48 protein-coding genes, 1 tRNA gene and 4 pseudogenes are annotated in these 51,304 nt (G+C 66.0%); 28 read left to right on the top strand and 25 right to left on the bottom strand.

What is annotated here, in order from left to right:
- The first annotated feature begins 125 nt into the window (after positions 1-125).
- The 4 genes and pseudogenes from XcuCFBP2542_RS09150 to XcuCFBP2542_RS20005 all read left to right on the top strand — a co-directional run.
- Positions 126-1,268, top strand: a complete 1,143-nt coding sequence (locus XcuCFBP2542_RS09150) for an HlyD family secretion protein (protein WP_249027633.1) — start codon at positions 126-128, stop codon at positions 1,266-1,268.
- A 176-nt stretch (positions 1,269-1,444) separates the two neighbouring features.
- Positions 1,445-2,201 (top strand): annotated as a pseudogene (locus XcuCFBP2542_RS09145) (transposase); the annotation flags it as partial.
- A gap of 63 nt (positions 2,202-2,264) precedes the next feature.
- Positions 2,265-2,489 (top strand): annotated as a pseudogene (locus XcuCFBP2542_RS20010) (transposase); the annotation flags it as partial.
- Positions 2,472-2,821: pseudogene (locus tag XcuCFBP2542_RS20005) on the top strand (integrase core domain-containing protein); the annotation flags it as partial. The pseudogenes XcuCFBP2542_RS20010 and XcuCFBP2542_RS20005, both read left to right, overlap by 18 nt.
- Positions 2,822-2,949: 128 nt before the next feature.
- Here the strand turns inward: XcuCFBP2542_RS20005 and XcuCFBP2542_RS09135 are convergent.
- Positions 2,950-3,387, bottom strand: coding sequence for a hypothetical protein (locus XcuCFBP2542_RS09135; protein WP_104603268.1), 438 nt, complete (start codon positions 3,385-3,387; stop codon positions 2,950-2,952).
- Positions 3,388-3,551: 164 nt separating this feature from the next.
- On the opposite strand from XcuCFBP2542_RS09135, the gene XcuCFBP2542_RS09130 reads away from it, so the two are divergent.
- On the top strand, positions 3,552-4,319 hold the full coding sequence (locus tag XcuCFBP2542_RS09130) for a glutaminyl-peptide cyclotransferase (protein WP_104603267.1): 768 nt from the start codon (positions 3,552-3,554) through the stop codon (positions 4,317-4,319).
- Positions 4,320-4,561: 242 nt separating this feature from the next.
- On the opposite strand, the gene XcuCFBP2542_RS09125 is transcribed toward XcuCFBP2542_RS09130, so the two are convergent.
- Positions 4,562-5,362: an amidohydrolase gene (locus XcuCFBP2542_RS09125; RefSeq protein ID WP_104603266.1), complete on the bottom strand. Its 801-nt coding sequence runs from the start codon at positions 5,360-5,362 to the stop codon at positions 4,562-4,564.
- Between the two features lie 219 nt (positions 5,363-5,581).
- On the bottom strand, positions 5,582-6,730 hold the full coding sequence (locus XcuCFBP2542_RS09115) for a pyridoxal phosphate-dependent aminotransferase (protein ID WP_104603264.1): 1,149 nt from the start codon (positions 6,728-6,730) through the stop codon (positions 5,582-5,584).
- 247 nt (positions 6,731-6,977) lie between these two features.
- Between XcuCFBP2542_RS09115 and ccmA the strand changes: the two genes are divergently transcribed.
- From ccmA to XcuCFBP2542_RS09060, 11 genes are all read left to right on the top strand, one after another.
- Positions 6,978-7,622 (top strand): heme ABC exporter ATP-binding protein CcmA, encoded by a 645-nt coding sequence (ccmA, locus tag XcuCFBP2542_RS09110; RefSeq protein WP_104603263.1) that lies wholly within the window; start codon positions 6,978-6,980, stop codon positions 7,620-7,622.
- Positions 7,619-8,311, top strand: coding sequence for a heme exporter protein CcmB (gene ccmB, locus XcuCFBP2542_RS09105; RefSeq protein WP_104603262.1), 693 nt, complete (start codon positions 7,619-7,621; stop codon positions 8,309-8,311). Before ccmA ends, ccmB begins: the two co-directional genes overlap by 4 nt.
- A gap of 94 nt (positions 8,312-8,405) precedes the next feature.
- Positions 8,406-9,158: a heme ABC transporter permease gene (locus tag XcuCFBP2542_RS09100; protein ID WP_104603261.1), complete on the top strand. Its 753-nt coding sequence runs from the start codon at positions 8,406-8,408 to the stop codon at positions 9,156-9,158.
- Positions 9,155-9,325: a heme exporter protein CcmD gene (locus tag XcuCFBP2542_RS09095; protein ID WP_104603260.1), complete on the top strand. Its 171-nt coding sequence runs from the start codon at positions 9,155-9,157 to the stop codon at positions 9,323-9,325. The genes XcuCFBP2542_RS09100 and XcuCFBP2542_RS09095 overlap by 4 nt, the downstream gene beginning before the upstream one ends.
- Positions 9,322-9,771, top strand: a complete 450-nt coding sequence (ccmE, locus tag XcuCFBP2542_RS09090; RefSeq protein ID WP_104603259.1) for a cytochrome c maturation protein CcmE — start codon at positions 9,322-9,324, stop codon at positions 9,769-9,771. The genes XcuCFBP2542_RS09095 and ccmE overlap by 4 nt, the downstream gene beginning before the upstream one ends.
- Positions 9,772-9,918: 147 nt before the next feature.
- Positions 9,919-11,856, top strand: a complete 1,938-nt coding sequence (locus XcuCFBP2542_RS09085) for a heme lyase CcmF/NrfE family subunit (protein WP_104603258.1) — start codon at positions 9,919-9,921, stop codon at positions 11,854-11,856.
- A complete protein-coding gene (locus XcuCFBP2542_RS09080; protein ID WP_104603257.1) occupies positions 11,849-12,451 on the top strand; it encodes a DsbE family thiol:disulfide interchange protein in 603 nt (200 codons plus the stop codon). Before XcuCFBP2542_RS09085 ends, XcuCFBP2542_RS09080 begins: the two co-directional genes overlap by 8 nt.
- A complete protein-coding gene (locus XcuCFBP2542_RS09075) occupies positions 12,448-12,882 on the top strand; it encodes a cytochrome c-type biogenesis protein (protein ID WP_167526897.1) in 435 nt (144 codons plus the stop codon). The genes XcuCFBP2542_RS09080 and XcuCFBP2542_RS09075 overlap by 4 nt, the downstream gene beginning before the upstream one ends.
- Complete coding sequence (locus XcuCFBP2542_RS09070; RefSeq protein ID WP_170066972.1) at positions 12,882-13,895, top strand: tetratricopeptide repeat protein; 1,014 nt, start codon at positions 12,882-12,884, stop codon at positions 13,893-13,895. Before XcuCFBP2542_RS09075 ends, XcuCFBP2542_RS09070 begins: the two co-directional genes overlap by 1 nt.
- A 130-nt stretch (positions 13,896-14,025) precedes the next feature.
- Entirely contained in the window at positions 14,026-15,228 is a 1,203-nt protein-coding gene (gene metX, locus XcuCFBP2542_RS09065; RefSeq protein ID WP_104603255.1) for a homoserine O-acetyltransferase MetX, read from the top strand.
- Between the two features lie 8 nt (positions 15,229-15,236).
- Positions 15,237-15,623 (top strand): DUF1294 domain-containing protein, encoded by a 387-nt coding sequence (locus XcuCFBP2542_RS09060; RefSeq protein WP_249027632.1) that lies wholly within the window; start codon positions 15,237-15,239, stop codon positions 15,621-15,623.
- Between the two features lie 53 nt (positions 15,624-15,676).
- Here XcuCFBP2542_RS09060 and cydC read toward each other — a convergent pair whose 3' ends face one another.
- Together cydC and cydD are read right to left on the bottom strand one after the other, a co-directional pair.
- Positions 15,677-17,353, bottom strand: coding sequence for a thiol reductant ABC exporter subunit CydC (gene cydC, locus XcuCFBP2542_RS09055; RefSeq protein ID WP_104603253.1), 1,677 nt, complete (start codon positions 17,351-17,353; stop codon positions 15,677-15,679).
- The gene (gene cydD / locus XcuCFBP2542_RS09050) at positions 17,350-19,122 is read right to left on the bottom strand and encodes a thiol reductant ABC exporter subunit CydD (RefSeq protein WP_104603252.1); all 1,773 of its coding nucleotides are present in this window, start codon (positions 19,120-19,122) and stop codon (positions 17,350-17,352) included. The genes cydC and cydD overlap by 4 nt, the downstream gene beginning before the upstream one ends.
- 109 nt (positions 19,123-19,231) lie before the next feature.
- Here cydD and XcuCFBP2542_RS09045 point away from each other — a divergent pair, with 109 nt between their 5' ends.
- The 5 genes from XcuCFBP2542_RS09045 (at position 19,232) to XcuCFBP2542_RS09025 (ending at position 23,671) form a co-directional block, all read left to right on the top strand.
- On the top strand, positions 19,232-20,830 hold the full coding sequence (locus XcuCFBP2542_RS09045) for a cytochrome ubiquinol oxidase subunit I (protein WP_104603251.1): 1,599 nt from the start codon (positions 19,232-19,234) through the stop codon (positions 20,828-20,830).
- Positions 20,831-20,846: 16 nt separating this feature from the next.
- Positions 20,847-21,998, top strand: coding sequence for a cytochrome d ubiquinol oxidase subunit II (gene cydB / locus XcuCFBP2542_RS09040; protein ID WP_104603250.1), 1,152 nt, complete (start codon positions 20,847-20,849; stop codon positions 21,996-21,998).
- Between the two features lie 76 nt (positions 21,999-22,074).
- On the top strand, positions 22,075-22,185 hold the full coding sequence (gene cydX, locus XcuCFBP2542_RS09035) for a cytochrome bd-I oxidase subunit CydX (protein WP_104603249.1): 111 nt from the start codon (positions 22,075-22,077) through the stop codon (positions 22,183-22,185).
- A gap of 58 nt (positions 22,186-22,243) precedes the next feature.
- Positions 22,244-22,320, top strand: a tRNA-Pro gene (locus XcuCFBP2542_RS09030).
- Positions 22,321-22,405: 85 nt separating this feature from the next.
- The gene (locus XcuCFBP2542_RS09025; protein WP_104603248.1) at positions 22,406-23,671 is read left to right on the top strand and encodes a CynX/NimT family MFS transporter; all 1,266 of its coding nucleotides are present in this window, start codon (positions 22,406-22,408) and stop codon (positions 23,669-23,671) included.
- On the opposite strand, the gene XcuCFBP2542_RS09020 is transcribed toward XcuCFBP2542_RS09025, so the two are convergent.
- The 13 genes and pseudogenes from XcuCFBP2542_RS09020 to XcuCFBP2542_RS08960 all read right to left on the bottom strand — a co-directional run bounded on the left by XcuCFBP2542_RS09020 (position 23,652) and on the right by XcuCFBP2542_RS08960 (position 37,392).
- On the bottom strand, positions 23,652-25,565 hold the full coding sequence (locus XcuCFBP2542_RS09020; RefSeq protein WP_104603247.1) for a CocE/NonD family hydrolase: 1,914 nt from the start codon (positions 25,563-25,565) through the stop codon (positions 23,652-23,654). The two genes, XcuCFBP2542_RS09025 and XcuCFBP2542_RS09020, sit on opposite strands and share 20 nt — an antisense overlap.
- Positions 25,566-25,834: 269 nt before the next feature.
- Positions 25,835-27,079, bottom strand: a complete 1,245-nt coding sequence (locus XcuCFBP2542_RS09015) for a glutamate-5-semialdehyde dehydrogenase (RefSeq protein WP_104603246.1) — start codon at positions 27,077-27,079, stop codon at positions 25,835-25,837.
- A 138-nt stretch (positions 27,080-27,217) separates the two neighbouring features.
- Positions 27,218-28,378 (bottom strand): glutamate 5-kinase, encoded by a 1,161-nt coding sequence (proB, locus tag XcuCFBP2542_RS09010; protein WP_104603245.1) that lies wholly within the window; start codon positions 28,376-28,378, stop codon positions 27,218-27,220.
- A 10-nt stretch (positions 28,379-28,388) separates the two neighbouring features.
- On the bottom strand, positions 28,389-28,649 hold the full coding sequence (locus XcuCFBP2542_RS09005) for a YciI family protein (RefSeq protein WP_104603244.1): 261 nt from the start codon (positions 28,647-28,649) through the stop codon (positions 28,389-28,391).
- The gene (locus tag XcuCFBP2542_RS09000; RefSeq protein ID WP_104603243.1) at positions 28,646-29,005 is read right to left on the bottom strand and encodes a cupin domain-containing protein; all 360 of its coding nucleotides are present in this window, start codon (positions 29,003-29,005) and stop codon (positions 28,646-28,648) included. The genes XcuCFBP2542_RS09005 and XcuCFBP2542_RS09000 overlap by 4 nt, the downstream gene beginning before the upstream one ends.
- Positions 29,005-30,300, bottom strand: a complete 1,296-nt coding sequence (locus tag XcuCFBP2542_RS08995) for an argininosuccinate lyase (RefSeq protein ID WP_104603242.1) — start codon at positions 30,298-30,300, stop codon at positions 29,005-29,007. Before XcuCFBP2542_RS08995 ends, XcuCFBP2542_RS09000 begins: the two co-directional genes overlap by 1 nt.
- A gap of 110 nt (positions 30,301-30,410) precedes the next feature.
- A complete protein-coding gene (gene argC / locus XcuCFBP2542_RS08990; RefSeq protein WP_104603241.1) occupies positions 30,411-31,364 on the bottom strand; it encodes an N-acetyl-gamma-glutamyl-phosphate reductase in 954 nt (317 codons plus the stop codon).
- Positions 31,361-31,528, bottom strand: a pseudogene (locus XcuCFBP2542_RS08985) (GNAT family N-acetyltransferase); the annotation flags it as partial. The gene argC and the pseudogene XcuCFBP2542_RS08985, both read right to left, overlap by 4 nt.
- A gap of 13 nt (positions 31,529-31,541) precedes the next feature.
- Positions 31,542-32,885 (bottom strand): acetylglutamate kinase, encoded by a 1,344-nt coding sequence (locus XcuCFBP2542_RS08980; RefSeq protein WP_104603240.1) that lies wholly within the window; start codon positions 32,883-32,885, stop codon positions 31,542-31,544.
- Between the two features lie 45 nt (positions 32,886-32,930).
- The gene (locus XcuCFBP2542_RS08975) at positions 32,931-34,028 is read right to left on the bottom strand and encodes an acetylornithine deacetylase (protein ID WP_104603239.1); all 1,098 of its coding nucleotides are present in this window, start codon (positions 34,026-34,028) and stop codon (positions 32,931-32,933) included.
- Between the two features lie 219 nt (positions 34,029-34,247).
- The gene (locus XcuCFBP2542_RS08970; RefSeq protein ID WP_104603238.1) at positions 34,248-35,483 is read right to left on the bottom strand and encodes an argininosuccinate synthase; all 1,236 of its coding nucleotides are present in this window, start codon (positions 35,481-35,483) and stop codon (positions 34,248-34,250) included.
- A 54-nt stretch (positions 35,484-35,537) separates the two neighbouring features.
- Positions 35,538-36,569 carry an N-acetylornithine carbamoyltransferase gene (locus tag XcuCFBP2542_RS08965; RefSeq protein ID WP_104603237.1) on the bottom strand — a complete coding sequence of 344 codons (1,032 nt, stop codon included), beginning with the start codon at positions 36,567-36,569 and terminating at the stop codon, positions 35,538-35,540.
- Positions 36,570-36,879: 310 nt separating this feature from the next.
- Positions 36,880-37,392 carry a hypothetical protein gene (locus XcuCFBP2542_RS08960; protein ID WP_104603279.1) on the bottom strand — a complete coding sequence of 171 codons (513 nt, stop codon included), beginning with the start codon at positions 37,390-37,392 and terminating at the stop codon, positions 36,880-36,882.
- A 156-nt stretch (positions 37,393-37,548) separates the two neighbouring features.
- Between XcuCFBP2542_RS08960 and cysS the strand changes: the two genes are divergently transcribed.
- The 3 genes from cysS to XcuCFBP2542_RS08945 all read left to right on the top strand — a co-directional run bounded on the left by cysS (position 37,549) and on the right by XcuCFBP2542_RS08945 (position 40,825).
- Positions 37,549-38,964 (top strand): cysteine--tRNA ligase, encoded by a 1,416-nt coding sequence (gene cysS / locus XcuCFBP2542_RS08955; protein WP_170066971.1) that lies wholly within the window; start codon positions 37,549-37,551, stop codon positions 38,962-38,964.
- Between the two features lie 176 nt (positions 38,965-39,140).
- Positions 39,141-39,578: a SufE family protein gene (locus XcuCFBP2542_RS08950; protein ID WP_104603235.1), complete on the top strand. Its 438-nt coding sequence runs from the start codon at positions 39,141-39,143 to the stop codon at positions 39,576-39,578.
- Entirely contained in the window at positions 39,575-40,825 is a 1,251-nt protein-coding gene (locus XcuCFBP2542_RS08945) for an MFS transporter (RefSeq protein WP_104603234.1), read from the top strand. The genes XcuCFBP2542_RS08950 and XcuCFBP2542_RS08945 overlap by 4 nt, the downstream gene beginning before the upstream one ends.
- A 151-nt stretch (positions 40,826-40,976) precedes the next feature.
- Here the strand turns inward: XcuCFBP2542_RS08945 and dksA are convergent, their stop codons facing one another.
- Positions 40,977-42,062, bottom strand: coding sequence for an RNA polymerase-binding protein DksA (gene dksA, locus XcuCFBP2542_RS08940; RefSeq protein ID WP_104603233.1), 1,086 nt, complete (start codon positions 42,060-42,062; stop codon positions 40,977-40,979).
- An 84-nt stretch (positions 42,063-42,146) separates the two neighbouring features.
- Here dksA and yidD point away from each other — a divergent pair, with 84 nt between their 5' ends.
- The 3 genes from yidD to XcuCFBP2542_RS08925 are packed head-to-tail and all read left to right on the top strand — an operon-like array spanning position 42,147 to position 44,625.
- Positions 42,147-42,440, top strand: a complete 294-nt coding sequence (gene yidD, locus XcuCFBP2542_RS08935) for a membrane protein insertion efficiency factor YidD (protein WP_167526894.1) — start codon at positions 42,147-42,149, stop codon at positions 42,438-42,440.
- Positions 42,437-43,786, top strand: a complete 1,350-nt coding sequence (locus XcuCFBP2542_RS08930; RefSeq protein WP_104603232.1) for a dihydroorotase — start codon at positions 42,437-42,439, stop codon at positions 43,784-43,786. The genes yidD and XcuCFBP2542_RS08930 overlap by 4 nt, the downstream gene beginning before the upstream one ends.
- Positions 43,786-44,625 (top strand): M23 family metallopeptidase, encoded by an 840-nt coding sequence (locus XcuCFBP2542_RS08925; protein WP_170066970.1) that lies wholly within the window; start codon positions 43,786-43,788, stop codon positions 44,623-44,625. Before XcuCFBP2542_RS08930 ends, XcuCFBP2542_RS08925 begins: the two co-directional genes overlap by 1 nt.
- 219 nt (positions 44,626-44,844) lie before the next feature.
- Here the strand turns inward: XcuCFBP2542_RS08925 and XcuCFBP2542_RS19580 are convergent, their stop codons facing one another.
- Positions 44,845-45,000 (bottom strand): hypothetical protein, encoded by a 156-nt coding sequence (locus XcuCFBP2542_RS19580; RefSeq protein WP_158251443.1) that lies wholly within the window; start codon positions 44,998-45,000, stop codon positions 44,845-44,847.
- A gap of 93 nt (positions 45,001-45,093) precedes the next feature.
- Complete coding sequence (locus XcuCFBP2542_RS08920; protein ID WP_104603230.1) at positions 45,094-45,582, bottom strand: pyridoxamine 5'-phosphate oxidase family protein; 489 nt, start codon at positions 45,580-45,582, stop codon at positions 45,094-45,096.
- A gap of 297 nt (positions 45,583-45,879) precedes the next feature.
- Here XcuCFBP2542_RS08920 and XcuCFBP2542_RS08915 point away from each other — a divergent pair, with 297 nt between their 5' ends.
- Complete coding sequence (locus XcuCFBP2542_RS08915) at positions 45,880-47,550, top strand: glycoside hydrolase family 28 protein (protein WP_104603229.1); 1,671 nt, start codon at positions 45,880-45,882, stop codon at positions 47,548-47,550.
- Between the two features lie 40 nt (positions 47,551-47,590).
- Here the strand turns inward: XcuCFBP2542_RS08915 and XcuCFBP2542_RS08910 are convergent, their stop codons facing one another.
- The 4 genes from XcuCFBP2542_RS08910 to XcuCFBP2542_RS08895 all read right to left on the bottom strand — a co-directional run bounded on the left by XcuCFBP2542_RS08910 (position 47,591) and on the right by XcuCFBP2542_RS08895 (position 51,173).
- Positions 47,591-48,280 (bottom strand): isoprenoid biosynthesis enzyme family protein, encoded by a 690-nt coding sequence (locus tag XcuCFBP2542_RS08910; protein ID WP_104603228.1) that lies wholly within the window; start codon positions 48,278-48,280, stop codon positions 47,591-47,593.
- Between the two features lie 28 nt (positions 48,281-48,308).
- Positions 48,309-48,974 (bottom strand): phosphoglycolate phosphatase, encoded by a 666-nt coding sequence (locus XcuCFBP2542_RS08905; protein ID WP_104603227.1) that lies wholly within the window; start codon positions 48,972-48,974, stop codon positions 48,309-48,311.
- A 112-nt stretch (positions 48,975-49,086) separates the two neighbouring features.
- Positions 49,087-49,806 (bottom strand): bifunctional 2-polyprenyl-6-hydroxyphenol methylase/3-demethylubiquinol 3-O-methyltransferase UbiG, encoded by a 720-nt coding sequence (gene ubiG, locus XcuCFBP2542_RS08900; RefSeq protein ID WP_104603226.1) that lies wholly within the window; start codon positions 49,804-49,806, stop codon positions 49,087-49,089.
- Positions 49,807-49,835: 29 nt separating this feature from the next.
- On the bottom strand, positions 49,836-51,173 hold the full coding sequence (locus XcuCFBP2542_RS08895; protein WP_170066969.1) for a TRZ/ATZ family hydrolase: 1,338 nt from the start codon (positions 51,171-51,173) through the stop codon (positions 49,836-49,838).
- Between the last annotated feature and the right edge of the window lie 131 nt (positions 51,174-51,304).

Below are 51,304 nucleotides of genomic sequence, written 5' to 3'. Positions count from 1 at the left end.
GACGCTTCGCTGGACAATCGCCGTAGAAATCGCAGTGACACTACTTGGAACGATGTCTCCGCACCTTCGCATTTAATGACACAGTAGGACTAGCCCAGCCCGTCAGGCTATGGGTGCTGGCAACCTTGGCCGTCGTTTCCGCTAGTGTGGTAATAGGATTTGTTGTGTTCGGTGAGTACACGCGTCGGTCTAAGGTTGAGGGTGAACTCGTTCCCGACCTTGGCCTTTCGACCGTGGTGGCACCCGCGGCCGGTGTCATCGCGACCCTGCATGCAGAAGAAGGCGACCATGTGCAGCGACAGGCCGCCTTGCTCCTCATTAACGTGCCACGGATCACTGCAGCCGGCGATGATGCGCTGAAGGTTCTGCGTGATGGTCAAGTGACCCGGCTGGTGAGCTTGGAGAGGCTTCAGGATGCTAAAGAGCAACAGCTGCAGGCTCAGGAGCGCGGCACGCAACGACAGCGAGACGCATTGCGTCGGGAGCTTACGCAGATCGCAAGTGAGATACACACTCGTGGCGAACAGGTGCGTATAGGTCAGGAGACGCTAAAGCGCTATCGTCAGGTCGCAGATCAACGGTACGTGAGTGTGGTACAGATCAATCAGCAAGAACAATCGATGCTGGACCTACTCAATGCTCAGCAGGCACTACAGCGGCAAGCGACATCGTTGCGCCGAACCCTTGCTCAGCTGGACCAGTCGCTGGCCGAGCTTCCTGAACAGCGGCGTGCCGCTCGCGCCGAGACTGAGCGCGACTTTGCGACGCTCAGTCAGGAAACCGTTCAGATTGAGGCCAAAGGTGAGTTGCTACTGCGTGCCCCAGTCGGCGGCTTGGTTGCCAGCCGGCTGGTAGAAGCAGGCCAAGCTGTGCAAGCTGGCCAACCTATTCTTAGCTTGTTGCCTGATGGATCAATGCTGCGCGCCCAGTTGGTGGTTCCGAGCGCAGCGATTGGGTTCATCAAGCCCGGCGATCACGTACTCTTGCGCTACCAAGCCTATCCCTATCAGAAGTTTGGCCGTCACGAGGGTAGAGTGCTTCGTGTTTCTCGGAGCGCGGTTGCGGCTAGCAACGCCCAGGGACAGGCAAGCGAACCCGTCTATCGAGTCCTTGTTTCGTTGGATCAGCAAACTGTCCTCGCATATGGCATACGGGAAGCGTTACGGCCAGGTATGCGCTTGGAAGCAGACATCATGGGGGAGCGCCGACGGATATACGAGTGGATTCTAGAACCCCTTTACTCAGTGGCAGGCAAAGTCGGTGGCTAAAGCTCAAATTCCAGGATGAAATGCTTTTTATGGCTCATCGCGGATTCGTGTGGGTGCCTTGAGACCCTTGAAGCTGCATTGAGCCTTGCAAACAGGCCATTCCCGACGGTAATCCCCCCGCAGGTTAGCAGCAGCTATAAGTGGAATTTTCTCGTAACCTACCCCGAGGAGATCCCATGAAGAAATCACGATTCACCGACAGCCAGATCATCGCCGTACTCAAGCAGGCCGAGGCCGGGACACCCGTTCCTGACCTCTGCCGGCAGCACGGCATCAGCTCGGCAACGTTCTACAAGTGGCGCAGCAAGTTCGGTGGCATGGACGCCTCGATGGTGTCCCAGCTCAAGGAACTACAGGATGAGAATCGGCGTCTGAAGAAGATGTACGCCGACGCGCAGCTCAGCGCTGAGCTGCTGAAGGAAGCCCTCGCAAAAAAATGGTAAGGCCATCTCAGCGCCGCGAGATGGCCCGGCAAGCGGTCAAAGAAGGCATCACCAGTATGGCGCACGCCTGCATGACGTTCGGCGTGATCCAGACCTGCTACCGCTACCAGGCAAAGGCCAGCGACGAGAACGCAATCATCGCTGACTGGCTGGTGAGGCCGACCAGTGCTTACCGGGACTGGGGCTTCAGCCTGTGCTTCATGCACCTTCGCAACGTCAAAGGTTCAAATGAAACCACAAGCGTGTTTACCGCATCTACCGCGAGTTGGAGTTGAATCTGCGCATCAAGCCGCGTAAGCGCATCATCCGTGAAACGCCGGCGCCTCTGGCGGTGCCTGACGTAGTCAACGACACTTGGTCGATGGATTTCATGCACGATCAGCTTGCAGACGGACGCAGCTTCCGGCTGCTCAATGCGCTGGATGACTTCAACCGAGAATGGTTGGCGATGGAAGTTGATATCTCCCTGCCTGCCGCTCGCGCGCGACGTCCCCCCGATTTTGAGTAGCACGCCAGTCTAGAGTCCAATTGCCTACCCCGAAGGAGATTGGACGTGAAGAAGCGTTTTACTGACGAGCAGGTTATCGGCTTTCTGCGTGAGGCAGAAAGCGGCGTGGCGATCAAGGATCTGTGCCGGCGCCACGGCTTCAGCGAGGCCTCGTACTACTTGTGGCGCAGCAAGTTCGGTGGGATGAGCGTGCCTGATGCCAAGCGGCTCAAGGACTTGGAGGCCGAGAACACGCGCCTGAAGAAGCTGCTCGCCGAGCAGGTGATCCAATGGCGCGGAAAACCCGCGCCATACGCTGTGACAACGGTCCGGAGTACATCAGTGGTGCGCTGCAGGCATGCGCCGGGAGGCAGGGCATCGCGTTGCTATACATCCAGCCAGGCAACCCACAGCAGAACGCCTAAATCGAACGCTACAACCGCACCGTGCGCTACGCCTGGCTTGCCAGCAACCTCTTTAACGATATTTAGCAGGTACAGGACATTGCCACCCGCTGGCTATGGACTTACAACAACAAGCGCCCGAATATGGCGCTCGGAGGCATCACGCCGATGCAGGCTCTCAACAGACGAACGTCTGGTCAGCTTGCGTTGGCTGCTTAGTTCCACTTTTGGCGGCTGCTGAAAACGGGGGGATTACCCTGCATCGACAAGTGTGCAGTACGACACCGCAACGCAGATGCCCGACGCTACGCACCGATACGCGGTACGCGCGTCTTCGAAGTCACTGCTTACTTACGGCGTTCGATCACGAAATTGCCGACGCTGACGCCCAGGTCCACACCTTCGCCGGTGCCGGCAAGCGCCAGCGAAATATCGCCCTTGGTGACCACCTGTGCGGTGCTGGACTTCACCACGCCCGCATGCGCCTCGGCAGCGGCATAGGTGCCGAACAGATCGTCGAGTTTGTAGGCGCCGGAGAAGCTGCCGCGGCCGCCCGTGATCTTGGACTTGCCGACCGTCAGGCCGCCGCCCTTGCTGGAAATCTTGACCGGGATCACCGCGCCATTGTCGCACCGGATGATGCCGGTACCGCTGGCGGTCTTGTAGAACACCGACCAGCCGGACAGGTTGAACGACAGCTTGCAATCGATGTTGCCGGCCGCCTGCGCCTGCGGCGTCAGCGTTGCGGCGCCAAGCAGCGCGAGAAGAGACAGGGACTTAATCATGTAGGCGGTGCCGATGGTGGACGTGGAGCGAGACTAGCAGCGCCGATGTGGCAGCCGCGACAACGCCGGCCTACCGATGCGAACACCGTTCAGCGCAGCATTAGCTCGCCCCCGCCACGACCGCTGCCGCTACAAACCACCCAGGGGCATGGGATCATGGCGGCATGTCACGCCCTGCCCTCCTGCTGTTTGCCGCCGTCCTGCTGTCGCCGCTAGCGCATGGCGCCGAGGCGATTCCCACCCAAGGCTACACCGTGGTGCGGACGTATCCGCACGACACCGCCGCCTTCACCGAAGGCCTGTTCCATCGCGATGGCTATCTCTATGAAAGCACCGGCGAGCTGGGCAGGTCGCAAGTGCGCAAGGTCGAACTGGACAGCGGCCGGGTGCTGCAGCAGGTGGAGACGCCGCCGCCCTACTTCGGCGAAGGCATCGTGGCCTGGCAGGACCGGCTGATCCAGCTGACCTGGCGCAACCAGCGCGGCTTCATCTACGACCTGGCTACCCTGACGCCGCGCGGCCAGTTCAGCTATCCCGGCGAAGGCTGGGCACTGACCAGCGACGCGCACACGCTGTACATGAGCGACGGCAGCGCCACCATCCGCAAGCTCGATCCGCAAACCCTAAAGCAGATCGGCAGCATCCAGGTCACCGCACGCGGCCGGCCGCTGGACAACCTCAACGAGCTGGAATGGGTCAAGGGCCAGCTGTTGGCCAATGTCTGGCTGACCACCCGCATCGCGCGGATCGACCCGGCCAGCGGCAAGGTCATCGCCTGGATCGACCTCAAGGCGCTGGTGCCGGATGCGGACACCCTGACCGACCCCACCAACGACGTGCTCAACGGCATTGCCTACGATGCCGAACACGACCGCCTGTTCGTCACCGGCAAGCGGTGGCCGAAGATCTATGAGATCAAGGTGGGTGAGTAGCCGGGAATCGGGAATCGGGAATTGGGAATCGTAAGAGCGACATCGTCGGCGCTGATGACGGTGCCGGCGAATTGAGATTGTGCAACCGTGTTTTACAGATGCCAGGGGCTTTCGGCTAACGGGCTAACGCAGGCGGGAACGCTCCTGCCCATGCTCAGAACCCAAAGCCGCGCAAACCAGACATCAAGATCAGACAATGCCCAACACACCAGCCCAGCGCTTTACCGATTCCCGATTCCCGATTACTCCGGGAAGATGAAGGCATCGGCATCCAGCATCGCGGGGAAGCGGGCGCGGTGGTCGGCCAGGGCGGCGGCGCTGATGGTGGTGGTGACCACTTGCTCACGTTCGTGGATTTCCACCTGCGGCTGGCCGAGGAAATCGATCACCGCGCTGTCGCCGGCGTAGTGCAGCTGATTGCCGTCCACGCCGATGCGGTTGACGGCGGCGACGAAGCACAGGTTCTCGATCGCACGTGCGCGCAACAGCGTCTTCCAGGCGTAGGCGCGTGCCGACGGCCAGTTGGCCACGAACAGCTGCAGGTCGAAATCCATCTGGCCCGGGCGCTCCACATCGAAGCGGTTGCGGCAAAACACCGGAAAACGCAGGTCATAGCAAACCTGCGGATTGATCCGCCAACCCTTCCAGTCGACGCAGAGGCGGTCGCGTCCGGCCGCATAACGCAGATGCTCGTTGCCGAAACGGAACAGGTGGCGCTTGTCGTAGAACTGCAACGCGCCGTCGGGCGTGGCCCACAACAGGCGATTGAACACACCGTGCTCGGTGCGCAACTGTACGCTACCGGTCACCGCCGCCGCCAGCCGCGCCGCCTGCGCGCGCACCCAGTCCACGGTCGGCCCGTCCATGCCTTCGGCCTTGTCGATGGCATCGTTGGAAAACCCGCTGGTAAAGGTCTCCGGCAGGATCACCAGATCGGTCTGCCCGGCCAGCGGCTGCAGCAATGCAGCGTAATAGTCGCGATTACCAGCCGGATCGTGCCAGCGGGTGTCGCCTTGGATCAGGGAGATGCGAAGGTCGTTCATGGTGAGACTCGGGAATGGAGACTCGGGAATGGAGACTCGGGAATGGAGACTCGGGAATGGAGACTCGGGAATGGAGAATCGGGAATGGAGAATCGGGAATCGGGAATCGAACAGCGGTCTAATGAGGGCGTTATGTCATCGAGCCAAGTGTAGATTCAGATCAAAAAGCGGCCAACCGCTCTTACGATTCCCGATTCCCGATTCCCGATTCCCAGCTCGTCAGAGCCTGCGCAAACGCGCGATCGCCGCATCCAGCGTGGCATCGTTCTTGGCGAAGCACAGCCGTGCCAGGCGTTGCCCGGCCGGGGCATTCTCGTAGAACGGCGATAGCGGGATCGCGGCCACGCCCTTCTCGGTCGTCAGCCACTTCACGAAGTCGGTGTCGGGCAGATCGCTGATCGCCGAGTAATCCACCAGCTGGAAATAGCCGCCGGGCACCGGCAGCGGCGTCAGGCGCGTGGTCGCCAGCTGCTCGCGGAAGCGGTCGCGCTTGGCCTGGTAGAACGCGCCCAGCTGCTCGTCGTGCTCGGGCTCGTCGCGGATCATCGCGGCGAAGGCGTGCTGGGCCGGGCCGAAGCTGGTGAAGGTGTTGTACTGGTGCACCTTGCGAAATTCGGCGGTGAGCGCCGGCGGCGCGATCGCATAGCCGATCTTCCAGCCGGTGCAGTGGTAGGTCTTGCCGAAGCTGGAAATCACGAACGCGCGCTCGCGCAGTTCCGGCCAGCGCAATACCGACTCATGGCGGCGGCCGTCGAACACGATGTGTTCGTAGACCTCGTCCGAGAGCAGGAAGATGTCGGTGCCACGCAGCAGTTCGGCCAGGGTCTGCAGGTCGTCGGCCGAGAGCATCGCGCCGGACGGGTTGTGCGGAGAGTTAATCATCAGCAGGCGCGTCTTGGGCGTGACCGCCGCGCGCAGCGCGTCCCAGTCCACCGCGAAGGTCTGCGGGTGCAGCGCCACGTGCACGGCGCGCGCGCCGGCCAGATCGATCGCCGGCTCGTAGCAGTCGTAGGCCGGGTCCAGCACGATCACCTCTTCGCCCGCACGCACCACTGCGTGGATGGCGTTGAAGATCGCCTCGGTGGCGCCGCTGGTCACGGTGATTTCGGTATCGGCATCCACCTGCGCGCCGTAGCAACGCTGTGCCTTGCCGGCGATGGCTTGGCGCAGCGCGGCCACGCCGGTCATGGGCGGATACTGGTTGTGGCCGGCCGCCATGGCCCTGGTCAGTTCGTCGACCAGCCGCTGTGGCACCGCGAAATCGGGAAAGCCCTGGCCCAGGTTGACCGCGCCGTGCTCGGCCGCCAGCTGCGACATGACGGTGAAGATGGTGGTGCCCACCTTGGGCAGCTTGGTCGTGAGGGGCATCGCACCTGTCCGGTCGGCAATCGGGGGGACCGCGAGTGTACGCAAAGCGGCCCGGCCGGTGCGCCCGGCAGCGGGCAAAACAGCGTTCCCTGACACATTGCGCGGCGCATCCGCCCCCCCGGCAGCGGCCATCGTCGCTACAATGCGCGCCCTGTCCTGTCGCGCGGCGTGCCGGTCGTGCGGACGCGATGGCCCGACACCCGCTCGCCCACCCCATGCCGTCCTGCGACGGGAGCCCGCTGCGCCGATGATCGAACCGCTGCACACTGCGCCCCCGCTGCTGGCGGCCCACGCGCTGGCCTTCAGCCGCAACGAAGAGCCGGTGTTCGGCCCGCTGGATTTCCACGTGGATGCCGGCGAAGCCCTGCTGGTGCAGGGCGATAACGGCGCCGGCAAGACCACGCTGCTACGGGTACTGGCCGGGCTGCTGCAGGTGGAGCGCGGGCAGATCCAGATCGACGGCAAGACCGCCCGGCGTGGCGACCGCAGCCGCTTCATGGCCTACCTGGGCCACCTGCCGGGCCTGAAGGCCGACCTCAGCACGCTGGAGAACCTGCATTTCCTGTGCGGCCTGCATGGCCGCCGGGCCAAGCAGATGCCCGGCAGCGCGCTGGCCATCGTCGGCCTGGCCGGCTACGAGGATGCGCTGGTGCGGCAGCTTTCCGCCGGCCAACGCAAGCGGCTGGGACTGGCGCGACTGTGGCTCTCGCCCGCTCCGCTGTGGCTGCTGGACGAGCCCTACGCCAACCTGGACCTGGACGGCATCACCCTGGTCAACCGAATGATCTCCGCGCACCTGCGCAGCGGTGGCGCGGCGCTGGTCACCACCCACGGCGCCTATGCAGCGCCGCCGGTACGCACGCGCATGCTCACCCTGGAGACCGCGGCATGACGCCGTCATCGCAACCGTCGTTGCTGCAAGCGGCCCGCGCGCTGGTGCGCCGCGATCTGCAACTGCTGTGGCGCCGTCGCAGCGACGCGCTGCAGCCGGCGCTGTTCGCACTGCTGATCGTGGTGTTGTTCGCGCTGGGCCTGGGTGGACGCCCGGACCTGCTGGCACAGGCCGCGCCGGCGGTGCTGTGGCTGTCGGTGTTGCTGGCCGGCCTGCTGTCGCTGGATGCCTTGTTCCGCAGCGACGTGGAAGATGGTTCGATGGAGCAATGGTTGCTGGCGCCGGTGCCGCTGGCCTGGTTGATCGCGGTGCGCGTGCTGTTGCATTGGGCCACCAGCGCGCTGCCGTTGATCGCGGTGACGCCGTTGCTGGGCGAATTGCTGCACCTGCCACATGACCAGTTGCCGGTGCTACTGGCATCGTTGGCGTTGGGGACACCGCTTCTGAGTCTGCTTGGTGCGGTGGTCGCGGCACTGACGGTCACCATGAAACGCTCTGGTATTCTGGTGGCGTTGCTGGCGTTGCCGCTGTACGTGCCGGTGCTGGTGTTCGGTGCCGGCAGCGTGGCGGCCAGCGGACAAGGGCAGGATGCGGTGGGTGCGTTGTTGCTGCTGGGCGCGGGGTTGGTGATCGGCATCGTGCTGGCACCGCTGGCGGCGGCGGCGGCGATCCGGATCTCGCTCAGCTGATCGCCGTTGCAGATGCGCCATCGATAGGACCCCGTAGGGTGTACGGTGGTGTCGTACCGGAAGCTGCCTCCATGCCAAGAGCCATCGCCATCGCATGAACTTCGTCGTCCGCTGGTTTCACCAACTCGCCTCCCCCCCGATCTTCGACCGTTTCACCGCGCGCTGGGCACCCTGGTGCTACGTGCTGGCCGCGCTGTTGCTGGGCGCGGGGATCTGGCAGGCCCTGTTCGCCGTGCCGGCCGATTACCAGCAGGGCGACAGCTTCCGTATTCTGTACATCCATGTTCCCAGCGCGTGGATGAGCCTGTTCGTGTTCGGGTTGATGGCGCTGTACGCGGCCATTGCGCTGATCTGGCGCATCAAGGTGTGCGAGATCCTGGCGATGGCGTGCGCACCGATCGGTGCGGCGTTCACCGTCATCACCCTGCTCACCGGCAGCATCTGGGGCAAGCCGATGTGGGGAACCTGGTGGGACTGGGACCCGCGCCTGACCACCGAACTGATCCTGCTGTTCCTGTACCTGGGCGTGATCGGCCTGTACCACGCCATCGACGACCGCCGCCAGGCGGCGCGCGCGGCCGGTTTGCTGGCGATCGTGGGCGTGGTGCTGTTGCCGGTGATCCGCTATTCGGTGGTGTGGTGGAATTCGCTGCACCAGGGCCAGAGCATCCGCCTGTTCGGTCCATCGACCATCGATGCCAGCATGTTGCTACCGCTGTGGCTGATGGTGATCGGCACCAAGTTCTGGTTCGCCGGTTCCCTGCTCACCCGCGCACGCGCCGACAACCTGCGCCGCGAAGCCGGCAAGGCCTGGATCGTGCGCGAGCCGCAGGATGCGGCCGCATGAGCTACCTGCCCTATGTCATCGCCGCCTACGCCGTGTTCGTGCTGGTGCTGCTGTGGGACCTGATCGCCGGCCACTGGCAGGTACGCCGCGCATTGAAGACCACGCAGGCACGCCGCCTGCGTGAGCGCAAGCGCACCCTGCCCAGCGACGCGGAGCTGGACCGATGAACCCGCAACGGCGCCGCCGCCTGTGGCTGGTACTCGCGTTGGTGTTGGCCGGTGGGCTGGCCACCACGCTGGTGGCGATGGCCCTGCAGCGCAACGTGGCCTATCTGTACACGCCGTCGGAAGTGCTGCGCGGCGATGCTGGCGAACACGCGCGTTTCCGACTGGGCGGCATGGTGGAAAAAGGCTCGTTCCAGCGCGCTTCCGGCTCGCTGGAAGCGCAGTTCCGCGTCACCGATGGCGATGCGCAGCTGCCGGTGCGCTACGACCGTATCCTGCCGGATCTGTTCCGCGAAGGTCAGGCAGTGGTGGCCACCGGGCGTATGCAGCAGGGCGTGTTCGTGGCCGAAGATGTGCTGGCCAAGCACGACGAAACCTATATGCCCAAGGAAGTCGCCGACAAGATGGGCAGTGCGCATCGCAAGCATCGGGTGGAGGAGAAGCAATGAGGGGGAGGCCTGTCGGGACCGGGGACCGGGGACCGGGCAGCCGGGAAAAGCGCCTCGCAGCGGTTGACCCTTGCACGCATCCCAGCCGCGCCAGGAATCGTGTATTTCCGGGCTCCCCGGTCCCCGGTCCCCTGTCCTGGCTCTCCCATGCTTCCTGAGCTCGGCACCTTCCTGCTGGTCCTGGTCTTGCTGGTCGCGCTGGTGCAGGCCGCCTTGCCGCTGGCCGGCGCACAACGCGGGCATGCCAGCTGGATGGCGGTGGCGCGGCCGGCGGCGCTGGTGCAGCTGGGCCTGATCGCCACGGCCTTCGCGTTGCTGACGCATGCCTTCCTGGTGCAGGACTTTTCGGTGCGCTATGTGGCCGAAAACTCCAACAGCCTGCTGCCGTTGATCTATCGCTATTCGGCGGTGTGGGGCGCGCACGAGGGCTCGCTGCTGCTGTGGACGCTGGTGCTGGCGCTGTGGACCGGCGCGGTGGCGCTGTGGTCGCGGCAATTGCCGGCGCAGGTGGTGGCGCGGGTGCTCGGGGTGATGGCGCTCATCAGCGTGGGTTTCCTGGCGTTCCTGCTGTTCACCTCCAATCCGTTCGCGCGCCTGCTCCCGGTGCCGCCCGAAGGCGCCGATCTCAATCCCCTGCTGCAGGACCCGGGCCTGATCATCCACCCGCCAATGTTGTACTGCGGCTATGTCGGCTTTGCGGTGCCGTTTGCCTTCGCCATCGCCGCGCTGCTGGAGGGGCGGATGGACGCGCGCTGGCTGCGCTGGACCCGGCCCTGGACCAACGTGGCCTGGGCCATGCTCACCGTGGGCATTGCGCTGGGCAGTTGGTGGGCGTACTACGAGCTGGGCTGGGGCGGCTGGTGGTTCTGGGACCCGGTGGAAAACGCCAGCTTCATGCCATGGCTGGTCGGCACTGCCCTGCTGCATTCCCAGGCAGTCACCGAAAAGCGCGGCAGCTTCGCCAGCTGGACGCTGTTGCTGGCGATCGCCGCCTTCGCGTTGTCGCTGCTGGGCACCTTCCTGGTGCGCTCGGGCGTGCTGACCAGCGTGCATTCGTTCGCCGCCGATCCGTCGCGCGGCGTGTTCATCCTGGTGTTCCTGCTGGCGGTAGTGGGTGGCGCGTTGCTGCTGTACGCGATCCGCGCGCCGCGCCTGGCGCCCGGTAACGACCCGCGCCGCGCGTTTGCCGGCAGCTCACGCGAGACGCTGCTGCTGCTCAACAACCTGCTGCTGACCTGCGCCTGCGCGATGGTGTTGCTGGGCACGCTGTACCCGCTGCTGGCCGATGCGTTGGGGATGGGCAAGCTGTCGGTGGGCCCGCCCTACTTCGGCACCTTGTTCGTGGTGTTGATGGCGCCATTGGTGGCGTTGCTGCCCTTTGGCCCGCTCACGCGCTGGCAGCGTGAACAGGCCTCGCGGCCGCTGGCCCTGCTGGCGCCCTGGGCCGGCCTGGCGCTGGCCGCTGGCGTGCTGGCCTGGTGCATGGCGCCGCAAGGGCAGCTGAAGGCAGCCATCGGCGTCACCGGCGCGGCGTGGGTGCTGTTCGGCACGCTGCGCTTCCTATGGACGCGGCGTGCCGCCAAGGGCCGGCGATTCACCGCCGAGATGCTGGGCATGACGCTGGCGCATCTTGGAGTGGCGGTGTTCCTGGCCGGCGCGCTGCTGGTGGAATCGCTGAGCCTGCAGCGTGAAGTGGCGCTGGCACCGGGCCAGCAGCTAGAGATCGGGCGATATTCGCTGCATTTCGAGAATCTGCAAGAACTGCGCGGGCCGAACTACCTGTCCGACCGCGCCAACCTGCAGGTGTTCAAGGACGATGTGCCGGTTGGCATGCTGCATGCCGAAAAACGCCGCTACGCCAGCGGCGGACAGACCCTGACCGAGGCGGCGATCCGCCCCGGTCCGTTTGGCGACCTGTATGTCGCCCTTGGCGAACCGCTGGGCAACCAGGCCTGGGCGGTGCGCGTCCACCTCAAACCGTTCGTGCGCTGGATCTGGCTGGGAGCGCTGCTGATGGCGCTCGGCGGCCTGGTCACCGCGGCCGACCGGCGTTTTCGTCGTCCTGCGGAGATCCAAGATGTCTGAGTCACGTTCACCCCGCCTGCCCACTGCGGTTCTCGTGGGCGCCATCGTGCTGCTGCTCGCCCTGGCGGCACTGTTGGTCTATGCGGTGGTCCGCTCTGGACAGGGCGATCGCGATGCCCTGCCCTCGGCGCTGATCGGCAAGCCGGCGCCGGAGTTCGCGCTGCCGTTGCTGCACGACCCCAGCATCGTGGTGCACGCGCGTGAGCTGCGCGGCGCGCCCTACATCATCAATGTGTGGGGCAGCTGGTGCCCGGCCTGCCGCGAAGAACACCCGGTGCTGAGCAAGTTTGCGCTGACCAAGCGGGTGCGCGTGATTGGCTACAACTGGAAGGACGAGCGCGCCGATGCCCTGCGCTGGCTCGAGCAATTGGGCAACCCGTACCTGCTGGTGGTCGCCGACGTCGACGGACGCACCGCCATCGACTTCGGCATTGCGGCGGCGCCGGAAACCTTTCTGGTCGACGGGCGCGGCGTGGTGCGCTGGAAATACAGCGGCATGCTCACCCAGTCCATCATCGACACCCAGCTGATTCCGGCATTGAGCCGGATCGAACGCTCGCCCACCGCCGCCCCGGACCTGCACGCCAAGCCATGAGCCGCGCCTGGCTGCTGACGCTGCTGTTGCTCCCCTGGCTGGCCGTGGCCCAGCCGGTGGGCGATCACGCGCCGCCGCATTACCGTTCCGCCGCCGAGGAGGCGCGCTTCCACGCGCTGACCGCCGAGCTGCGCTGCGTGCAATGCCAGAACCAGTCGCTGGCCGATTCCAACGCGCAGATTGCGCAGGATCTGCGCCGCGAAGTGCTGGCGCTGATGCAGCAGGGCCGCAGCGATGCGCAGATCCGGCAGTTCCTGGTCGCGCGCTACGGGCAATTCGTGCTGTACCGGCCGCAGGTGGAATCGCGTACCTGGTTGCTGTGGTTCGGCCCGTTGCTGGTGTTGCTGCTGGGCGGCACGGCGGTGGTCATGGTGGTACGCCGCCGCAGCGCCGCCGCGCCCGCGCTGCCGCCCGACGAGCAGGAGTGGTGATGGTCGATTTCGTGATGGCGGTGGTGGTCGTTGCGCTGCTGGCCTTTGGCGTGGCGTTGCGGCCGCTGTGGCGGCAGACGCGCGGGCTGGCCGCCAGCGTGGCGGCGCTGCTGCTGGCCGCCAGTGCAGCGCTGTACTGGTTGGTGGGCACGCCGGGCGCGATCGCGCTGGCCGCCAACCGCCCGGACACGCCACGCACGCTGGAGGAGGCCATCGTGCAGCTGCGCGCCGCCCTGGCGCGCAATCCCGACCAGGCCGAAGGCTGGGTGCTGTTGGGACGTTCGCTGTCCAGCCAGCAGAAATTCGCCGACGCCCGCGATGCCTTTGCGCGCGCGGTGGCGCTGCGGCCGGATGAACCCGACGTACTGGTGGCGGCCGCGCAGGCGCGCATGCTTGCCGACGACAGCGGCCGCCCGGATCCGCAGGCGATGCGCCTGCTCGAGCATGCGCTCAGCGTGCAACCGGACCACCAGCGCGCACGCTGGTTTCTGGGCGTGGTGCAGCGCCAGGCCGGCCAGCCGGCCAAGGCCAGCGCCACCTGGAAGCCATTGCTGCAGGTGGTCGACGCCAGCACCCGCCCTGGCCTGCTTGAGCAGATCAACGCTGCACGCCGGGAAGCCGGGCTTGCAGCCCTGCCGACAGCGCCCGACAGCGGCGCCGATGCGGCAGCCGGCAAGCGCATCAATGTGCGCATCGCGCTGGATGCGGAATTTGCCAAACGCGCCGCGCTGCCCGGCGACACCAGCGTGTTCGTGATCGCCCGCGCCACCGACACCCCGATGCCGGTGGCGGTGGAAAAACACGCCCTCAGCGAACTGCCGCTGACCATCACCCTGGACGACGGCGACAGCCCGATGCCCACCCGCAAGCTGTCGTCGCTGGACAGCGTGCAGGTGCTGGCACGGCTGTCGCGCAGTGGCAACGCAATGCGCCAGGCCGACGATGTGGAAAGCACGCCGATCAGCGTGCAACTGCCCGCCAACGGCCCAGTAGAGCTGGTGATCGGACGCTGATCGCAATCGATATTGCGTCCCTCGACCGTCACGGAATTCAAGGTTGCTCAAAGTGCCCTCACTGGCATTGCCAGAGCACAGCCAGTCGCTCCTCTCGATTCCCGATTCCCGATTCCCAATTCCCACCCCCATGACCGAATTCATCCCCACCGGCACCCTGTTCCACGCCCTGCCCTCGCCGTTTGCAATGAAGCGCGGCGGCGTGCTGCATCAGGCGTACATCGCCTACGAGACCTGGGGCACGTTGGCCGCCGATCGCAGCAACGCGATCTTGATCGTCACCGGGCTGTCGCCCAACGCGCATGCCGCAGCCAACCAGGCCAACCCGGAACCGGGTTGGTGGGAAGCAATGCTGGGGCCGGGCAAACCGATCGACACCACACGCTGGTTCGTGGTCTGCGTCAATTCGCTGGGCAGCTGCAAGGGTTCCACTGGACCGGCCTCGATCGATCCGGCCACCGGCGAGCGCTATCGGCTGGGGTTTCCGGATCTGTCGATCGAAGACGTGGCCGATGCCGCCGCCGATGTGGTGCGTGGGCTGGGCATCGCGCAACTGGCCTGCCTGATCGGCAATTCGATGGGCGGCATGACCGCGCTGGCGCTGCTGCTGCGCCACCCCGGCATCGCGCGCAGCCATATCAACATCTCCGGCAGCGCGCAGGCCTTGCCATTCTCTATCGCCATCCGCTCGCTGCAGCGCGAGGCGATCCGGCTGGACCCCAACTGGAACGGGGGCCATTACGACGATACCCACTACCCGGAATCGGGCATGCGCATGGCACGCAAACTTGGCGTCATCACCTATCGTTCGGCGCTGGAATGGGATGGGCGCTTTGGCCGCGTGCGGCTGGATTCCGAGCAGGCCGCCGACGATCCGTTCGGGCTGGAATTCCAGGTGGAAAGCTATCTGGAAGGCCACGCACGCCGCTTCGTGCGCTTCTTCGATCCCAACTGCTATCTGTACCTGAGCCGCTCAATGGACTGGTTCGACCTGGCCGATTACGCCGAGCCAGCACCGAGCGCACAGACGCCATTGGCTGCCGCCCGCAACACCAGCGCGCCCCTCGGCAACCCGTCGGCAAGCCAGGGCTCCAGCGATGACAAGGTGCTGGCCGGCCTGTCGCGCATCCGCATCGCGCGCGCGCTGTCGATCGGCGCCAACACCGACATCCTGTTCCCGGTGCAGCAACAGGAACAGATCGCCGATGGCCTGCGCGCCGGTGGTGCGGATACCCGCTTCATCGGCCTGGACTCGCCGCAGGGCCACGATGCCTTCCTGGTGGATTTCGCCCGCTTCGGCCCGGCGGTCCGCGACTTCCTGGACGCCTGCTGATTGCCAGGTTGAGGGCCAGATCCAGACCACGGCCACCGCAAACCGCCAGCAGTGCGCTGCCGCGCCGGCTGCTGGCCGGCCTGTTCGCTGTGGGGATGCTTGGCCTGGTGCTGGCCGATCGGCTGCCGGCTGCGATCGCACTCTGGTACGCGGCCACCAGCATTGCGGCACTGATCGCCTATCGGCTGGACAAGACCTCCGCCACGCGCGGCCAGCGCCGCACCCCGGAAGCGGCCCTGCATGCCATCGCATTGCTCGGCGGTTGGCCCGGCGCAGTGCTGGCGCAATCGCTGTTCCGGCACAAGACCGCCAAGATCTCGTTCCAGATCGCGTTCTGGGCCAGCGCGCTCGCCAACGCTGCGGCCCTGGCCTGGGCGGTGTATCTGACAAGCTGAGGAACATCGCCCCCTGCGTCGCGCGCGCAGCGGCGCACCCATTGCGAGGCCGCTCACTCCAGCGGCTGCAGCGTTCCATCACGCATGCGGTAATGCCGGTGCACGACACCGGCGGGCACGCTGTCGTGGGTAATCATCACCAGGCTGCGCTCGCCGAGCGCGGCGGCCAGATCCAGCAGCAAGGCGTGGGCGGTATCCACATCGAGCCCGTCGGTGGGTTCGTCCAGCAGCAGGATGGGTGCATCGCGCAGCAAGGCGCGCGCCAACGCCAGGCGGCGTGCCTGGCCGGCAGACAGCGTGGCGCCATTCTCGCCAACCCAGGTCTCCAGCCCGTTCTGCGCGCTGGCCCAGTCGCGTAGACGCACCTGGTCGAGTACGGCCCACAATGAAGCGTCGCTGGCGTCGGCATCGCCGATCAGCAGGTTTTCGCGCACGCTGCCGGCAAACACCGGCGCATGCTGCGGCAACCAGGCAATGCGCTGATGCCAGTGCGCCTGCGCGCACTGCCGCAGATCGATACCGGCATAGCGGACCTGCCCGGCCTGCGGATCCCACAACCGCAGCAGCAGCGCCGACAAGGTGCTCTTGCCGCTGCCGCTGTCGCCGCTGATGGCGATGCGCTCACCGGCTGCCAGGGTCAGATCAAGTGCCTGCAGCACCGGACGCACGCTACCTGGCCAGGCGAAGGACACCTGTTGCAACTGCAGCGTGCCCGTGCGCGGCACCTCGGCGGGCTGGGCCGGGTCGCTGACCGAGGGTGCCTGATCGACAATGGCCTGCAACCGCCCGGCCGCCACGCACGCGCTCTGCAGCGCCTGCAGGGCCAGCCCGGCGCCGGCCCACCCGTCCAGCAACGCCATGGTGAGAAACACCAGCGCGGCCGCCATCTCGGCAGTGATCGCGCCCTGCTCGGCGGCGCGCAGTGCCAGCCACAGCATGCCGGCCAACCCGATGCCGCCGCAGATCGCATGCAGCAGGTTGCCGCCGATCAACCGCCGGCGCTGCAGGCGATCGCCGTCGCCCAGCGCCGCAGAGTCCGCATCGACCTGCTGCAGCCAGGCATCCTGGGCGTTGACCGCAGCCAGATCCGCTGCGCCTTCCAGGCCCTCGAATACCCGCGTCCGTAACTGCGTGCGCTGGCGTGCGCGCAGTTGCTCGCGCTGCGCGCCGCCGCGTGCCACTTGCCATGGCAGCAGCCCGCCGATCGCCACACCCAAGGTCAGCAGCAATAGCGCCGCAGGCGGATGGATCAAGGCGGCAGCCACCATGCCAGCCACCCAGATGCCCAGCAATGCCGCCAGCGGCGCCAGCGCGCGCACGCTCACGCCATCGACCTCGCCGATGTCGGACATCAGCCGCGCCAGCAGATCGCCGGTCCGCGTGGCCGACAGGCGCCCCGGTGCCAGCGGCAGGGCGCGGCGGAAGAACCACACGCGCAGATCGCGGGCGATACGCAAGGTGGCATCGTGGCCGATCAGTTTTTCGCCATAGCGCGACACGATGCGCGCGAACGTCAGGGCGCGGATGCCGGCCGAGGGCGAAAAGAAATTGAAGCCGGCGCCCATGCCGACCACGCCGGCCAGGGCGGCAGCAGTCAGGAAGCCGCCAGACAAGGCCAGCAGGCCTACCCCGGCCAGCAGGGTGACCAGCACCAACAGTGCCGATAGACCCAGCCGCCAGGCATGCCGGGCGAAGACGTCGCGCAGACGGTCGTGGCGTGCAGCGCTCATGACAGCTGCGCTCCCACACTCGCCCCGCGCAGGTCGATCACCGTATCGGCCCATGCCATCACCGCCGCGCTATGCGTGGCCAGCACCAGCGCACGGCCGCGTGCGAACACGCCCAGCGAGCGCAGCAACTCTGCTTCGGTCTCCGGGTCGAGGAAGGCGGTGGGTTCGTCCAGCAGCAACACCGCCGGCTCGCGCAGCAGCAGCCGCGCCAACGCAACGCGACGCGCTTCACCACCGGAGAGCCCGAAACCACGTTCACCGATCACCGTGTCCAGGCCCTCCGGCAGCTGCGCGGCAAAACGCATCACCTGCGCAGCCTCGGCCACGGCATGCAGCCGCGCGTCGCTGGCCTGCGGGTCGGCCAGGCGCAGATTGTCGGCAATGCTGCCGTGGAACAGGTATGGCCGTTGCGTGGCATAGCCCACCCGCGTGCCGGGGCGCAGCACCAGGCTGCCCGCTTCCGGGGTGAGCCAGCCGGCCAGGCCTTCCAGCAGCGTGCTCTTGCCGCTGCCGCTGGCGCCGATCAGCGCCACCCGTTGCCCGGGTTCCAGCACCAGCGAAAACCGCTCGACCACCACCTGCGGCGCGCCGGGAGGACGCAACGCCAATTCGCTCGCCTGCAGCAAGGGCATCTGCGCCGGCGCTGCGGCAGCAAGCAGCGGCATCGCCACGCGGGTTGCAGCGTCGTCTGCAAAGCCTTCCAGCAAGCGCTCAGCCTCGGCCACGGCGGCCAGCGCATTGGCGCGGTCGTGGTAATGGGCGGCCAGCCGCCGCAGTGGCGCGAAGAATTCCGGCGCCAGCAACAGGCAGAACATGCCGGCGCCCAGCGTGGGCAGGCCGTGCAGATCGAGCATGCCCAGATAGCTCAGGCCGAAGTACAAGGCCACGATCGCCACGCTCACCGAGGCAAAGAACTCCAGCACGGTGGAGGACAGAAACGCGATGCGCAGCACTTTCAGCGAACGCTCGCGCACGCCCTCGGCCGCGGCGCCAATGCCGCTCAATTCGGCCTGCCCGCGGCCATACACGCGCAGCAGGCCCAGACCCTTGAGCCGGTCAGCGAAGTGCCCGCCCATGCGGGCCATCTCGCGCAATTGCTCGCGGCCGGCCGCTTCGGCGCCCCAGCCCACCAGCATCATGAAGAACGGAATCAGCGGTGCGGTCAGCAGCAATACCAGGCCCACCACCCAATCGATGGAGAACACCGCGATCAGGATCAGCGGCGGCACCAGCCGCATTTCGGTCCGCGCCAGCTGGTAGCCGACAAAATAGCCTTCCAGCGCATCGGTGTGCGCCAGGCTCAGCTCGCCCAGCTCGCCGCTGCGTTGCCGGCGCAACCACACCGGCCCGTGCTGCACCAGGCGGCGAGCGATGCGGGCGCGCAGTTCCCGCTTGGCGACATCGGCCACCTCGCCGGTCAGCGACTGCGCCCAGGCCGTCAGCAGCGCACGGCCGAACACCGCCAGCAGCAGGCCAGCACCCGCCTCGCGCAGCTGCGACAGTGCCAGATGCTGCACCAGTACCGCCTGCAGCAACCAGGCAATGGTCCCCGCCTGTGCCAGCAGCAGCACACCCGACAACGCTATTGCCACGCCGGCCAGCCGGCGCTGACGGGTGGCCGAGACGGCGAGCGCGTCCAGCCGTTGGCCGCGCTGTCGGCGCTGGGCGGGCGTGTCGCTGGCTCCTGCGCCGGGTTGGCTCACATCGCGTTCCGAAAACTGCTCGATAGTGCCATTGTAATGGTCTCCTCCCCCGGTCGGGACGGGCATTTTGCCGCACTGTCTCCCAGCCGCATTGATCTGGATCAACGCGCAGGGCGCGGCAAGCGCAGATGATTGATGCAACTCCTTCATCGACACCCAACCAGGCCCGCCCGCCATGATCGACTCGACCGTTGTTGAACTGTCGCGGCTGCAGTTCGCAATCACCGCGATGTACCACTTCATCTTCCCGCCACTCACCATGGGCTTGTCGTTCCTGCTCGGCATCATGGAAAGCGTCTACGTCATGACCGGCAAGCAGATCTGGCGGCGCATGACCATGTTCTGGGGCGTGCTGTTCGGCATCAACTTCGCCATGGGTGTCGGTACCGGCATCGTGATGGAGTTCGAGTTCGGCATGAACTGGTCGTACTACAGCCACTACGTGGGCGACATCTTCGGTGCGCCGCTGGCGATCGAAGGGCTGATGGCGTTCTTCCTGGAAGCGACCTTCCTGGGCCTGTTCTTCCTGGGCTGGGACCGGCTGAGCAAGGTGCAGCACCTGGTCGTCACCTGGCTGGTGGCGCTGGGCAGCAATTTCTCGGCGCTGTGGATCCTGATCGCCAACGGCTGGATGCAGAACCCCGTCGGCGCGGTGTTCAACCCGGACACCATGCGCATGGAGGTGGTGGATTTCGTCGCGGTGCTGTTCAACCCGGTGGCGCAGGCCAAGTTCGTGCACACCGTCAGTGCCGGCTACGTGCTGGGCGCGGTGTTCGTGATGTCGATCAGCGCGTTCTACCTGCTGCGCGGCAAGCATTTGGAGATGGCGCGTCGCTCCTTCGCGGTGGCCGCAGCGTTCGGCCTGCTGTCGTCGCTGTCGGTGGTGGTACTGGGCGATGAAAGCGGCTATGCGGCCAACGAACACCAAAAAATGAAGCTGGCCGCGATCGAAGCGATGTGGGAGACCGAAGCCGCACCAGCCGACTTCACCGCCTTCGGCATCCCCAACCAGCAGACCCATCGCAACGATTACGCGATCAAGATTCCCTACCTGATGGGCCTGATCGCCACCAGATCGCTGGATACGCCCATCCCCGGCATCATGGAACTGGTGGAACGCGCCGAACACCGCATCCGCGGCGGCCAGATCGCCTACGGCGCACTGCAACGCATTCGTGCCGACAAGAACGATGCCGAAGCACGCAAGGTCTTCGATGCGCATTGGCAGGACCTGGGCCACGGCCTGTTGCTCAAGCGCTACCGCGACGATATCGGCAATGCCTCCCCCGAACAGATCGCGCAGGCGGCGATGGACACCGTGCCGCGGGTGCTGCCGCTGTTCTGGACCTTCCGCATCATGGCGGCCATCGGCATCTATCTGATCGCCTTCTTCGCGGCAGCGTTCTGGCTCGCCTGCAAGCACAACTTCCAGGAAAAACGCTGGTTCCTCACGCTGGCGGTATGGACCTTGCCGCTGCCGTGGATCGCGATCGAATGCGGTTGGTTCGTTGCCGAATACGGCCGCCAGCCATGGGCGGTGGAAGGCGTGCTGCCGACGTTCTACGCGGCCTCCGGGCTGGACCTGTACGAGATCGTGCTGACCCTGGTGGGCTTCACCGCGCTGTACACCACGCTGCTGGTGATCGCGATCAAGTTGTCGCTGAAGACCATTCGCAAGGGATCGGACGTGTTGTTCCCGCCAGCCCCGGCGAACGACGCACCCGCACGCAATGCTCCGCCCAGCCACGGCGCCGTGGCCGGCAGCGCCCCGTAATCGAAGGAGAGACCTCATGGATTTCGTTTTGCTCGACTACGCCACCTTGCGCGTGATCTGGTGGCTGTTGCTGGGCGTGCTGCTGTCCGGCTATGCGGTGATGGGCGGCTTCGACCTGGGCGTGAGCGCGCTGCTGCCGTTCGTTGCCAGCGACGATGTACAGCGCCGGCTGGTGATCAACACCATCGGCCCGGTCTGGGAGGGCAGCCAAGTCTGGCTGATCCTGGGCGGCGGCGCGATCTTCGCTGCGTTCCCGCCATTGTATGCAGTGAGTTTTTCCGGGTTCTACCTGGCGATGTTCGTGATCCTGTTCGCGTTGATCCTGCGCCCGGTGGGCTTCAAGTTCCGCGGCAAGCTTCCCGATCAACGCTGGCGCGACACCTGGGACTGGGCCTTGTTCGTCGGCGGCTTCATTCCTGCGCTGATCCTGGGCGTGGCGGTGGGCAACGTGCTGCTGGGCGTACCGTTCCACTTCGACGACAGCATGCGTACGTTCTACACCGGCAATCTGCTTGGGCTGCTGTCGCCGTTCGCGTTGCTGGCCGGCCTGCTCAGCGTGGCAATGTTGCTCGCCCATGGTGCGGCCATGCTGGTGCTCAAGACCGATGGCCCGGTGGCCGAACGTGCCGCGCGCCTGGGCAGTATTGCCGCGTGGTGTGCGGTGGCCTTGTTCGCCGCAGGCGGTGCCTGGGTGGCGCTCGGCCTGCCCGGCTATGCGGTGACCTCGGTCCTGCCGACCGATGCGCAGTCCAATCCGCTGGCCAAGACCGCGGCGCTCACCGCCGCCGGTGGCTGGCTGCACAACTACCACAGCATGCCGGCAACCTTGCTGGCGCCGTTAGTGGGACTGCTGGGCCTGGCGATGAGCGCGCTGCTGTTGCGTGCGCGACGCGGCGGCCTGGCCTTCATCGCCTCCGGCAGCGGCATTGTCGGCATCATCTTCACCGTGGGGTTTGCGCTGTTTCCGTTCCTGCTGCCCTCCTCCACCGCACCCAGCGCCAGCCTGACGCTGTGGGATGCCTCCAGCAGCCGGCTCACGCTGTGGATCATGCTGCTGGCCACCACCGTGTTCATGCCGATCATCCTGGCCTACACCGCCTGGGTCTATCGCGTGCTGCGCGGCAAGGTCACTGCCGACCAACTGTCGTCCAATCCCAACGCTTACTGAGTCGCGTTGGTGCGGCAATGCGCAGGCGTCGCTGCAACCTGGCTTCTCACTTTCATCCACTTCAAGGAGCACACCGATGTGGTATTTCGCCTGGATTCTCGGCACCGGCCTGGCTGCACTGGCCGCCGTGCTCAACGGCATGTGGTTCGAAGCGCGCGAGCAGGAGCAAGGTCAACCGCCGCAGTAAAAAGTTGCGTCAAGTGCTTGCCGATTACGCACTGCCTATGTAACATACGCGGCTCCTTCGGGGTGTAGCTCAGTCTGGTAGAGCGCTACGTTCGGGACGTAGAGGTCGCAGGTTCGAATCCTGTCTCCCCGACCAGTTTCAAAACACAAAACCGGCCTCGCGCCGGTTTTGTGTTTTCAGGCGCCGCTGCACGGATGTGCACGGTGCGGATGGTCCTTGCATGTCTGTTGTTACTGCCACGCTCTCCCCGTCCGCCCAGCTGCGTGGTCGCGGGCTGGTGCTGGCCGCCATTCTGCTGTCGGCCTTCAACCTGCGCACGGCGGTCACCTCGCTGACGCCGCTGCTGGAACGCATCGCCGATGAGTACGCCTTCGGGGCGCCGACCATGGGCGCGCTGGGCATGTTGCCCACCGCCGCGTTCGCCCTGACGGGCGTCGCCACGCCTACGGTGTTACGCCGCGTCGGCCTGCTACAGACGGCGATGCTGTCGATGGCCCTGGCCACGCTTGGGCTGGTCCTGCGGCCGCTGCTGCCGGGCACCGGCGGGTTGCTGGCAGGCTCGCTGGTGGCGCTGGCCGGCATGGGCATGGGTAACGTGGTACTGCCGCCGTTGGTGAAGCGCTATTTCGGCGACCGCGTGGGTCGGGTCAGCACGCTCTACATCACTGTGTTGCAGGTGGGTACCTTGCTGCCGGCCTTGCTGGCAGTCCCGGTGGCCGACGCGCTGGGCTGGCGCAGTTCGATGGTGGTGTGGGTGCTGCCGGCCCTGCTGGCATTGGCCGCCTGGGCTTTGGTGCACACCAGTGCGGGGCATCTGCGTGCTACCGGCCCCGCCGCGATCACCCCGACCCCCGAAGCCGAAGGCCGCGTTGCGCGGACGGCCCTGGGCTGGGGCATGGCAGTGACCTTCGGCATGACCTCGCTGGTCACCTATTCGATGTTCACCTGGCTGCCCACGCTGCTGCGCGAAGCCGGCGGCTCGCCCGCCTTCGGCGGCACCATGGTGGCGCTGTTTTCGGCGTTGGGCATGGTCGGCGGGTTGACCATGCCGGCGCTGGCGGTGCGCATGCGCAATCCTTTCCCGATGGTGCTGGGGTGCGCGAGCTGCCATCTGTTCGCGTTCGCCGGGCTGTGGTGGGCACCGCTGGCGGCGCCGGTGCTGTGGGTGACCCTGCTCGGGCTGGGCTCCAGCACATTCCCGTTGGCGCTCGTGTTGGTCAACCAGCGTAGCCGCACCGCTGCCGGCTCGGCGGCGCTGTCGGGGTTTGCGCAGGGCGTGGGCTATACGGTGAGCTGCCTGGGACCGTTCCTGTTCGGCTGGCTGCACGCGCACAGCGGCGGCTGGGCGTTTCCGTTCGTCTTCCTGGTGATCTGTATCCTGATCCAGCTGGTGGCCGGCTGGGTGGCCTGCCGCCCGCAGTTGCTGGAAGACAGCTGGGCGCCGCCGGCACGCGGCGCCCGTGCGGTCAGCGCACCGGCAGAGTGATGTAGCTGGGCTGGTCGGGCGTCACATAGACGCGCTGGGTGGCCTTTTGGTAGTCGCCCGGCTTGGCGAAGAAGATGTTCGGCACATAGGTCTGCGGGTTGCGGTCGTACAGCGGAAACAGGCTGGACTGCACCTGCACCATGACCCGGTGGCCGGGCTGGAAGATGTGGTTGGCGGTGGGCAGACCGAACTCGAACGCCAGCGGCTGATTGGGCGCCAGCGGCTTGGGCGCGCTGAAACTCTCGCGATACCGTCCGCGGAAGATCGCCAGCGACACCGGCAGTTCATAGCCGCCCATCTTCGGGCTGGACGCCATCTCATCCGGATACACGTCGATCAACTTCACCACCCAATCGCTGTCGCTGCCGCTGGTGGAGGCCTGCAGATGCACCTGCGGCGCGCCGGCAATCTGCAGCGGCGCGGTCAGCGGCTCGGTGACGAAGGTCAGCACATCCGGACGCCCGTCCACGAAACGCTGGTCGTGCACCAGCCAGGTGGTCCACATGCTGCGGTCAGCGAAATCCACCGGGCGCGGCACGAACGGTACCGGCTTGGCCGGATCCGAGACGTATTCTTCGAAGCCCGGCTGCCCGGCGGCCGGTGCCTGGAACGACAGCTTGCCGCCGGCCTGCAGATACAGCGGCTTGCTGGTTGCCGCGCAGCCCTTGGCGCAACTGCGCGGCCAGGACTGCAGGCGGTCCCAATGGTTCTCGCCGGTGTTGTAGATGAACACCGGTGGCGTGCTGGCCTTGGGCGCGCCGTCGACCAGGTATTGGTCGAAGAACGGGCGCAACACCTCGGAACGGAACTGCCGCGCGGTATCGCCGTTGAAGTTCAGCGCGCCCAGCGAGCTGCCGTCGTAGTTCACCTGGCTGTGCCGCCACGGGCCCATCACCAGATAGTTGAGCGTATTGCCTTTATCGCGCGGTTCCATCGCCGCGTAGCTGTGGATCGCGCCCCACATGTCTTCCTGGTCCCACAGCCCCTGCAGCCACATCGTGGGCACCTTCAGCGGCGTGCGCGCCATCACCTTGTCCAGCGCCTGCTCCTGCCAGAACGCATCGTAGGCGGCGTGTTCGGTGAGCTTGTGCCACCACGGCAACTGCTCCAGACCGGCCGCCTTGGCGAAGTCGCCGGCCGAGCCGGCACGCAGGAAGTTGCTGTAGTCGTCATGCCCCTGCCGCGCGATGCCGGTGCCCTTGCCGCGCTGGGCAAGCTGGCCGGTGAAGTAGTCGAAGTTCACCTGGCGGAACGCGCCGTAGTTGAACCAGTCATCGCCCATCCAGCCGTCGATCATCGGGCTTTCCGGCACTGCCACCTTGAGCGCCGGATGCGGGTTGGTCAGCGCCATCACCACGGTAAAGCCCTCGTACGAGGACCCGATCATGCCAACCTTGCCGTTGGATTCGGCGACGTTCTTGACCAGCCAGTCGATGGTGTCCCAGGCGTCGGTGGCATGGTCCACCTCGCTGGAATTGAGCGGGCCGCGCAGCGGCCGGGTCATCACGTAGTCGCCCTCCGAGCCGTACTTGCCGCGCACGTCCTGGAACACCCGGATGTAGCCGCCTTCGACGAAGACATCATCGCCCTGCGCAAGCAGGTCCTTCATGTGCGGCGAGGCCATGCGCTCGGTCCGCCCGCTGGCGTCGTATGGCGTGCGCGTCAGCACCATCGGCGCCTTGTGCGCGCCCTTGGGCAGCACGATCACGGTGTGCAGCTTGACCCCGTCGCGCATCGGGATCATCACCTCGCGCTTGATGTAGTCGTTGGCGGCATCGCTCGCGACGAAGGGCTTGCCGGTGATGTCCGGCGTCATCGCCGCAGTCTGGGCGAAGGCGCTGCCGGTGGCGGCGGCAATGGCGGTGGCGAGCAGGCAGGCGGCAAGACGGCGCATCGACGACTCCGGATAGCATGGTTGGGGGGCAATTGCCGACTGTAGGCAAGCCCGCGCCTGCCGGGGGAGTGTCAAAGGTCGTGGTTGGTGGATTGGCGCCAGCGCCAGGAGAGGCGGCATGCGGGTAGGCTGGCCTGACCGACCAAGGTCAGGGGAGCGGAGGGTGACGCGCCGCCTGACCACGCCTGCGGCGCGCGTTGATGCCTTGCGCGCGCGTACTGTCGATCAGCGCCGGAGTGCAGCGCCTTCTGCTGCGCGCCAGCCAGCGCTCAGTGCCGGACCTGACCTTCGCCGCGCACCACGAAGCGCTCCACCGTCAAAGCCTCCAGCCCCATCGGGCCATAGGCATGCAGGCGCGTGGTGGAGATGCCGATCTCCGCACCCAGACCGAGCTCGCCGCCGTCGGAGAACCGCGACGAGGCATTGACCATCACCACCGCCGCGCGCAATGCCTGCACAAAACGTTCGGCATTGGCCGCATCGCCGGTGGCGATCACTTCGGTGTGGTCCGAGCCGTAGGTGTGGATATGCGCCAGCGCGGCGTCCAGATCCGGCACCACCCGGATCGCCAGGATCAGGTCGAGAAACTCGGCGGCGTAGTCTGCCTCGCTGGCAGGGGCAATGTCCGGCAGCAGCGCACGCGTGGCTGCATCGCCACGCAACTGCACCTTGCGCGCCTGCAGGGCGTGGGCAGCCAGCGGCAGAAAGCGGTCTGCCACATCGGCGTGCACCAGCAGGGTTTCCAGCGCGTTGCAGGCCGAGGGGCGGCTTGCCTTGCCATCGACCAACAGGCGCACCGCCAGCTCCAGGTCGGCCGAGGCGTCCACGAACAGATGGCAGACGCCTTTGTAGTGCTTGATGACCGGCACCCGCGCGTGTTCGGCGACGAAGCGGATCAGGCCCTCGCCGCCGCGCGGGATCGCCAGGTCGACGATGTCGGTCAGCTGCAACAACTCCAGCATGGTCTCGCGGCGCAGGTCCTGCACCAGCGTCAGGGCTGCCTCCGGCACTTCTGCCGCGCGCAAGGCACGCTGCAAGGCCTGCGCGATCGCGGTGTTGGAATGGATCGCTTCCGAACCGCCGCGCAGGATCACGCCGTTGCCGGCCTTGATGCACAGCGCCGCCGCATCGGCGGTCACGTTGGGACGCGCTTCGTAGATCATCGCGATCACGCCCAGCGGCACGCGCACCTTCTGCACCCGGATGCCGTTGGGACGGGTGTCATCGCGGGTGACCTGGCCGACCGGATCGGGCAGCTGCGCCACCTCGCGCAATGCGGCAGCGATGCCAGCCAGGCGCTTGTCGTCCAGCGCCAGCCGATCGAGCATGGCGGTGCCGGTGCCCTTGGCGCGCGCAGCATCGAGATCGCGCGCATTGGCGGCAAGGATCGAGGCTGTGTCGGCTTCCAACGCGGCAGCCATCGCCTCGAGCAGATCCTGCTTGGCCTGCGCGGAAAGCTGCGAAAGCACCTGCGCGGCATCACGACATTGCAGGGCGAGGGATTTGATGGTCATTGGGGGAATCGGGAGTGGGGAATCGGGAATGGTAAAAGCGGGCGCCACCACTTTACGGCAACGAAATCGGCAGCGGGAAAGTCAGCTGGAAACGCTGTTGCGATTCCCGATTCCCGATTCCCGATTCCCGATTCCCGGCTACAAAAGCACCAGGTCGTCGCGGTGCACCACGTTCTCGCCGTAGCTATACCCAAGCACGTTGTCGATCTCGCGCGAATGGCGGCCGGCGATGCGGCGGATATCCAGCGCCGAATACTGGCTGACCCCGCGCGCCAGACAGCGCTCGCCGTCGGCGTCGCGCAGGCGGATCTCCACCATGTCGCCGCGACGGAAATCGCCTTGCGCACCGGCCACGCCGCCGGGCAACAGCGAGGCGCCCTTCTCGCTCAGCGCGGTGGCCGCGCCCGCATCGATCAGGATCGCGCCGGCTTCCACCGGGGCATGCCGCAGCCAGTACTTGCGTGCGGCAATGCGCGTGCGCGCGGCGTGGATGCGGGTGCCGCGCAGGCGGTCCTGCGCCAACCCACGCACCACCTCGCCACTGCGTCCATTGAACAGATAGGTTTCGATACCGGCTGCGCCGGCCTTGGCGGCAGCCTCTAGCTTGGTGCGCATGCCGCCGGTGCCCACGCTGCTGCCGCTGCCGCCGGCCATCGCCAATACCTCGGGCGTGAGGTCGGGCACCTCGTCGAGCGCGCGCGCCATCGGGTTGCTGCGCGGGTCGGCGCTGTACAGCCCGTCGATGTCGGTCGCGATGAACAAGGCATCGGCATCGACCAGCGCAGCGACGATCGCGGCCAGGTTGTCGTTATCGCCCAGCTTGAGCTCGTCCACCGACACGGTGTCGTTCTCGTTGATCACCGGCAGCGCACCCAACCGCAGCAGTTCGCCCAGGGTGGCGCGCGCATTGAGGTAGCGGCGGCGGTTGCGCAGGTCGTCGTGGGTGAGTAGCACCTGCGCCACCGGGCGTTCGAAGAAGCGCTGCCACAGTGCGATCAGTTGCGCCTGCCCGAGCGCGGCCAGCGCCTGGCGCGCGGCGATCGGCGCACCGATCTCGGCGGCCTTCGGCAGGATTGCGCGGCCGGCAGCCACCGCGCCGGAGGACACGATCACCAGTTCGCGCCCGGCTGCCAGATTGGCCGAGACGAACTGTGCCAGCCCCAGCGCAAAACGCGGCGACAGGCCGCCGCCATCGGCGGCGAGCAGGCTGCTGCCAACCTTGAGGACCGCGCGTCGCCATGGCGGCAGCACTTGCTCGATAAACGGGGACACGGCATCCGCAGCCGGTGAGGTCGTCATGGGCGCGGCCTCAGCGGATGGTCCATTCGTGCACGCTCAGCTCGGAGGCCTGCAGGGTCGCCAATGGATCGCTGGCAACGATGGCCTGCGCCTGCGCCAAGGTGTCCACATTGCACAGCACATAGGCACCGCCGCTGCCGTCGGTGAACCCGCCGGTGAGATGCAGCTTGCCCTGTGCCCGCAGCGCCTCCAAGAAGTCGCGATGCGGCTGGATGGCGGCATCGTTGAAACTGGGCAGGCGCATGGCCAGGACCAGATAGAGCGTTGTCATTGCGGAAATTCCTCAGTGGCCGCATAGCGATCGCCATGGCTATGCGGCGAAGACACCACCAGGAAGCGCACATCGGCCATCGATGCGTTGCGCATCTGGTGAGCCGCGCCGGGCGGCACATGCAGACCATCGCCAGCGCGCAACACATGCGCGGTGCCGTCCAGTTCCAGCACCGCCTCGCCGTCGAGGACGCGGAAGAACTGCCGCGCGCGCAGGTGCCGGTGGCAGGTTTCGCTGGCACCGGGCGGCATGCGCTCCTCGATGACGCTCAAGTCCGGCACATCCAGCAAATGCCAGCCATCGCAGGTTCCACCCCAGTGGTAATGCGGGGCCGAGGCACGATTGACGACGCTCATCAGACCAGCGCCTGCCAGCGTGCCCGCAACACATCCAGCTGCAGGTCTGCCGCCGCACCGGGCGAGACGCGTGCAGCCAGGCTGCCTTCCGGCGTGCGCCCCTGCCCTGCAGTGTCCGAGGCTTCGGCGGCGGCCTTGTAGGCATCGCGGAACGGCACCCCGGCCACCGCGGCTTCCACCGCCACATCGGTGGCATACATGCCCGAATCGATCGCCGCCTGCAGCTTGTCCGGACGCCATTCCAGGTTGGCCAACAGCGCCGGCAGCAATTCCAGCGCGGCCAGGCCGCGGCCGAAACCGTGCACGATGGCGCCCTTGCTGCTCTGCAGATCGCGGTGGTAACCGGACGGCAGCGACAGCAGCTGTTCGATCTCGGTACGCGCCGCCGCCACGCTGGCGTGGGTGGCGCGCATCAATTCGATGACATCGGGGTTGCGCTTGTTGGGCATGATCGAGCTGCCGGTGGTGTACTGCGCCGGCAACGCGACAAACGCGAACTCGCCGCTGGTGAACAGCGACAGGTCCCAGGCGATACGCCGCAGATCCAGCGTTGCGCTGCCCAGCGCCTCGAGCGCGGCCAGCTCGTACTTGCCGCGCGAAAGCTGCGCATAGATCGGCGAGACCTGCAGCCGCGCGAATCCCAGCGCGGCGGTGGTGTGCGCACGATCCAACGGCAGATTGACGCCGTAACCGGCCGCGGTACCGAGCGGATTGCTGTCCACCAGCTGCAAGGTGGCGTTGGCGCGCACCGCGTTGTCGATGAAGGCCTCGGCCCAGCCGGCCCACCACATGCCCGCCGAAGACACCACCGCCCGCTGGATATGCGTGTAACCAGGCACCGGCAACGCCGCCTCGACCTGGGCGCGGTCCAGCGCCACCTTGGCGATCTCGCGACTGAGTTCGGCCACGCGCTGCAACTTGTCCTTCAACCACATACGTGTGGCTACCAAGATCTGGTCGTTGCGGCTGCGCCCGGTATGGATCTTGCGGCCGGCATCGCCCAGGCGCTCGGTCAGGCGCGCTTCGATGGCCGAATGGCAATCCTCGTACTGCTCGTCCAACACGAAGGCACCGCTGCGGAAATCATCGGCCAACACCGCCAGCTCGCGCTTTAGACCGGCCAGCTCGTCGGCGTCAAGAATGCCGATGTGCTGCAGGCCTTGCGCATGCGCCGTGCTGGCAGCGATGTCGTACAGGAAGAACTCGCGGTCCAGGATCACGTCGCCGCCGGCCAGGAAGGCCTGGATCTTGGCGTCCACCGCCACACCGGGTTTTTGCCACAACAGATTGGTCATCGGAAAGCGTCTCAAGATAAATCGTCTGATTTAAACCCCCGCACATGGATGTGCGGGCTCTTGCGAGGGACTCGCATCATAGAGGTGCGGGCTTTTGCGAGGGACTCGCATCAACGAATCGAGGTCAATTCGTCCCAGCCAAACGCCAGGTTGAGATTCTGCATCGCCTGCGTCGCCGCGCCCTTGAGCAGGTTGTCCAGCGTCGCCACCACCACCACCCGCTTGTTGCCAGGCGCCAGGGTGATGCCGCCGATCTGCACGCCGTGCCGGCCGGCGATGCGGCTGACCCAGGGCGCCTCGTCCACCAACTCGATCAGCGGCGCATCGGCGTAGCGCTGCGCATAGCGGGCCTGCAGCTGCTCGCGCGTCAGCGGCTGCTGCAGCCAGGCATTGACGGTCATGGTGATGCCACGAAAATGCGGCGCCACATGCGGCATGAATTCCACCGGCACACCGAGCTGGGCGGAGACTTCGCGCTCGTGCATGTGGTTGGTCAGCGCATACGGCATCAGGTTGTCGGCGAGCAGCTCGGGGTTGTTCTTGTCCGAGGGCGTGGTGCCGGCACCGGAATAGCCGGACACGCCGAAGCACTGCGGCGGGCCGGCCAGCTGATCCAGCAGCGGCGCGATCACCAGCTGCATGGCAGTGGCGTAGCACCCCGGATTGCTGATGCGCCGTTGCCCGGCATAACCCGCACGGGTGAGTTCGGGCAGGCCGTAATACCAGCCCGGATCGAAGCGATAGTCGGCGGATAGATCGATCACCAGCGTCTGCGGCTTGGCCGCATTGATCGCGGCCACGAACGGTTCGGCCTTGCCATTGGGCAGTGCCAGGATCACCACGTCGGCCGCCTTGGCAGCCACCGCGTCGGCGTCCAGACTTTTGAACCGCAGGTCGCCGTGATAGCCGTCGTTGTGGTCGGCCACGGCCTGCCCGGCCAGTTCGCGCGAGGACACGAAAACCAGCTGCAGATGCGGGTGCGCCGCCACCAGCCGGATCAGTTCCGAACCGGTATGCCCGCGGGCGCCGACAATGCCGATAGTGGTAGTTGCTTGAACACTCATGCGTTTGCTTCCAGGCGGAACGGCAGGTGGCGTTTGACCCCGGCCCATTCCGTATCGATGATGGAGAACACCACGGTATCGCGCGGCGTGCCGTCGGCGTGGCGGCTGTGATTGCGCAACACCCCGTCCCGCTGTGTGCCCAACCGTGCGATGGCCGTCCGCGAGAGGGTCACCGGCTCAGCCCAGCAAGGTCGGCTGACGCGTGGCGCAATGCGCCACGCAGTGCTGGATCTGCTCGAAGGTCTCCAGCCCGTACCAGAACACCTTCCACTTCTCCTGCTTGATGCAGCCGTCGGATTCGGCGTAGTAGAAGATATTGACCTGGTTGTTGTGGCGCGAGCGCCAGAACAGTTGCGGGGTTTCTTCGCGCATCACATTCCACACCGCCCGGCCCAGACCCTCGCCCTGTGCGTCGTCGAGCACGGCAAACTTGTCCAGGTAGATCAACCGACCTTCGCCGAGCTGGCCTTCGTCGGTGAGGATGACCGCAGCGCGATAGTTTTCGCTGACGTAGGCGCGCAACAGCGTGGTGCTGGAAAAATAGTCCGGCACCAGGGTGCGGCCGAAGCTGGATTCGATCAGCGACTTGAGCCGTGGCAGATCCAGTTCGTCCCAGGAGGCGGCGCGCAGCACGCGCTCGCCGCGCCGGACCAGCGTGCCGGAGCCTTTGTGGGTGAACAGTTCCTTGGCCAGGTCCGCCGGCCGGGTGATGGACACCGACGACTCCAGCGGCAGCCGGTCGAGCAGGTCCTTGATCTGTTCGATCTTCACCCGCATGCCACCGTTGATCCACGGCTGCTGCATCAGGTGCTCGTACTCGGTGGACAGGTTGATCGAATCGATCAGCTTGCCATCGGCATCCAGCAGGCCGCCGGTGCCAGTGAGGAAAATGATCTTGTACGGCTGCAGCTCCTGCACCAATTCGTTGGCGGCAAAATCCGCGTTGACGTTGAGGATCTGCCCGCTGGGCGTTTCGCCCAGGCTGGTAATCACCGGAATCGAACCGGCCTGCAGGCTGGCTTCGATCGGTGCCAGATTCACCGCCTTGACCTCACCCACCAGGCCATAGGTCTCGCGATCCAGGTAGTGCGCTTCGAACACGCCGCCGGTGATGGAGGTGGCGCGCGCGCCGTTTTGCTGCAGCGCTTCCACCAGCTTGAGGTTGGAGGCCTGGAACACCTTGCGCACGATCGCCAGCGCTTCGGGCGAGGTCACCCGCAAGCCGTTGACGGTCTGCTTTTCGATGCCGGCGGCCGACAGTTCGGCATCCAGCTGCGGACCTGCGCCATGCAGCACGATCGGGGTCAGCCCCACTTCCTGCAGGAACGACAGCGACGAGGTCAGCGCTTCCAGATCGTCGCGCAATACCGCCCCGCCCACCTTGACCACCGCAAAGCGTTTGGCGTCGAGCTGCGAAAACCGCTTGAGGTACTGGCTGATTTCCTTCGCGCTGGCCATGCTCGAAAGCAGGCGCACGATGGTCTGGCGGGTCTGTTTGTGGGGCTGTGCTGGGAAGGACATTGCCGTGTTCGAAAGAGGAAGGAAGCGCCAGGCGCAAGGGTCGGTTTAGCGGGAACCGTTGATGATGCGATGGACCGAGTCGGCATAACGCTGCAACTGCTCCAGCGTCACAAACTCATCGGCGGTGTGCGCCTGGGCGATGTCGCCCGGGCCGTAGACCAGCGCGGTGTAGCCGCCGGCGGAGAACAGCGAGGCCTCGGTCCAGAAGTCCACGGCGTTGCCGATCGGCAGGTCCAGCGCGTCGGCCACGTCGCGCGCGGCCAGGCGGCGCTCTTCGGCGCGCGCAACATCACCGGACGGCAGGCTCGGGCCGCGAAAGGTTTCTTCGAAATGCGCCGCTGCAGGGTCGGCAAACCCGGCGAAGGTCGCCAGCAGGCCATCCACCTCCATCGATGGCAGCGGTCGAAAACCGAAGCGCAGCTCGGCCGCCGGCGCGATCATATTGGCCTTGATGCCGCCATCGACGCGGCCGATATTGAAGCGCAGGCCGGTCAGCCCGCCGAAGCGTGCATGTGCCAATGAATCGACATGCTCCAGCGCCTTGCCGCCCCAGCGCATTGCCTGGTGCAGCGCGCTGGCAGATGGGTCCTGCCTGCCCGAGGCATGCCCGGCGCGGCCGGCAAAGCGCATCAACACCGAGCTGATGCCGCGATGTGCCAGCACCGCCTCACTCATGGTCGGCTCGGCCACCAACACGGCTTCATACGGCAGGCCGCGCGCCAGAAACGCCGCGATGCAACGTGGGTCGTTGGCTTCTTCGTCAGAGGAAAAGAGAAACGCCGCATCGCCATCGCCGGCATTGGCCGCCGCCACCAATGCCGCTGCCGCGCCCTTGATGTCGCACACGCCCAGCCCGATCACGCGGTCATCGGTGCGCCGCATCACGTGCGGGTCGGCACTCCAGTGCGGCGAATCCGGCACCGTGTCCAGATGCACATTGAACAGATACGTCGGTGTGCCGCGCACCGCATACAGGCTGACAGCCCCGTCGCCATGGTCGATCACCTCGACCTGGAAGCCGGGCAACTGCATGCGCAGGTAATCGAAGATGCCAGCGGTGGTGATCGCGCGCGGCGGATTGCGGGTGTCGAAGGACACCAGGGTCTCCAGGTGGGTCAGCGTGTTGTCGAGCAGTGTGGTCATTGATTGCGTCTGGTTGCGTCGGGCAGCGTGGTGGCGTGTGGCCGAATGGGGAATAGTTTTTTACGTCATACAACCCTTCCCCCGCCCGCAGGGGAAGGTGCCCGAAGGGCGGATGGGGGCAGTGCCACAGCCTCGCCCTCATCCGGCGCTACGCGCCACCTTCTCCCACACGCGGGAGAAGGAACTTGCAGTCAGCATCAAGGCACCTGCATGCCGGGTTCAGCGATTCACCTGCGCATACACCGTCGAGCTCATCCCGAACAGCTTGATGAAGCCTTCGGCCTCTTCCACGCCCCAATCGGCCGACTGCGCGTAGGTCGCGCCCTTGGTGTTGAGCAGGTGCGGCGAACGCACCGCCACCGCATCGACGCGACCACCACGGGTTTCCAGCGTGACCTCGCCGTTGACCCTGGACTGCGACGACTGCAGGAACGCCTCGATGTCGGTCTTGAGCGGGTCGTGATAGAAGCCTTCGTACACCAGTTCCACCCACTTGCGCGCCACGTCCGGCTTGAAGCGGTTCTGCTGCTTGGTCAGCACTGCATCTTCCAGCGCGCGATGCGCGGTGAGCAGCGAGATCAGGCCAGGCGCTTCGAACACGATGCGGCCCTTCAAGCCGATCACGGTATCGCCGGTGTAGACACCACGGCCCACGCCGTAGGGCGCGAACAGCTTGTTGAGGCGGGCCAGGATCTGCTCGCCGGGCAGCACCTTGCCGTCCAATTCCACCGCTTCGCCTTCGACGAACTTCAGGGTCACGCTCAGCGCGTCGGCCGGCCATTCGCTGCGCGGCGCGCACCAGCCACGCGCGCCCTCACCCGGCGCTTCCCAGCGATCGATCTCGCCGCCGGACATGGTCAGGCCCAGCAGATTCTCGTTGATGGTGTAGGCCTGCTGCTTGGCGCGCACGCCAAAACCGCGCGCTTCCAGATACTTCTGTTCGTAGGCACGGGTCTGGGTGTGTTCCTTCTGGATTTCGCGGATCGGCGCCACGATCTGGTAGTCGCCCAACGCCTTCACCGCCAGGTCGAAACGCACCTGGTCGTTACCCATGCCGGTGCAACCGTGCGCAATGCTGCGTGTGCCCAGCTCTTCGGCGCGCTTGAGCGCGGCATCGACGATCAGGTAACGGTCGGACACCAGCAACGGATACTGGCCCTGGTAGCCCTCGCCCGCCCACACGAACGGCTTGACGAAGCCTTCCCAGATTGCCGGGCCACCATCGACAGTGACATGGCTGGCCGCGCCCAGCTCGGCGGCACGCTTCTCGATGAAGTCACGCTCTTCGGCATCCACCCCTCCGGTATCGGCGAACACGGTATGCACCGCATAACCACGCTCCTGCAGATACGGAATGCAGAAGCTGGTATCGAGACCACCGGAGAACGCCAGGACGATGTCCTTGGTGCCGGGAGTGGAGAGTGGGGATTCGGGATTGGTGGAAGCAGCGCTCATCAATGTTCCTTAGTACGTAAAGGTGGGGGCCAAGGGTGTTGCTGTTGCGATTCTCTAATCCCGATTCCCTATTCCCGCTTGCGACGCAAGCGCCGCCATGATCGCCTTCTGCACATGCAGTCGGTTCTCCGCCTCGTTGATGGCGATGCAGTTGGGCGAATCCATCACCGCGTCGGTGGCCTTGACGTTGCGACGCAGTGGCAGGCAATGCGAGAACACGCCGTTGTTGGTCAGCGCCATCTTGGCCTCGTCGACGATGAAGTGCTGGTACTGGTCGCGGATCGGCTTTTCCGGCTCCCAGTTGCCGAAGAACGGCAGCGCGCCCCAGCTCTTGGCGTACACCACGTCGGCACCGGCGTAGGCACTGTCGATATCGTGGCTCACCTGCAGCGAGCCGCCGCTCTCGGCCACGTTCTGTGCCGCCCAGTCCATGTAGCGCTGGTCCAGGATGTAGTCTGGCGTCGGGCACAACAAGGTCACGTCCATGCCCATGCGCGTTGCAATCGTCAGCGCGGAATTGGCCACCGCGGTGTTGAGCGGCTTGGGGTGATAGGTCCAGGTCAACACGTACTTCTTTCCACGCAGATCCGGCGTACCGAAGTGTTCCTGCAGCGCCAGCACATGCGCCAGTTCCTGGCACGGGTGGGTGATGGTCTCCATGTTGATCACCGGCACCGGCGAATACCTGGCGAAGCTCTTGAGCACCTGGTCCTCGCGGTCCTTGGACCAGTCGACGAACTTCGGAAACGCGCGCACGCCGATCAGATCGACATAGCGGCCGAGCACGCGCGCCACTTCGGCGATGTGCTCTTCGGTGTCGCCATCCATCACCGTGCCCAGATTGAACTCGATCGGCCACGCATCCTTGCCCGGCTGCAGCACCACCGCATGCCCGCCGAGCTGGAACGCACCCAGCTCAAAGCTGGTGCGGGTGCGCATGGACGGGTTGAAGAACACCAGCGCGATCGATTTTCCCTTCAGCTCGCTTCCCAGCTTATTGCGTTTGAACAGCGCGGCCTGGGTCAGCAGCGCGTCCAGTTCGGCGCGACTCCAGTCCTGGGTGTTCAAGAAGTGCTTCAGTGACATCGATCGATCCTTTGCTGCGTACTTCTGCTGCGTGGTCCGCCGGGAGCGACGGGGTGCGCGACATGCGCGTTTCTTGCGGTTGAAACTTTTGTGACGCCAAAACGAAAAAACCCAGCCTGAGGGCTGGGTTTTCGAAAACAGGCAGCAAAACGCCCCGGTTACCCAGCAAAAATGTGGGATTCCGGTCGGCGGGCACGCGAGGTCATGCCGGAGGCCATCCGGGCGGCGCTGGTGTCGTGCTGAAAGGCGTTTGCTTGCATAGGGCGCGAATCCTCGCACGCATGCGGTCACGGCGCAACCGCTACGCCACTCACCGTGGCGGCGCGACGATGGCGTCGGGAATGTACGGGGTCACCGAGACGCGAATGCGCAGCCGGTTGCCCGGATCTTCGGGCAGCCGCGAGCGGTACTTGGTGCCCTTGTAGACGTAGTCCACGTCGAAGGCGATCGGCCGGCGGAACTCGCGCGGCACCTCCACCACCTTGCAGTTGCGACGCGTACTGGTCGGCGGCACTGCGGCTGGCGCAACCGACTCTGGGCGGCGCGAGAACATCTCCCTGACCGAATCCACCATGCGGTTGATGCGACTTTCGTCGTCACCAAGCGAAGCTGCCACCGACACGGCCTGGTCAGCTTCGCATTGTTCTTCGATCCGGGTGGCGCGCAAGGTCTGGTACACCGGCTCCACGTTCAACACCTGGGCATAGTCCAGCTTGACGTTCTCGATCACCACAACCCGGTTCCTGACCTCCGGCTCTGCCGCTTGTACGGACATCGCCTGCCAGGCCAAGACGCACAACAGGGGAAATGGAAGAAGTCGCATCTGTACCGAGGTGGCCACGCCAGGCAGTACGTAAGTGTATGGAGCTTGGGTCGCTCCGGGCTGAACACAGCCCATCCGAAGACTCGGACCGGCGACCGATTCGCCGTCCTGCCGCGACCGGCTAGAATCGACCGGTTCTCCCTCTTCAAGATGCCGATGAGCCTGCGCCTGCACAACAACCTGACGCGGCGGATCGAGCCGTTCGCACCGCTCGACCCATCCAGCCCCACCCTGTACGTGTGCGGCCCCACCGTCTACAACTACGCGCATATCGGCAACGCACGCGGCCCGGTGGTGTTCGACGTGCTGGCCGCGTTGCTACGGCGGCGCTATGGCGCGCTGCGCTACGCGCGCAACATCACCGACGTGGACGACAAGATCAACGCCGCCGCGCAGGCGCAGGGCGTACCGATCTCCACCATCACCGACCGCTTCGCCGCGATCTATCGCCAGGACATGGCCGCGCTCGGTGTGGTGCCGCCGGACATCGAACCGGAGGCCACCGCGCATATCCCGCACATCGTGGCGATGATCGAGCGACTGATCGCCAGCGACCACGCCTACGCCGCCGAAGGCCATGTGCTGTTCGCGGTAGCCAGCTTCGAGGGCTACGGCAAGCTGTCGCGGCGCGACCCGGACGAGATGCTGGCCGGCGCCCGCGTGGACGTGGCGCCGTACAAGCGCGACCCCGGCGATTTCGTGCTGTGGAAACCATCCAGCGACGCGCTGCCGGGCTGGGACTCGCCGTGGGGCCGTGGCCGCCCCGGCTGGCACATCGAATGCTCGGCGATGGCTGCCGCCCGCCTGGGACCCACCATCGACATCCATGCCGGCGGTGTGGACCTGCAGTTCCCGCATCACGAGAACGAGATCGCACAGAGCGAGTGCGCCCATGGCGGCGCCACCTTCGCGCGGTTCTGGCTGCACAACGGCATGCTCAATTTCAGCGGCGCGAAGATGAGCAAGTCGCTGGGCAATATCGAAACCGTGCACGACCTGATTGCCAGGCACCCGCCCGAAGCGCTGCGCTGCGCGCTGCTGAGCGCGCATTACCGACAGCCACTGGATTGGTCGGATGCGTTGATCGAGACTGAAACAAACAGGCTCAACGGCTTATACAAACTCCTGGATCGCTTGAAAGCCTTTGACGTTCAAGCCGTGATCCCTGATGAGATCGAGCAGGCGTTGAACGAAGACCTCAATACTCCATTGGCCCTCAGGGTGTTGGCCAAATTCGCTGACCAGGCGCGAAAAGCACTCAATGCGGTCGCCCCCCCAGGCAACCCCGATGGCGAGCAGAACAGTACGAGTGACCTGGCAGTGAGGAAGGCCAAGGCCGAGCTGCTCGGCGCCGGCCTGGCCTTGGGGCTGCTCCAGCAGGACCCAGCCGCCTGGTTCTCGCGCGGCACCGATGCGGGCGACGATATCCGCATCACTGCCCTGGTCGAGGAACGCAGCGCCGCGAAGAAGGCCAAGGATTTCGCCCGTGCCGATGCCATCCGCAAGCAGCTCGCCGACGAAGGCATCGTGCTGGAAGACACCGCACAAGGCGTCCGCTGGAAGCGTGCCTGACCTTCTCCCTTCTCCCGCCGGGAGAAGGTGCCCCGCAGGGGCGGATGAGGGTACGGGCGAAGCGACGTGCACCATCCACGAGGCTTCGCCCGTACCCTCACCCCAACCCCTCTCCCGAAGGGAGAGGGGCTTTGACCGAACGCCTCTGAATTTTTGCGAACGATTCTGGATTTTTGATGACCACCACCCCCTTCCCGCTCGAACCCACCGCCACCGAGGCGCAGGCCACCATTGCCGACGAATTCTCGTTCTTCGGCGACTGGTCCGAGCGCTACCAGTACCTGATCGACCTGGGCCGCAAATTGCCCGCCTTCCCGGAACACTGGAAGACCGAAGAACACCGCCTGCACGGTTGCCAGTCGATGGTGTGGATCGTGCCCGAGGGCAACGCGGAACGGCTGGATTTCCATGCGGTCAGCGACTCGGCGATCGTCTCGGGCCTGATCTATCTCGCGCTGCGGGTGTATTCCGGGCGTAGCGCGCAGGAAATCCTGGCCACCGAGCCGGACTACATCGCCGGCATCGGCCTGGCCAAGCACCTGTCGCCGACCCGCAGCAACGGCGTGGCCGCGATGCTGGCCTTCATCCGCGACACCGCACGCGCGCAACAGTGAGCGCACCAGCGCCGTCTGCTGCCGATTCGCTGCGCACGCTGTTCGCGTACCCGGGGTTCGGCCTGGTGCTGTTGTATCGCGTCGCCGCCATGCTCTCGTACCAGATCGTGGCGGTCACCGTCGGCTGGCATATCTACGAGATCACCCGTAACCCGCTGTCGCTGGGCCTGATCGGACTGGCGGAAATCCTGCCGTTCTTCTGTATTGCGCCGTTTGCCGGCTACCTGGTCGATCACCTGCCACGGCGGCGGCTCGGCCTGGCGGCGGTACTGGGCCTGGTCAGCACCGCCTTGCTGTTGCTGGCGATCACGCATGGATGGCTGCCGGCGCAAGGGGTGTGGCCAATCTACGCGGCCATTGCGCTGACCGGTGCGGCGCGCGCATTCCTGTCGCCGGTCTACAACGCCTTGTTCGCACGCGTGTTGCCACGTCACGCCTACGCACGCGGCGCCAGCATCGGCAGCGTCACCTTCCAGGCCGGCATGGTGATCGGCCCGGCGCTGGGCGGGGTGCTGGTCGGCTGGGGCGGCAAGGGCCTGGCCTACGGCGTGGCCGCCAGCGTGGCACTGTTGGCGATCATGGCGCTGGCGCTGTTGCGCGTGGAAGAGCCGGTCAACGACGGCCCGCGTGCGCCTATCTTCCGCAGCATCGCCGAGGGCGCGCAGTTCGTGTTGTCCAACCAGATCATGCTGGGCGCGATGGCGCTGGACATGTTCTCGGTGCTGCTGGGCGGCGCGGTGTCGATGCTGCCGGCCTTTATCCAGGACATCCTGCACTACGGCCCGGAAGGCCTGGGCATCCTGCGCGGCGCACCGGCGCTGGGGTCGATCGTGGTGGGCATCTGGCTGGCGCGCCACCCGCTGCAACGCAACGCCGGGCGGGTACTGTTGCTGTCGGTCGCCGGCTTCGGGCTTTGCACCATCGCCTTTGGCCTGTCGCGCCACTTCTGGCTGTCGGCGGCGATCCTGCTGGTCTACGGCATGTGCGATGGCGTCTCGGTGGTGGTGCGGCAGACCATCCTGCAGCTGGCCACGCCGGATGCGATGCGCGGGCGGGTGTCGTCGATCAACGGCCTATTCATCGGCTCATCGAACGAACTGGGCGCCTTCTACGACGGGGTGATGGCGCGCCTGGTCGGGCTGGTGCCGGCGGTGGTCATCGGCGGCTGCGTCACCCTGGGCGTGGTGGCGACCACCGCCTGGAAGGCGCCACGCCTGCGTACGCTGGACCTGCGCGAGCTGCAGTGATCGCGATGCGGCAGACCGGTGATGCCGCGAACGCGACGCCCGAAGACGCCCACCAACCTGCCGACATGAAAAACCCCGGAAACTGGACGGGCGTCCAGTTTCCGGGGTTCGGTGCATCTGGCCGGACGATGCCGGCAAGCGCATGCCAGGATCAGTCGCCCTGCTGCTTCTGCAGATGCTCCCAGCGCTCCTGGGCATCGATGGTGCGCTCGGCGGTCAGGCGCGCCTCCAGGCGGTCCAGGCCGATTTCTTCGCCGGTGTCCACGCAATAACCGTAGTCGCCGTCTTCCAGTCGCTTGAGGGTGCTGTCGATCTTGGAGATCAGCTTGCGTGCACGGTCGCGGGCGCGCAGTTCCAGCGAATTCTCGGTTTCGCGGGTGGCCCGTTCGGCTTCGTCGCCGATATCGCGCACTTCTTCGCGCAGGTTCTCGATGGTCTGCTTGGACTCCTCCACCATCTCGTTGCGCCAGTGCTGCAGGCGCTGACGGAAGTACTCCTGCTGCAGCTTGCTCATGTACTCCTCGTCCGCGGACGGCTTGTAGCCCTGCGGCAGGATCGGCCGGCCAGTCGCCTCGTCGGTCTTGTAGTCGACCACCTTGTACTTGGTCTTTGGCGTCGGGCTGGACGGCTTGGAGGTCACGGCCACGGCCACCTTGCCAACCGGACGGGTCACGGCGGGCTTGGCGGGGGCTTCGGTCTTGGTCGGGGTTTTTGCGGAGGATTTCGAAACGGGCACGGGATTCTTAGGTGACGGGGTCGCAGGCTTTGCCGGCTTCGCAGGGGCGGCCTTGGGGGCCGGTGCGGGCGCGGGCTTCTCAGCCTTGACCGGGACTGACTTGGCCGGAGCCGGCTTGGGAGCCGGCTTCGGTACGGACTTGGACGCCACCGGCCTGGCGGCCGGCTTGGCGGCAGCCGGAGCTGCCTTGACCGCCGCCGGCTTGGCAGCAGTCTTCTTGGCGACGGGATTCACGGGCTTGGAAGCGACCGGCTTGGACGCTGCGGGCTTGGCGGCCACCGGCTTGGCAGCTGGCACCGGCTTGGGAGCCGCCTTGGTGGCAGGCGCCTTCGCAGCGGTCTTCTTGGCAGGAACCTTCTTGGCGACCGGCTGCTTGGTGACCGTGGTCGCCTTCTTGGCGGCCGGTTTTGCAGCAGGAGGCGCCACTGCCTTCTTCGCAGCGGGGTTGGCGGACTTCTTGGCGGCCTGGACGGCCTTTTTTGCAGATTTTTTAGCAGCCACGAAACGCTCTTCCTTGGTTCCCCCGGGGCCCGGGAAAGCGGACCTTTATAACGTACGCCGCAGACCCCCGGCAACCACCTATTAATGCAACTGGCATATCATTGGCAAGTGATCTCCCGCCTGCTCATCGCGCTGTTGCGCGGCTACAAGCTGTTCATCAGCCCCCTGCTCGGGCCACGCTGCCGGTTCGTCCCCAGCTGCTCGGAGTACGCGATGACCGCCATCGCCCGCTTCGGCCCGCTACGTGGATGCTGGCTGGCCGCGCGCCGGCTGGGCCGCTGCCACCCTTTCCATCCGGGCGGCCTGGATCCGGTACCCGATGCGAGCACGCCCCCTACTTCATCTTCTTCCTGCCGCTGCAAAGGACCTCATCCATGAGCCGAACCCTCATCGTCAACGCCCGTCTGGTCAATGAAGGCAAGGAGTTCGACGCCGATCTCCTGATCGAGAGCGGCCGCATCGCCAAGATCGACAGCAAGATCCTCCCCGCTCCGGGCGATACCGTGGTGGATGCGGCCGGGCGGTGGGTGTTGCCGGGCATGATCGACGACCAGGTGCACTTCCGTGAGCCGGGCCTGACCCACAAGGGCGACATCGCCACCGAATCGGGCGCCGCCGTGGCCGGTGGCCTGACCAGCTTCATGGACATGCCCAACACCAACCCGCCCACCCTGGACGCCGCCGCGCTGCAGTCCAAGTACGACGCGGCCGCCGGACGTGCCTGGGCCAACTACGGCTTCTACATGGGCGCCAGCAACGACAACCTGGCCCACATCCAGTCGCTGGACCCCAAGACCGCGCCAGGCATCAAGGTGTTCATGGGCGCCTCCACCGGCAACATGCTGGTCGACAATCCCGAGACGCTGGACGCCATCTTCCGCGACGCGCCCACCCCGATCATCACCCACTGCGAAGATACCCCCACCATCGACGCGACGATGGCGCAGTACAAGGAAAAATACGGCGATGCGTTGACGCCGGACATGCATCCGGACATCCGCTCGCGCCAGGCGTGCCTGAAGTCCTCGCAGCTGGCGGTGTCGCTGGCGCGCAAGCACAACACCCGCCTGCACGTGCTGCATATCTCCACCGCCGACGAGCTGGGGCTGTTCGAGGCCGGCCCGCTGGTCGATGCCGACGGCAAGCTGCGCAAGCGCATCACCGCCGAGACCTGCATCCACTTCCTGCGCTTCGACCGCAGCGACTACGCGCGGCTGGGCAACCTCATCAAGTGCAATCCCGCGATCAAGGATCCCGAGGACCGCCTGGCGCTGATCCAGGCGCTGGCCGACGACGTGATCGACGTGCTCGCCACCGACCATGCCCCGCACACCTGGGAAGAGAAGCAGAAGCCCTACGCACAGGCGCCCTCTGGCCTGCCGCTGGTGCAGTACGCATTAGTGGCGGCACTGGAGCTGGTGCACGAAGGCAAGCTGCCGATTACCCGCATCGTGCAGAAATTCGCGCATGCGCCGGCGCAGCTGTTCGATGTGGAACAGCGCGGCTTCCTGCGCGAAGGCTACTTCGCCGATCTGGTGATGATCGACAACACCCCGTTCACCGTGAAGCGCGAGCAGGTGTTGTCCAAGTGCGGCTGGTCGCCGTTCGAGGGCACCACGTTCCGTTCGCGGATCGCCGCGACCTGGGTCAACGGGCAACAGGTGTGGGACGGCGAGCAGTTGGTCGGCAGCGCCGCCGGCCAGCGCCTGACCTTCGACCGCTGATGCGCGCAGTGGTGATTGGCGCATGGCTGGCGCTCGCGCCGGCCCTGCTGGGCACGGCTAACGCGCAAGCACAGGCTGCCGACGATGCCGGCGTGGTATTTCCCGCCAGCGCGTCGCAGGGCGCCATGGTGATCGGCAAGGTGCCCGCTGGCAGCAAGGTGCAGTACGCCGGCCGCACCCTGCGGGTCAGCGGCTACGGCAGCGTGGTGTTCGGTATCGGCCGCGATGCCACTGGCCCGTTGCAGGTGCAGGTCGCCCTGCCCGATGGCACCCAGCGCACGGCCAGCGTGGCGGTGACGCCGCGCGACTGGCCGACCGAGCGCGTCAATGGCGTGCCGCCCAAGACGGTCAACCCGCCAGCGGCGATTGCCGAACGCATCAAGCGCGAACAGGCGCAAGTGACCGCAGCCCGCGACCGCGACGATGCACGCCCGGATTTTGCGCAGCCGTTCATCTGGCCGGTGCAGGGGCGGATCAGCGGCCGCTTCGGCAATGCGCGCGTGTATAACGGCCAGCCAGGCGCCGGCCATTCCGGCATGGACATCGCCGTGCCGACCGGCACCCCGGTCAAGGCACCAGCTGCCGGCGTGGTTACTTTTGCCGCGCCGGATCTGTACCTGACTGGCGGCACCCTGCTGCTGGATCACGGCTTCGGCATCAGTTCCAATTTCCTGCATCTGTCGCGGATTGACGTCAAGGTCGGCGACCGTGTGGAGCAAGGCCAGGTGATTGCCTCGGTGGGCGCTACCGGGCGTGCGACCGGGCCGCATCTGCATTGGGGGATGAATTGGTTCGACGTCCGCATCGATCCCCTGCTGGTACTCGAACGCGGGAAGTAACGCCGTGGTCGGCTGGACAATGGCGCGCAGCGGCGCGGCCGGCACCACCGCCGCTCGGATGCTACTGCGGCGCGGTTCGACGTCCGCATCGATCCCCTGCTGGTACTTGAACGCGGGAAGTAACGCCATGGCGTGCTGGACAATGGCGCGCAGCGGCGCGGCCGGCACCACCGCCACTCGGGTGCTGCTGCGGCGCGGTTCGACGTCCGCATCGACCCTCTACTGGTACTTGAACGCTGGAAGTAACGCCATGGTCGGCTGGACAATGGCGCGCAGCGGCGCGGCCGGCACCACGGCCACTCGGGTGCTGCTGCGGAGCGGTTCGACGTCCGCATCGACCCCCTGCTGGTACTCGAACGCGGGAAGTAACGCCATGGTCGGCTGGACAATGGCGCGTAGCGGCGCGCCAATCAGGCGCGACCAGCCGGGCGCGACACACGAGCCCGCGTGCCGCGCCTGATTGCGTGCTCAGCGCAACGGTACGTCGGCCACCTTGTCCTGGTAATCCTGCTTCGGGTCGATACCGAGCAGCACCTTGATGCCGGCCAGCAGGCTCGACCCGTTGAGCCAGATCTGCGCGTGATCGGGATCCAGGCGCAGCAGCGCCAGCTTCGGATCGTCCTTGCCGCCTTCGTACCACGCGGCCACGTAGGGATTCCACAGGCGATCGATCACGGCACGGTCGGTGTCCTCGCGCAACGAACCACTGATGCTGGCAAACAGATCGTGTCCCTTGCTACTGAAAGCACCAATCACGCGCCGGCCCTGCCCCAGCATCGAGATCAAGGCATTGTCCGTGGAGGTGAAGAACCAGATCGGGCCACCACTGTCGCCTTCGATCTGCGCGGTCATCGGCCGCGCATGGCCGTCTTCGACACCATCCAGGCCCAGCATCACGGTGCGGTCGGACTTCAAGGCCTTCCAGAATTTGTCCTGTAGCTCTTTGGGGTCTGCCATTTCGATTCCTGACGTACGCGTCTGCACGCGGGCCGCTGAGTCTGTAAGGGGGCGTGCCCACGGCATGTGAGGGCATGCCGCTTTGCCGTGCAGATGTAGACACTGTCTTCGGGGAGACGGTGCTGAGTTCGCCCATTCAAGACCGGGCAGCAGCTGAAAGCGCAACGCTTACGACCACATGACCGATCAGCACCAAGACATCGATGCTGGCGCATGCACCGGCACGCTGTCATGCACGCGTGTCGATGCCGTGCGCAGATCGGGCAACTGCCGTCCTGCCCCCCCGGAGCACTCCCTATGCAACCCAGATCCACCTTGCCTACCCTCGCCCCACTGACGTTGGCGTTGATTGCCCTCATCACCGTCCCGGCCAGCGCCGCGCAACCGTCTGCACAGGATGAAGCCGATAGCGCGCACAGCATCTCCACCCGCTGGGGCGTGATCGAGCAACCGACGCTGCCAACGCAGATCTGCAGCACGCTCAAGGCGGCCCTGGTGCCGGTTGATGGGTCGCTGGATTCGCTCGATCAGGATGCAGCACGCTCCAAGCGCGATACCGCGCGCCTGCAGGCCGCCATCGACGATTGCCCTGCGGGCAGCGCGGTGCATCTGGTCCCCGGCGATGCGGGCGAATCGGGGCTACTGACCGCACCGCTCACCATCAAAAGCGGTGTCACACTGTGGATCGACCGCGGCGTCACCCTATTCGCGTCGCGTAATCCGCAGGACTACGACAACGGCCTGGGCACTTGCGGCACCGCCACCAGCGACAAGGCCAAGTCGTGCAACCCGCTGATCCATTTTTCCGACACCGCCAACAGCGCCATCGTCGGCGCCGGCAAGATCGACGGCCGTGGTGGCAGCACGCTCACCGCCGGGCCCAATGCCGGCAAGGCCAGCTGGTGGGATCTGGCGTATCTCAACGTCACCAAGGGTTTGAGCCAGCATGTGCCGCGCCTGGTGCAGATCGACAACAGCACCGATGTAACGCTATACGCCATCACCCTGGAGAACTCGCCCAACTTCCACGTCATCACCGATAACGTGGTGGGGCTGACCGCATGGGGTATCAAGATCCTGGCGCCCAGCCTGGTCTATTCGCGGCCGGGCTATCACTGCCCGGCGGGCAGCACGCCCGATGTCAATCCGCACGCAACCTGCTTCACCCCGGAAACTGCCAAGAACACTGATGGTTTCGACCCGGGGCAGTCGAAAAACGTGCTGCTGGCGTACTCGTACATCGGCACCGGCGACGACGGCGTGGCGATCAAGGCGCATGCAAGCAGCAAGCGCAGCATTGCGTCCGAGAACATGCTGTTCGCCTACAACCAGTTCTACTACACGCATGGGTTTTCGCTTGGCAGCGAAACCGATTCAGGCATGCGCCATATCGCCGTGCGCGGTTTGAGCATCGACGGCTTCAATGCGCACGATGCCGTCAGCGACCCCTACTCGGCCAATGGATTGCGCATCAAATCCGATGCCTCGCGCGGCGGCCAGGTGGACGATATTCGCTTCGAGAATGTCTGCATGCGCGGCGTTGCCCGTCCGTTGGTATTGGATGCCAGCTACGCCAACCCGGCCACGCGCGACAAGATCCCGCAGTTCACCGGCATCTCGCTGAGCAATGTGCATTCGCTCGGTTCCACGCAATTTGGCGGCGGCGAACTGAGCTTCTACGGGTACCGCGATGCCACTGGCACCCGGCCGATTGCCATCGCATTGGACAATGTGGTGCTGGAGGGCGGCAACGTCACGTTCGCACAACCGCATTTCGGTGGGCCCGCCAGCAATCCGGGGGCGGTCCATTTCACGTTCAACGGCGGGCCGGTGAGCTTCTACAATCAGCTGGCAACCTCGCTACCCAACGATGTCCAGCTACACGGCACACCCGGGCCAGGCACGCCGCTGCAATGCGATGACGCCTTCATTGCCTTCCGCTCGGTGCTGCCGGATTCGCCGATCTGATCGGCGCGCACTGCCGTGCGCACCGGCAAACCGGCCGTACTCAGTCGGCGCCGCTGGCGGCCCGCCAGCTGTGCCACAACTGCTGCACCGGTGGCGCGTAGGCCGGCTTGCCGGCCAGTTCGCGTTGCAGGCGCAACCGCGCCAGCCGCGACCAGACGCGGTGCGGGCGGGCCAGTGCCGGCTTGCGCGGCCAGGCACGCAACAACTGCGTGCGCCAGGCCACGGCACTGACACCGCCAGGTGCCGCGCTGTCGCCAGCCACGCGCTGGCGTGCATCCAGCCATTGCACTGCCACCGCAGCGGCATCGCCGGGTTGCGTCCGCGCAAACAGCACTGCTTCGGCGGCCACCACGGCCTCGGCGAAGCCACGCAATTGCGCCAGCGCCTGCACAAGCGAGGCGGGCTGCACGCGTGCGGCCTGCATCGCCGGCAAGGTATCGGCCAACTGCGCCCATGGCGCGCGCACCGGCTCCAACACGCGCCCCAGCGGATGCCGCGAGCGCTGCTCGGACCAGTCGCGCAGCTCCTGCTGCCACCACGCCAACTTGGCATCGGCCGGCAATGGGTCGCCGGCGATGTTCATGATGTCTTCCCATTCCTGCAACAAGGCGAACCAGGCGGCAGTCACACGCCGCTGCGGTTCGGGAATGAAGGGTTCGGCGACCGACCACTCCGGCCAGCGGCTTGCCCACTTGTCGAGAAAACTGTCGAGGGCGCTGGATTGGCTCATGGCGGGTCCGGACAAAAACAAAAAAGGATCAGGTCTGCGGCCACGCTGCCGGGTTCCACAGCAACTGCGGCGTATCGACCAGCACATCGGCCTGCCAGCGCGCCGGTACATCGTCGTGCAGGCGGTAGCCCCACAACACCGCAACCGACGGCATGCCCGCTGCACGCGCAGCGACAATGTCGCGCTCGTCGTCGCCCACATAGACGCATTGCGCCGGCGCAATGCCGATGTGCTGGGCTGCGGTCAGCAGCGGCAACGGGTGCGGCTTGCGCTCGGCCAGCGTATCGCCGCCGATCAACACGGCGCAGCGTTGCTGCCAGCCCAGTTGCGGCAGGATCAAGCGGGCCAGGTATTCGGGTTTGTTGGTGACGATGCCCCAGACGCAACCGGCGCTTTCCAGTTGCGCCAGCAGGTCTTCGACACCGTCGAACAGCTGCGACTGCGTGCCGATCAGGGCTTCGTAGCGGCTCAGGAATTCCGGCACCAGCGCGTTGCGCGCCGGCTCATCCAGCTCGGCGAAGGCCACGCCCAGCATCGCGCGCGCGCCCTTGGACACCACCGGCCGCAGCTGTTCCAACGCCACCGGCGCACGCTCCCGCGCCGCCAGCATCGCGTTGACGGTCGCCAGCATGTCCGGCGCACTGTCCAGCAAGGTGCCATCCAGATCAAACAACACCGCCCGCGGAAACCTCACAAAACCACCGCCATCACTAGGCGACCTGCAACCGGACCAGCGTCGGGATCCATCAAAACCCCGGTAGACCGCCGTTGCGATTCCCGATTCCCGATTCCCGATTCCCCGCCCGTCACGGCCTCACCGCAGACGCCAGGTAATTGACCTCGGTCCGCGAAGACAGCCGCGCACGATTGCGCCACGGCTCGTACAGCATGCCGCTGACGTCTTCCAGCTGCAGCTCGGCTGCACGCAACCACGCCGCCAGCTCGGATGGCTTGATGAAGTCCTTGTAGTGATGCGTCCCCTTGGGCAGCAAGCGCGCAATGTACTCGGCACCGACCACCGCCAGCGCAAATGCGGCCGGCGTGCGATTGAGCGTGGACAGGAATAGCCTGCCGCCCGGCTTGAGCAGGTTGGCGCAGGCACGAATGATCGCCGTGGGGTCCGGCACGTGTTCGAGCATCTCCATGCAGGTCACCGCATCGAAACTGCCCGGCTGTTCGGCCGCCAGGTCTTCGACCGACTGCACGCGATACTCCACCTGCACGCCCGATTCCAGGCTGTGCAGGCGAGCCACCTTGACCAGCTCCGGGGCCAGATCGATCGCGGTCACCTGCGCGCCCAGGCGGGCCATCGATTCGCTGAGCAGGCCGCCACCGCAGCCGACATCCAGCACACGCGCGCCGGCCAGCTCCTGGCGAGCGGACACGTACTGCAGGCGCACCGGATTGAGCGCATGCAGCGGCTTCTGCGGGCCATCGGCGTCCCACCAGCGATTGGCCAACGCGGCGAACTTGTCCAGTTCGGCCTGACGGAAGTTACCGGGGGCGGTGGAAGTATCGGGATTCATGCGGAACTCCGTGAGTCGATGCCGCGCACTCAGGCGCGGACGGTGCGGATACGGTCGCGCCACTGGCGCGCGTTGACGAGCAGCGCCGCGGTATCCATGTCGATGAGCTCGCGCTGCACCAGCTTGGGCTTGCCGGCGATCCACACATCGGTGACCTGGTGACGGCCGGCGGCGTAGATCAGCTGCGACAGCACATGATGCAAGGGTTGGGTTTCCAAGGCCGACAGATCCACGCAGACCAGGTCGGCCTGCTTGCCGACCTCGATCGAGCCGATCCTGTCGCCGAAGCCCAGCGCACGCGCGCCGCCCAGGGTGGCCGCACGCAAGGTGGTGGCCGCATCCAGCGCGGTCGCATCGTTGGCCACGGCCTTGGCCAGGATGGCGGCGGTGCGGTTTTCGCTGAACATGTCCAGGTCGTTGTTGCTGGCGCAGCCGTCGGTGCCGATGGCCAGGTTCACGCCTGCACGTTGCAACGCGCAGGCCGGGCAGAACCCGGATGCCAGCTTGAGGTTGGATTCGGGGCAATGCACCACGCTCACGCCGCGCTCGGCGCACAGATGGATTTCCGCATCGGTGAGCTGGGTCATGTGCACCGCGATCAGGCGGTCGTTGACCAAGCCCAGGCGGTCCAGCCGCGCCAGCGGACGCTGGCCATAGTGCTTGACCGAGTCGGCCACTTCCTGCCCGGTTTCATGGGTGTGCAGATGCACCGGCAGATCCAGCTGGTCGGCCAGCATGCGCACGCGTTCGAAGTTGGCGTCGTTCACCGTATACGGCGCATGCGGCGCAAACGCGGTACCGATCAACGGATCGTCGCGCCACTGATCGTGCAGCTCGCCGGCCCGTGCGAAATACTCGTCGTCCGAGGACGCCCAGGCCGTGGGGAAATCGATGATGACCGCACCCACCAGCGCGCGGAAGCCGTGTTTTTTGTACACGGCGGCCTGTACATCGGCAAAGAAATAGTTCTCGTTGACGCAGGTGGTGCCGCCGCGCAGCATTTCGGCAATCGCCAGCGTGGTGCCGTCGGCCACGAACTCCGGCCCGATCACCGCCGCTTCCACCGGCCAGATGTGCTGCTGCAGCCACACCATCAACGGCAGGTCATCGGCCACGCCGCGCAGCAACGTCATCGGGTTGTGCGTATGTGCATTGACCAGCCCCGGCATCAGCGCCGCGTCCGGACGCGACACTGTCGTGGTCGGCGCAAACCGCGCGCGTGCTTGTGCAGTCGGCAGGATCGCCACGATGACGCCGTGGTGCACCGCCACCGCATGGTCTTCGAGCACCACCGCGTGTGGCTCGATCGGCACCACGTAGCCGGCTTCGATCAGCAGGTCGCAGCGTTCTGGGGAAGCATTGGTCATGAGCGAATCCATGGAAGGTGAAGTGCCGGACGGCCAGCTGCCGGGGGCGTCGGCACACGCGACCACAACACGCCGCCCAGCAGCAACGGAAGCCTGACACCGCGTCGCGCCCGCCGGTGTCCCGTGCGCAC

The organism is Xanthomonas cucurbitae, assembly GCF_002939885.1.
Classification (GTDB): domain Bacteria; phylum Pseudomonadota; class Gammaproteobacteria; order Xanthomonadales; family Xanthomonadaceae; genus Xanthomonas; species Xanthomonas cucurbitae.
The sequence above is the reverse complement of the archived record's forward strand: the minus strand, read 5'-3'. Positions and strand labels throughout refer to the sequence as shown.

Coding starts and splice junctions, on each gene's coding strand:
- XcuCFBP2542_RS08895 (WP_170066969.1), bottom strand. CDS start 51,173: ATGACCAATGCTTCCCCAGAACGCTGCGACCTGCTGATCGAAGCCGGC.
- XcuCFBP2542_RS09020 (WP_104603247.1), bottom strand. CDS start 25,565: ATGCGCCGTCTTGCCGCCTGCCTGCTCGCCACCGCCATTGCCGCCGCC.
- proB (WP_104603245.1), bottom strand. CDS start 28,378: ATGACGACCTCACCGGCTGCGGATGCCGTGTCCCCGTTTATCGAGCAA.
- ccmB (WP_104603262.1), top strand. CDS start 7,619: ATGACGCCGTCATCGCAACCGTCGTTGCTGCAAGCGGCCCGCGCGCTG.
- cydC (WP_104603253.1), bottom strand. CDS start 17,353: ATGAGCGCTGCACGCCACGACCGTCTGCGCGACGTCTTCGCCCGGCAT.
- XcuCFBP2542_RS09015 (WP_104603246.1), bottom strand. CDS start 27,079: ATGACCATCAAATCCCTCGCCCTGCAATGTCGTGATGCCGCGCAGGTG.
- XcuCFBP2542_RS08925 (WP_170066970.1), top strand. CDS start 43,786: ATGCGCGCAGTGGTGATTGGCGCATGGCTGGCGCTCGCGCCGGCCCTG.
- XcuCFBP2542_RS09000 (WP_104603243.1), bottom strand. CDS start 29,005: ATGAGCGTCGTCAATCGTGCCTCGGCCCCGCATTACCACTGGGGTGGA.
- XcuCFBP2542_RS09070 (WP_170066972.1), top strand. CDS start 12,882: ATGGTCGATTTCGTGATGGCGGTGGTGGTCGTTGCGCTGCTGGCCTTT.
- ccmE (WP_104603259.1), top strand. CDS start 9,322: ATGAACCCGCAACGGCGCCGCCGCCTGTGGCTGGTACTCGCGTTGGTG.
- XcuCFBP2542_RS08975 (WP_104603239.1), bottom strand. CDS start 34,028: ATGACCACACTGCTCGACAACACGCTGACCCACCTGGAGACCCTGGTG.
- XcuCFBP2542_RS09080 (WP_104603257.1), top strand. CDS start 11,849: ATGTCTGAGTCACGTTCACCCCGCCTGCCCACTGCGGTTCTCGTGGGC.
- XcuCFBP2542_RS08915 (WP_104603229.1), top strand. CDS start 45,880: ATGCAACCCAGATCCACCTTGCCTACCCTCGCCCCACTGACGTTGGCG.
- XcuCFBP2542_RS08970 (WP_104603238.1), bottom strand. CDS start 35,483: ATGAGCGCTGCTTCCACCAATCCCGAATCCCCACTCTCCACTCCCGGC.
- XcuCFBP2542_RS08960 (WP_104603279.1), bottom strand. CDS start 37,392: ATGCGACTTCTTCCATTTCCCCTGTTGTGCGTCTTGGCCTGGCAGGCG.
- XcuCFBP2542_RS09130 (WP_104603267.1), top strand. CDS start 3,552: ATGTCACGCCCTGCCCTCCTGCTGTTTGCCGCCGTCCTGCTGTCGCCG.
- XcuCFBP2542_RS08950 (WP_104603235.1), top strand. CDS start 39,141: ATGACCACCACCCCCTTCCCGCTCGAACCCACCGCCACCGAGGCGCAG.
- argC (WP_104603241.1), bottom strand. CDS start 31,364: ATGAGTGTTCAAGCAACTACCACTATCGGCATTGTCGGCGCCCGCGGG.
- XcuCFBP2542_RS09115 (WP_104603264.1), bottom strand. CDS start 6,730: ATGCCCCTCACGACCAAGCTGCCCAAGGTGGGCACCACCATCTTCACC.
- cysS (WP_170066971.1), top strand. CDS start 37,549: ATGAGCCTGCGCCTGCACAACAACCTGACGCGGCGGATCGAGCCGTTC.
- ubiG (WP_104603226.1), bottom strand. CDS start 49,806: ATGAATCCCGATACTTCCACCGCCCCCGGTAACTTCCGTCAGGCCGAA.
- XcuCFBP2542_RS09005 (WP_104603244.1), bottom strand. CDS start 28,649: ATGACAACGCTCTATCTGGTCCTGGCCATGCGCCTGCCCAGTTTCAAC.
- XcuCFBP2542_RS09075 (WP_167526897.1), top strand. CDS start 12,448: ATGAGCCGCGCCTGGCTGCTGACGCTGCTGTTGCTCCCCTGGCTGGCC.
- XcuCFBP2542_RS09135 (WP_104603268.1), bottom strand. CDS start 3,387: ATGATTAAGTCCCTGTCTCTTCTCGCGCTGCTTGGCGCCGCAACGCTG.
- XcuCFBP2542_RS19580 (WP_158251443.1), bottom strand. CDS start 45,000: ATGGCGTTACTTCCCGCGTTCGAGTACCAGCAGGGGGTCGATGCGGAC.
- cydB (WP_104603250.1), top strand. CDS start 20,847: ATGGATTTCGTTTTGCTCGACTACGCCACCTTGCGCGTGATCTGGTGG.
- XcuCFBP2542_RS08910 (WP_104603228.1), bottom strand. CDS start 48,280: ATGAGCCAATCCAGCGCCCTCGACAGTTTTCTCGACAAGTGGGCAAGC.
- XcuCFBP2542_RS09025 (WP_104603248.1), top strand. CDS start 22,406: ATGTCTGTTGTTACTGCCACGCTCTCCCCGTCCGCCCAGCTGCGTGGT.
- metX (WP_104603255.1), top strand. CDS start 14,026: ATGACCGAATTCATCCCCACCGGCACCCTGTTCCACGCCCTGCCCTCG.
- ccmA (WP_104603263.1), top strand. CDS start 6,978: ATGATCGAACCGCTGCACACTGCGCCCCCGCTGCTGGCGGCCCACGCG.
- XcuCFBP2542_RS08930 (WP_104603232.1), top strand. CDS start 42,437: ATGAGCCGAACCCTCATCGTCAACGCCCGTCTGGTCAATGAAGGCAAG.
- XcuCFBP2542_RS09085 (WP_104603258.1), top strand. CDS start 9,919: ATGCTTCCTGAGCTCGGCACCTTCCTGCTGGTCCTGGTCTTGCTGGTC.
- XcuCFBP2542_RS09045 (WP_104603251.1), top strand. CDS start 19,232: ATGATCGACTCGACCGTTGTTGAACTGTCGCGGCTGCAGTTCGCAATC.
- yidD (WP_167526894.1), top strand. CDS start 42,147: ATGCAACTGGCATATCATTGGCAAGTGATCTCCCGCCTGCTCATCGCG.
- XcuCFBP2542_RS09100 (WP_104603261.1), top strand. CDS start 8,406: ATGAACTTCGTCGTCCGCTGGTTTCACCAACTCGCCTCCCCCCCGATC.
- XcuCFBP2542_RS09125 (WP_104603266.1), bottom strand. CDS start 5,362: ATGAACGACCTTCGCATCTCCCTGATCCAAGGCGACACCCGCTGGCAC.
- cydD (WP_104603252.1), bottom strand. CDS start 19,122: ATGCCCGTCCCGACCGGGGGAGGAGACCATTACAATGGCACTATCGAG.
- XcuCFBP2542_RS09095 (WP_104603260.1), top strand. CDS start 9,155: ATGAGCTACCTGCCCTATGTCATCGCCGCCTACGCCGTGTTCGTGCTG.
- cydX (WP_104603249.1), top strand. CDS start 22,075: ATGTGGTATTTCGCCTGGATTCTCGGCACCGGCCTGGCTGCACTGGCC.
- XcuCFBP2542_RS08965 (WP_104603237.1), bottom strand. CDS start 36,569: ATGTCACTGAAGCACTTCTTGAACACCCAGGACTGGAGTCGCGCCGAA.
- XcuCFBP2542_RS08920 (WP_104603230.1), bottom strand. CDS start 45,582: ATGGCAGACCCCAAAGAGCTACAGGACAAATTCTGGAAGGCCTTGAAG.
- XcuCFBP2542_RS08980 (WP_104603240.1), bottom strand. CDS start 32,885: ATGTCCTTCCCAGCACAGCCCCACAAACAGACCCGCCAGACCATCGTG.
- XcuCFBP2542_RS08995 (WP_104603242.1), bottom strand. CDS start 30,300: ATGACCAATCTGTTGTGGCAAAAACCCGGTGTGGCGGTGGACGCCAAG.